Origin of the sequence: Mycolicibacterium pyrenivorans, assembly GCF_025821625.1 — a bacterium.
Classification (GTDB): domain Bacteria; phylum Actinomycetota; class Actinomycetes; order Mycobacteriales; family Mycobacteriaceae; genus Mycobacterium; species Mycobacterium pyrenivorans.
Genome location: NZ_JACKSH010000151.1, coordinates 115,344 through 168,282, shown reverse-complemented (window position 1 = coordinate 168,282; position 52,939 = coordinate 115,344). Strand labels below are relative to the sequence as shown.

The following is a 52,939-nucleotide window of genomic DNA, read 5'->3' as shown; positions in this document are numbered from 1 at the left end:
GCCGCCGCCGGGATCGGAGCCGCCTCGGGCGGCGCAGCCGGGGGCACGGCCGCCGGCGCTCCCGGAAGCGCCTCCACCGATGCAGGCTCAGGGGTCGGTATCGCCGGCGGCACCGGCGGCACCGGCGCGGCGGCCTCGATGACGGCTGCTGCCGCAGGAAGGTCGGCAATCACCGGAACGGGTGGAACCGGCGGCACCGCAACAGGAATCGGCACTGCGCCGAGCGGAACCGAAGGTGCAGCAGGCGCAGCAACGGCGGCGGACTGCACCAGCTCCGCCATGGGAGCCGCCTCGATCGGGGGCGGCACCGGCCCAGACGCCGCCAGCGCCGTCATGCCGTGCACCACATCTGCCACGGGCACCGGCGGAAGTGGCGAAGATGCTTCGGGCACAACGCTGTTCAACGCACTGGCGGCGGCGTCGAGGGATTCGGGAACGCTGGGCGGCTCGGCGGCCAACTGTTGCACCATGTCGAAACACGGCACACCGGGACTCGGCTCGGCGGAGGCAGGTCCGCACCACAACAGCAGCGGCCAGACCACGCTCGCCGTGACAACAGTCGCGACGCCGATGCGATTCATGGTGGGTGACATGGTGTTTCCTTGAACTCTCTTCGGCGCCCCCACCTGTTGAGAACGTAGTCGGTTACTGAACTTACTCAAGTCGTAATTGCCGCGTTTATCGAACCGATACCGGGCGGAGCCCCCTCAGTGACAAGACAGCGATGACGCCGGCATCGCGTCGTCAGGCCTCCTCGTTGAGCACTTTGCGCGCCACATACATCGCCGCCTCATTCACCATCCCATTCCACAGATAGGAGTAGTGGGCGAACGGGTTGTTGCCTGTCGAACAGTAGGGATCCCCGGTGGCGCACAGGTCGATCGCCTTGTGCCCGTACTGCGGGCTGATCTCGGTGAGCGGGCCGAGCGCTGGCCGGTCGCGGGACGGATTGCCGAACACAGCGACTGCGGCGACATGATTCACCATCGTGTCGGGCAGCGGTGCGGGTGTGAAGAACCAGATTCGGCGGTTGCCGATGGTGATCAGATCGATCACAGCTGAACCTTGCGACATTCCACCGAGCACGATCTTGGTTTCCGGGCATAGACCCGCCACCTGTTGGACGTGCCTGTTGGCGTCCTGTGCGCCCTGGGAAGTCGACTTGGGGAAATTCCAGCTGGCCGGGTAGTCGACGGCGTACGTCGAGATCGTCTTGCCGCGCAGCTTCCACCTCAACGAGTTGATGAAAGCCCTGCCTATCAAGCCGAACCCGGCCTTGTCACTGGTGCCACGGGCGAAGACCACCTCGACATCGGGGCACGAGGCTGCCGCAGCAACGGAAGTATCGACATTGGCGCCGGACAAGAATGTCGCTGTCACCGCCCCAACACAGAGGAAACGGGCGAGCCGGCGTGTGCGCACCCGACAACGTTGACACATTTCAGCAAATGCGCACCCGGTGGCAACGCAACGGTGATCGAACAGTTGCCGATTTGTGTTGCAACAAAATCCCAGAAGAGCCGGAAGCGCGGATAATCCACTTCGGCGCTGGGGGTGGCACGTAACTGCCGGCCGACGTCATAGCGCCCAGCCGCTCGATCGAAGCCGGTTGGCCGGCAATGACTTTGATGGCCGTTGAGACCGCGCGCCGGCGCGAGCCGACCTTCTCGATGGAGGCAGGGTGTGCTCCCGCCGATTGCTGATCGTGTTGTCTGGTACCGGGGCGGCGCAAAGTCCGGATCCCCGCCGGGCAACCGGTGTTTGCCCTAGTCTCTACTGGGTGGGGACCCTGCACGACCGTCTTCTGTTCGGCCTTTCCACGGGGGGCGGGCCGTTTGCTATCGACGAGCTCACGGCCACGGCCGACGCCGTCGGTCGACCACTCGATTGGGTGCTGTGGTACGAGGAGTTCGACGCGGCACCCCCGGTCGACGCGGTCAGAGCAGTCTGCCAACTCGGCGCCCGGCCGGTCATCACGTGGGAACCCTGGCGCTGGGATGCGCGGCCCGCCCCACTGATGCATCTGCTTCACGTCGGGGTCTACGACGAGCATGTACGGCACTGGGCGAGGGAACTGTGCGCATCGGGTGTCACCGTCGATCTCAGATTCGGTCACGAGTTCAACGGTCACTGGTACCCGTGGAGTCCGTCCGCGGGAACCGAACCCGCGAGGTACATCCAGGTGTGGCGCCGGCTCCACGACATCTTCACACAGGAGGGCGCCACCGGGGTGCGCTGGATGTGGTCTCCGAACGCCGGGTTGCCCTCGAGTCCACGGCTCGAACAATGGTACCCCGGCGACGAGTACGTCGACCTCATCGGCGTCGATGGATACAACTGGGGAACCACCCGGGACTCGGGGGGTTGGATCGAACCCGCCGACCTCTTCGACGAGACGCTGGAGGAGATCCGGACGTTCGCAGGCACGCTGCCCGTCGTCATCGCTGAAGTGGCGTGCGCCGAAGCCGGCGGCTGCAAGGCGAACTGGATCGGAGCACTGGTGGACTATCTGAGCGCCCGACCCGAGGTCGTCGGGTTCATCTGGTTCGACCATGACAAGGAGACCGACTGGCGAATCACGAGTTCCCCCGAGTCGACTTCAGCGATGGCCGCTGCGCTGCACCACGTCACCGCCGACCGGGAGGACTGCGGGGTGTTGACGTGATGGGCAAAGGTCTGGGTGCGGCGATACTCACGGTGACGGTGCGCGCGGCGTTGCGAGCGGCCTCCCGGGCGGTCGAGTCCTGTGGCAGCGCAGGCGATCTCGCCGATGCCGTCAACGCCGCGTCCGCGCAGATCGACGCGGGTCACGGAATCGCCGCCGTGATTCGGCTCGACGGCGCGGTAGAACCACTCAACAGCAACGGCCCGCCACTCGGTGTGCTTCCGTCATGAGACATCGGTTGCCGGGGGAACCGGCCGGCAGCTATCCGTCACCGTGGTTGCGGCTTCTGATCCTGTGCACGGCGTTGCTGGGCATCAACTACATCGTGTGGCGCTGGGTCGCGTCGGTGAACTGGTCGGCGTGGTGGATCGCGGTGCCCCTCGTGATCGCCGAGACCTACAGCGTCATCGACTCGCTCCTCTTCAGTCTGACGATGTGGCGGCTGCTCCGCCGGAACCCGCCTCCCCCGCCCCCCGAAGGTGCCACGGTCGATGTCCTGATCACCACGTACAACGAGCCGATCGGCATGGTGATGGAGACCGCGGAGGCCGCGGCGGCGATCCGATACCCGCACAGGACTTGGATTCTCGATGACGGCGACCGGCGCGAGCTGGAAGCCGCCGCGGCCGACCGCAACATCGGCTACATCACGCGTTCGATGAGCTGGTCGGACAAGCCCCGCCACGCCAAGGCCGGAAACCTCAACAACGCCCTGTTCGAGACCGAGGGCGAGTTCCTTCTCATCCTCGACGCCGATCAGGTCCCCGAACCACAGATACTCGACCGCACCCTCGGGTACTTCCGTGACCCGCAGATGGCCCTGGTGCAGACCCCGCAGTACTTCCACAACGTGCCGTTCAGCGACCCTCTCGGCAGCCAGGCTCCCCTGTTCTACGGACCCATCCAGCAGGGCAAAGACGGATGGAACGCCGCCTACTTCTGCGGCTCCAACGCCGTGCTGCGCCGCGAAGCCCTGATGCAACTCGGCATCCGCGGGTACGTCCGCGCCGTCGAAGACGGTATCCGTCGCACCCTGTACACCGCCAGGAAGATCCTCAAAAAGGCTGCCGCACAGCCCGGGTCGGACGAGCCGCACGTGCGTACCGCCCTCGAAGCCGTTCGGGTCGCCGTCCGTGACGCCCGCGCCCAGTTGCGGGAGGAACGCCCCCTCGCCGACATCACCTACGAGTTCCAGCAACGGGTCGACGCCGCGGCGCGCTCGATCGTCGAAGCCGATGTCACCACGATGCGGGCGGACCTCGAAATCATCGCCGCGCTGCAGGAAGACCCCGAACAAACGTCGACGGCGGTGATCTTCGACGACGAGGCACTCGAATCACTGACCATGCGCGAGTGGTCTCCGCTCGGTGCACTCGAATCGATCAGCGCCATGGTCCGCGCCGTCGACGTCGGGCGCGACGACGAGGCTCAGCCGATGCTGCCGATGGCGACCATATCGGTCACCGAGGACATGGCGACGTGCATGCGCCTGCATGCGCAGGGGTGGCGGTCGGCCTACCACCACGAGGTTCTGGCGCGAGGCCTGGCGCCCGACGACGTCCGCACCATGCTCACGCAGCGGCTGCGCTGGGCTCAGGGCACCGTGCAGGTCATGCTGCGGGAGAACCCGTTGGTCCAGAAGGGCTTGAGCATCGGTCAGCGGCTCATGTACTGGGCGACGATGTGGAGTTACCTGGCGGGCTTCGCGGCGCTGGCCTACATCGCCGCACCCGCCATCTACCTGATCTTCGGCATCCTGCCCGTCAACGCATACAGCTGGGACTTCTTCGGCCGTCTCATTCCGTTCCTGCTGCTCAACCAGTTCATGTTCATCATCATCAGCCGCGGAACCCCGACCTGGCGGGGTCAGCAATACAGCCTCGCGCTGTTCCCGGTCTGGATCCGGGCCTGCGTCACGGCTTTCCGCAACGTCTACTTCGACCGCCCGCTGGGGTTCGCAGTGACGCCGAAGACGCGCCAGGCGCCGGGAGCGATCCCCTGGCACCTGGTGAAGTGGCAACTGGCGGCCATCGCGTTGCTCGCGGTGGCGTCGGTGATCGGGATCTTGCAGCTCTACTTCGGCGCAATCTCGGTGCTCGGCGTGGGAGTGAACCTGTTCTGGGTGTTGTTCGACGTGGTCATTCTCAGCGTGGTGTTCCAGGCGGTGCGTTACCGCGGACATGAAACGGAAGGGACTTGATGAGTCAGTTCGAGCGGAACACACTGGATTCCGGTGTCGTCGTGATCAAACCGACGGGAAAACTCAATATGGTGGCGGCACCCGCCTTGCGCAAGGAACTGCACGCGCTCGTCGACGGCGGGCAGAAGCACGTCGTCGTCGATCTCAGCACGACCGAACTCATCGATTCCTCGGGTCTGGGGGCGTTGATCTCCGGGCTCAAGGTGGCCAGGCAGGCCGGCGGTGATCTGCGCATCGCCGCGCCGAGCCGTCAGGTCACGACGGTGCTCGAACTGACCAACCTCAACAGGGTGCTGCGGACTCATCCGTCCCCGGAAAGCGCTTTCGATGACAAATCCTGACGAGCGCCGCGTTCTCGAAACCACCACCGGCCCAGAGACACTCGAGAAGATCCAGCGGATCCTCGACGAACTGTGGTCCGCCCATGACATCCCGGAACTGGTGCGCATGCACACCGATCTGGCCGTGAGCGAGATCGGTGCCAACATCATCGAGCATTCTGGCGACGGCGGTCCGGTGCGGCTGCGGATGGAGGTCGAGGTGGTGCCCGGCGTCGTGCGGGTCACCTTCACCGACAACGGCCATCCGGCACCGGTCGACCTGTCCCATGTCGCCATGCCCGACGAGATGTCAGAACGCGGGAGGGGCCTGGCCATCGCCTACCGGGTGCTCGACGAACTCTCCTACCGCCGCGACGGCGAGGGCAATCACTGGACGTTGGTGCGTCACATCGGTTCTTAGCGGGCAACCCCCGCATGGTCGTCGGTGGTGTCCAGCGACGCATCCTTGGTTTCGCGCATGATCAGGATCGCCACGAGGCTCAGCGACGCCGCAATGAACAGGTACAGGCCGACCCAGCCGACGCCGTACTGCGTCGCCAACCAGGTCGCGATGAACGGCGCCACGGCAGCACCGAGGATGCTCGCCACGTTGTAGGAGATCCCCGATCCGGTGTAGCGCACGTTCGTCGGGAACAGCTCGGGCAGAACGGCGCTCATCGGGCCGAAGGTGAAGCCCATCAACGTCATCCCGATCACCAGGAAGAGCAGCATCGTGCCGTACGAGATGTCGCCGGAGCCCAGCATCGGGGCGAACAGCCCGCCGTAGGCCATGATGCCGATCGTGACGAGCAACAGTACCCGCCGACGCCCGAAGCGGTCGGCCAGCCAGCCCGACAGCGGCAGCGTGCCGGCGAAGAACACCACGGCGATCAGCTGTAGCTGCAGGAAATCGACGTACGCGAACCCGAGGCCGGTGCCGTCGGGTGGTCGCTTGCCGGTGCCGAAGCTCAGCGCCCATGTCGTCACGATGTAGAACATCGTGTACGTCGCCAACATCACGAAGGTGCCGATGATCAGTTGCCGCCAGCTGCTTCGGAATACTTCAGCCAGTGGCGTTTTCACCTTCTCGCCGCGCGCCACCGCCCGGGTGAAAACGGGCGTCTCGATGATGCGCAGCCGCACGTAGAGACCGATGGCCACCATCACCGAGCTCAGCAGGAACGGGATGCGCCAGCCCCACGTCAAGAACGTGCCGTCGACATCGGGCTCGGCGGTGCTGTGTCCGAGCCAGAAGATGAGCGCCAGGAACAACCCGTTGGCCAGCAGGAACCCGATCGGCGCTCCGAGCTGCGGCCACATTGCCGCCCAGCCGCGCTTGCCGGGTTTTGCGGTCTCGGTGGCCAACAGCGCCGCACCACTCCATTCGCCACCCAGAGCCAGGCCTTGGGAGAAGCGCAGGACCGCCAGCAGCGCGGGTGCGACGATCCCCGCCTGGGCGTAGGTCGGCAGTAGCCCGATGGCGAACGTCGCGACGCCCATCAACAGCAGCGAGCCGACGAGGGTGGCCTTACGGCCCACTCGATCACCGAAATGTCCGAACAGGACCGACCCGACCGGACGAGCGACGAACGCGAGGCCGAAGGTGGCCAGCGACGCCAGGAGCGCCGTCGTCGGATCACTCTTCGGGAAGAAGAGATGCGGAAACACCGAGACCGCTGCGGTCGCGTAGATGTAGAAGTCGTAGAACTCGATGGTGGTGCCGACCATCGAGGCCATCACAATGCGTCGGCGGGGAACCCCGCCGACCAGATCGCTCTCCGCGACGTTGCTGCTCATCGTTGCGCCTCTCCGCCGTGGTTCGGCAAAGGGACATCATGCCAGCGCGAGCGAGTGACGGGATTCGAACCCGTGTAAACGGCTTTGCAGGCCGGTGCCTGACCACTCAGCCACACCCGCGTTGAGCACAACCCTGCCAAACACGGCTCGATCCGAACACCTTTCAGATCACCGTGATCGTCACCCGACGGTCCGCACCGCAGGCCGGCCGCTCCTCGTCGACGCCACCGCCGCCAGCGCCGCCAGCACAGCGAACGAGACGAACAGCCAGCGCGCGGCGGTGGCGTCCCCGACGTCGGTGAGGTTCACCACCACGCCGGCGAGTGCGGCACCGAACGCCGCCGAGATCACCTGCACGGTGTTGATGGCCGCCGCGGCCGCGGGTCCTTCCGCGGGGTCGTCCACCTTGCTCATCGCCCACGCCGACAGGTGCGGCCACGCGACCCCGATACCGGCACCGCTGATCACCAGGCCGACGGCCCACAGCGCCACGAACGCCGGCGAGGCGTCCTCGTGCTGGGTCAGCGCGGCGATCGTCAGACCCGTCGCCATCACCAACGGAGCGACCGCGACCGTGCGGACGATGACGTGGTGGCGGGTCAGCGACGCGCTGCTGATCTCGCCCACCGTCCAGCCGATCGCCAGCCCCGCGCTGAGGAACCCCGCAACCACCGGCGACAGGTGGGCCAGCCGTTGACCGAACATCGGAACGTACATGTCCACCATCGTCGCGGCCATCAACGCGCCCAACGTCAGGTAGATCCACTTCAGCGGCCCCTTGCCGAAAGCGCTGGGGGGCAACACCGATGCCGAAAGGCGACGGTCGACGACCAGAAACACCGCGACGAGTGCGAACCCCGCCGCCACCAGGACCGCCGTGGCCCATGCGTGGCGCGGTATACCCGCGACGCTGACCAGCAGCGCGGCGCCGCCGAGGAGAAGCAACGACCACACCGGGATCCGGACCCGCCCCTCGGCCATGGAGACCGTCGTGTCCCGGCGGCCCGGCAGGGCGAGCGGCACCAACAGCGACATCGTCGCGGTCATCACCACGAGAGCGCCGAACGCCCATCGCCACGAACTGTATTGGGCGAACAGCCCACCCGCGGCGGGCCCGAGCAGCGTCCCGACGCCCCACATCGCGGACACGAGTGCAGATGCCTTCGTCCACAACGAGTTCGGCAGCGCTGTGTTGATCACCGCGTACCCCAGCCCGGCGAGCAGACCGCCCGCAGCGCCCTGGACGGTTCTGCCGACGAGCAGCATCTCCATGTTGGGCGCGGCGGCACAGCCGAGGCTGCCCAGACCGAAGACGCTGAGGGCCGACAGGTACGCCCACCTCGGGCCCAGCCGCATCAGGACGGAGTGCACCGTCGTCGCAGCCATCACCGAACCGACGAGGTACACCGTCGTCACCCAGGCGTAGAACCGCTGGCCCCCGATATCGCCGACGGCGCTGGGCATCAGGCTGATCGTGAGGAACTCGTTGGTGGCATACAGCGCCACCCCGCCGGCGAGCACGGTGCAGGCTCCGAGGGTCTTCGGGCTCGCAAGCTCGCGCCAGCTGCCCGTCGCGAGAATCGCGGTGTCGGTCACGAACTAGACCGTAGAACCTCAACAGCCCTTGAGATCAACTCACTTGAGGCCGGCGGCATCCATGCCGCGGAGTTCCTTCTTCAGGTCGGCGATCTCATCACGGATGCGTGCCGCCAGCTCGAACTGGAGATCCCTTGCGGCGGCCATCATCTGCGCGGTCATGTCCTTGATGAGATCAGCCAACTCGGCCCGCGGCATGTTCGAGGTGTCGCGGCCCTCGAACACCCCCGCGCTCACCGCGCGGCCGGGCTCACCCTGCGCGCGCCGGCCCCGGGACGCGTTGCGGCCGGAGCCGCCGACCTCCACGGACTCGGTGTCGTCGGCCTCGCGGTACACCTGGTCGAGGATGTCGGCGATCTTCTTGCGCAACGGAGTCGGGTCGATCCCATGTTCGGTGTTGTAGGCGATCTGTTTCGCCCGGCGCCGATCCGTCTCGTCTATGGCCTGCTTCATCGAGTCGGTCATGGTGTCGGCATACATGTGCACCTCGCCGGACACGTTCCTGGCGGCGCGGCCGATGGTCTGGATCAGGCTGCGCGGCGAGCGCAGAAAGCCTTCCTTGTCGGCGTCGAGGATCGCCACCAGCGACACCTCGGGAAGGTCGAGGCCCTCCCGGAGCAGGTTGATGCCGACGAGCACGTCGTACTCCCCGAGCCGCAGTTGGCGCAGCAACTCGACCCGGCGCAGCGTGTCGACCTCGGAGTGCAGGTATCGGACCCGGATTCCCATCTCGAGCAGGTAATCGGTGAGGTCCTCGGCCATCTTCTTCGTCAACGTCGTGACCAACACCCGCTCGTCGCGCTCGGTGCGCTTGCGGATCTCCCCGATGAGGTCGTCGATCTGGCCCTTGGTGGGTTTGACGATGACCTGCGGGTCGACCAGGCCGGTCGGCCGGATCACCTGCTCGACGAACTCGCCGCCGGCCTGGCTGATCTCGTACGCGCCGGGGGTGGCCGACAGGTACACCGTCTGGCCGATCCGGTCGGCGAACTCCTCCCACGTCAACGGCCGGTTGTCGACAGCAGACGGCAGCCGGAAACCGAAGTCGACGAGGTTGCGCTTGCGCGACATGTCGCCTTCGTACATGCCGCCGATCTGCGGCACCGTCACGTGCGACTCGTCGATGACGAGCAGGAAATCCTCGGGGAAGTAGTCGATCAGGGTTGCGGGCGCCGTGCCGGGACCGCGTCCGTCGATGTGGCGGGAGTAGTTCTCGATGCCGGAGCAGAACCCGACCTGGCGCATCATCTCGACGTCGTAGTTGGTCCGCATCCGCAGCCGCTGGGCCTCCAGCAGCTTGCCCTGACCCTCGAGCTCGGCCAGCCGCTCCTCGAGCTCGGCCTCGATGGACGAGATCGCCTGGGCCATCCGCTCGGGGCCCGCCACGTAGTGCGTTGCCGGGAAGACCCGCAGCGACTCAACCTTGCGGACCACGTCGCCGGTCAACGGGTGCATGTAGTAGAGCGCCTCGATCTCGTCCCCGAAGTACTCGATGCGCACCGCGAGTTCCTCGTAGGACGGGATGATCTCGACCGTGTCTCCGCGCACCCGGAAAGACCCACGGGTGAACGCCATGTCGTTGCGGTTGTACTGCACATCGACCAGCAGCCGCAGCAGCGCGTCGCGCGGCACCTCGTCGCCGACGTTCAGTTCCACCGAGCGGTCCAGGTACGACTGCGGTGTCCCCAGGCCGTAGATGCACGACACCGAGGCCACCACCACCACGTCCCGGCGCGACAGCAGGCTCGACGTGGCCGAGTGTCGCAACCGCTCGACGTCGTCGTTGATCGAGCTGTCCTTCTCGATGTAGGTGTCGGTCTGCGCGATGTAGGCCTCGGGCTGGTAGTAGTCGTAGTACGACACGAAGTACTCGACTGCGTTGTGCGGCAACATCTCCCGAAGCTCGTTGGCGAGCTGGGCGGCGAGCGTCTTGTTGGGCGCCATCACCAGGGTGGGACGCTGGAGACGCTCGATCAACCACGCGGTGGTGGCCGATTTGCCGGTGCCGGTGGCGCCGAGGAGCACGACGTCACGCTCCCCCTCGCGGATGCGGCGCTCGAGTTCGTCGATGGCTGCGGGCTGGTCGCCGGCGGGTTCGAACTCGCTGACCACGTCGAAGCGACCCCCGGCGCGGACGATCTGGTCCACGGGGCGGTGTTCGGAGTGCGCGAGCACCGGGTGTTCGGTCGCGAAAGCCATGTTCACCAGGGTAGAACCCGGGACCGACAACGTCTCTTCCCGACGCTGCCCCGCCAACCCCACCAGGGCTTATCCTGGTCGGCATCCACCCTCCCAAACACGAGACATTCGACCTCGCGGCGCACACCAACACCGACCCCAAGGGCATTGTCCGGGCGGTGGACGTCTACACGGTCCTGCCGTGGGGGCTGTACATGGCCCGGCCGACGCCGGGGCGCACGCAGTTCCACTACATCGAGTCGTGGCTGCTGCCCTCCCTGGGGCTTCGCGTCACGGTGTTCCACTTCAACCCGGGCCACGAGCGCGACCAGGACTTCTACCTCGACATCGGCGACTACCTGCCGGGACCGACCGCGTGGCAGGGCGAGGATCACTACCTCGACCTGATCCTGAGCACCGGCACGGGGGTGCAGATCACCGACGTCGACGAACTTCTCGCCGCGGTCCGACACGGCGTGCTCAGGCCGGAGTGCGGGGAACGGGCCATCCGCACCGCCGTCACCACCGTCGACGCGCTGGCCAGGCACGATTACGACCTGCACCGCTGGCTTGCAGGCATAGGTATGCCGCTGACCTGGCGCGGCACGGACGGCTGACGCCGACGCTGCTCGACGATGTGTAACGGTTGGCCGCCGGGTGCCGATCTTGATTCCGATGGCAACCACTATGTATTTGTCCGGGCAGGGGCGGCCGGTATTCTCTCGTCACGTGGGTCCCACCAAGCGCACCCGGACGGCAACTGCGGCAGCCGCGGCCGCGGTGGTGGCCGCCCTGCTGGCGCCGGCGGCCGCATCGGCCCAGCCCGACGGCACCCAGACCGAGGCCCAACCGGCGCCCGCCGAGCCCGAAATCCTGCACAACGTCATCTACCGCGCCCGGGCGGACGGCACATCGCGCGGAGCGGTGGTCGCCTACAAGATGGATGACCAGAACGTCAACAGCGCGCAGCCCGCGCTGCTGCCCGGCCAGACCTTCGAGATCAACGCGGTGCTGGACGACCCCAACCTGGCGGGCATGGAGCTTTCGATCGAGTGGCCCTACGGATCCAACCTGCACTGCGAGATCCTGGTCGACGACCAGGTCGTGGCCAAGGCCGACCAGTTCATCGCGCCCCGGCTGTTCAGGCCGAAGGACGATCCGCTGTACGGAGTGCTTCAATGCGGCGCGCCGTTGAACCTTCCGATCGACGGTGCCACCCCCACCGACCCGGGTCCGGACCCGCTGCCGCAGGCCGACGCCTCGGTGCCACCGGCCTAGGGCCGCCACCCGGTGGTGTCCGCCCACTCCCAGGCCCTGCAGTAGGCGTCCAGGAACCACGGCTCCTTCGCTTCGGCGTACGCGCCGGTGTCGCGATGCCCCTGGGATGCCACCCGACGCTTGAGCTCCAGATAATCCGCCTGGACCGCCGGATTGGACTTCAGCCAGTCGACGAACAGCAGGGCGAACTGCTGGCCCGGCCAGCCGTCGACCCGGACGTGCACGTTGGTGGGGCGACCCGGATCTGCCGAGCAGTACAGCCGCTTCCGCCACTCGGACGGATCGTCGGTGTGGGCGACATCGTGCGTGACGGCCGTGCGCGGATATCCGGCCGCCAGCAATGCCTCGGCGAGGTCGTCGGCGACCTCCAGCGATGCGACGGTGACCTGGACGTCGATGACGTCCTTGGCGGCCATGCCGGGAACCGCGGTGGAACCGACGTGGTCGACCCTGGACGCATGGTGCCCACACGCGGTGCGCAGTCGCGCCAGGATGCGTTGAGCCTGGGCGGGCCACTGCGGGTCCGACGCCACCAGGTGTGGCTCGGCGTACGCCGGATGGCCTGCCTGGAGGTTGTGGGCGAACGGCTGGATGCGTTCGTGCCAGAGCGCACGGGCCTTCTCGATGAGGTCTGCGGCGGTGCCGGAATTGTCGAGCCAGACATCGGCGACTGCGCGCCGCTGCGCCTCGGTGGCCTGCGCGGCGATGCGCGCCCGCGCGTCCTCTTCGCTGAAGTTACGGTACTCGATGAGGCGGCGTACCCGAAGGTCCTCGTCGGCGTGCACGATTACCACCAACGGGAACATCGGGGCCATCTGCGACTCCACGAGCAACGGAATGTCCTCGACGATCACCGGGTTCTTCGAGGCCTCGAGCGCATTCGCGATCAGCTCCGAACGCCGGTGCGCCACAAGCGGATGCACGATGCCGTTCAGCGTCGCGCGCTTGTCCTCGTCGCTGAACGCGATCGCGGCCAGCGCCGGTCTGTCAAGGGCGCCGTCCGCCTGCAGGATCCCGTCGCCGAACGCCTCGACCAGCTTGGCCAGTCCCTCGGTGCCGGGTTCGACGACCTCGCGGGCGATGACGTCCCCGTCGACGACGACGGCCCCGAGCTCACTGAACGTGGCGGACACCGTGGACTTACCCGCTCCGATTCCTCCGGTCAACCCAATGCGCAGCACCGCACCAGTCTGTCAGGCCGCGAAACGACGAAGACCCCGGCATGAGCCGGGGCCTTCGGTCGGTTACGGATTAAGCGTTGCCTGCGAGCTTCTCGCGCAGCGCAGCGAGCTGGGCGTCGCTGGCCAGCGACCCACCGCTCGACGGCTCCTCGGAACGGGACGAACCGTTCGAGACGGGCTTGGCAGCCTCCTCGGCCTCCGCAGCGGCGAACTTCTCCATCTGCGCGGTGTGCATCTTGTGACGACGCTCGGCCTCGGCGTACCGCGCCTCCCACTCGTCACGCTGCTTCTCGAAGCCTTCGAGCCACTCATTGGTGTCGGCGTCGAAGCCCTCGGGGAAGATGTAGTTGCCCTGCTCGTCGTAGCTGTCGGCCATGCCGTACTTCCAGGCCTCGAACTCTTCGGTGTAGTCCTCGTTGGCCTGCTTGAGGCTCAGCGAGATCCGGCGCCGCTCCAGGTCGATGTCGATGACCTTGACCATCGCGTCGTCGCCGACCTGGACCACCTGGTCCGGGACCTCGACGTGACGCTCGGACAGCTCGGAGATGTGCACCAGACCCTCGATGCCCTCCTCGACGCGGACGAACGCACCGAACGGCACCAGCTTGGTGACCTTGCCGGGCACGATCTGACCGATCGCGTGGGTACGGGCGAAGTGGCGCCACGGGTCTTCCTGAGTGGCCTTGAGCGACAACGAAACCCGCTCGCGATCCATGTCGACGTCGAGCACCTCGACGGTGACCTCGTCGCCGACCTGGACGACCTCGGACGGGTGGTCGATGTGCTTCCAGGACAGCTCGGAGACGTGCACCAGGCCGTCGACACCGCCGAGATCGACGAACGCGCCGAAGTTGACGATCGAGGACACGACACCCTTGCGGATGGCGCCCTTGGTGAGCTGGTTCAAGAATTCACTACGAACTTCGCTTTGTGTCTGCTCCAGCCAGGCGCGGCGGGACAGCACCACGTTGTTGCGGTTCTTGTCGAGCTCGATGATCTTGGCCTCGATCTCCTTGCCGATGTACGGCTGCAGATCGCGGACACGACGCATCTCGACCAACGACGCGGGCAGGAAGCCGCGCAGGCCGATGTCGAGGATCAGGCCACCCTTGACGACCTCGATGACGGTGCCCTTGACGGCCTCGTCCTTCTCCTTGAGCTCCTCGATGGTGCCCCAGGCGCGCTCGTACTGAGCACGCTTCTTGGACAGGATCAGGCGGCCTTCTTTGTCCTCCTTGGTGAGGACCAGAGCTTCGACCTCGTCGCCGACGGACACAACCTCATTGGGGTCGACGTCGTGCTTGATGGACAGCTCGCGAGAAGGGATGACGCCTTCGGTCTTGTAGCCGATGTCGAGCAAGACTTCGTCGCGGTCGACCTTGACGATGGTCCCTTCGACGATGTCGCCATCGTTGAAGTATTTGATGGTCTTGTCGATGGCGGCGAGAAAATCCTCAGCCGAGCCGATGTCGTTGACGGCTACTTGCGGCGAGGTGACGGAGGGACTTGGCATGTGGTGGGTTGCTCCGGACAGGGTGATCGTAGGGACAGTTTTTGTTTCTTGGTTTGCACCTGCGAGTAATGCGCACACAGGTACACGTTGAGGTTACTCGACGGGGCACATGCAGGACAAACCCGGTTCCGCTGGCGGCTACCCTGCTGAGGTGTCATACGCCGGCGCACCGGGGCCGCCCCATCCACTCCCAGCGCCGTTCGGGCGCCGCGTCCGCAAGGTCGGCGCACCGCTGGGGGTGATCATCGCCCTCGGCACTCTCGCGGGTCTGATCGTCATCCTGCTGACCGCGCTCAACCCGGTCGGGACAGCGGTCGGTTTCGTGCTGTCCAGCATCGCGATGACGCTGGTCGTGCTGGCCTACCTGTGGCTGGACCGGTGGGAGCCCGAACCGCCACGACTGCTCGTGTTCGCGTTCCTCTGGGGTACGTCGGCGGCGGTGGTCATCGCCTCGGTACTGCAGATCGCCCTCGAGTCCTGGGTCGCCGCCGGGACCGCGCATTCGTCGGCGATCAGCCCGTTCACGCTGATCGTCGGGGCACCGGTCACCGAGGAGGCCGCCAAGGGCCTGTTCCTGCTGATCATGATGACCGGCGTGCGCCGCAACGAGCTGAACTCGCTGACCGACTGCCTGGTCTACGCCGGGTTGGTCGGAGCAGGGTTCGCCTGGCTGGAGGACATCCTCTACATCGCCAACGGCGACAGCCTGGCCGATTCACTGTTCACCGCCGCGTTGCGGCTGGTCATGTCGCCGTTCGCCCACTCACTGTTCACCACGCTGCTCGCCGTCGGCGTGTGGTTCGCGTTGCACAGGCGAAGCGGTGTCGCCAAGGCCGGCTGCATCCTGCTCGGTTACGTCGGGGCGGTGGTCCTGCACTCCATGTGGAACGGTTCGTCACTGCTGGGCGCCGGGGCCTATTTCGGCCTCTACGTGTTCTGGATGGTGCCGATCTTCGCGCTGGCCATCGCCCTCGCGGTCAACAGCAGGCGCCGGGAACAGCACGTGGTCAGCGCCAAGCTGCCCGGCATGGTGGCCGCGGGTGTGGTGTCGCCCAACGAGGCGACCTGGCTGGGCTCCATCCGCACCCGCAAGCTGGCGGTCGCCGAGGCGACGCGATTCGGCGGCAGGCAGGCCGGCGAGTCGGTCAAGACGTTCGCCCACCAGGTCGTGGAGTTGGCGTTCGTGCGGGACCGCATCGACCGCGGTTTCGGTGATCAGCGGGTGACCGGCCTGCTCTACGAGCAGGCGTACGGGGTGTACGCCGCAAGGAGCGCAGCACCTGCGCTGACACAGCTGGCGGGTTACCGCGCGCCGGTGACTCCTCAGTCCTTGAAATAGACCAGTTGGTGGGTGGTGACCAGCAGCTCACCAGCCCGGCTCCAGATCTGAGCCGACTGATCGAAGTACCCGCGGGAGAACCGGTGCGCCCGGGCGCGGCCCAGGATGAAATCGGTGTCCACGGCCGCCAGGTCGGGTCCGTCGGCGTGGAAGTACGTCGTCAGCGAGATCGTCCCGGCCGGCGACATGGCACCCCGGCGCAGGAACACGCGCGGATAGAAGATGTCGCTCATCGCCGTGAGCGCGGCGAAGTCCAAGGCTCGGCCCCGCCGGTCACGCACCCAGAGCGAGGTGGCCGACGAGGGCGCCGGTTCGGCCGCGTCGCCCGGCACCGCCCCTTCGACGTAGCGCATCTCGTAGTTGTGCGCCCACACGATGGATTCCGGCAGTCCCGTCGGCGCCAGCCCCTCCGGCCCGGGCACCGCCGCGGGCTCGAGTTCGGTGTCCGACCACGTGTCGCGCCGGATGCCGAAGACCGCGGTGGCATTGGTCCTGACCGAGCCCTCCTGCCAGAGCTCCACCAGCCAGTGCTGATTGGTTCGATTGGTCCGAACGATCGTGCACGCGATGTCGAAAGCGCCGTCGGCCACGGGTGCGGTGAAGTTCACCGTGAGCGACACCGGTTCGCCGATCCGGTCGGGATGGTTCTCGACAGCGCGTAGCAGCAGCGCCGCAGTCACGCCGCCGAAGGGTCCGACCATGTTCGCCCATTGCGACCGGGTGTGCCCACGTGCCCAGCCGGGGTCCGTGGGCCGCAACTCGAGAGCGTCGTCGAAGGGATGGTCCGGCATCGTGATCGTCCTTCCTCAACGACGGCACCTCATCAGCTATTATGGTTTCCACCATAACGGGGTCCGTGCTTCACACCGCACCGGTGCTGTCGCTTAACCCGTTGATGCTCAGATTCTTTGATGTGGGGAGGGCCGATGGCACGGGATACCCGCCGGGGAATGATCATCACCGCCGTGCAGGTGCTGCGTGAGCGGGGCGCCGACGGACTCACCGTCGAGGAGGTCCTGCTGCGCAGCGGCGCCCCGAAGGGTTCGGTGTACTACCACTTCCCCGGGGGCCGGACGGAGTTGCTCGACGAGGCGCTCACGTATGCGGGGAACACCGTCTCGGCGCTGTTGAACAGGGCGGCGACCGATGGACCGGAGTCGGTACTGCAGGAGTTCATCGACATCTGGCGCCACGTCTTGACCGACAGTGGATACACGGCGGGGTGCCCGGTGGTCGCGGTGGCTGTGAGCCGAACGGAGAGTGAGGAATTGGCCGACAAGGCCCGCGGGTTCTTCAACCAGTGGGCCACCGCGCTGACGAACGCGTTCCTGGCCGAAGGCATGAGCGAGTCGACGGCGCGCCAACTCGCGACGCTGTCGATCGCCACGATCGAGGGCGCGGTCGTGTTGTGCCGCGCTCACCGCAGCATCACTCCACTGGAGGACGCCCTGGCTCAGCTTCGGACGCTGATCAACTGCCACCGGTTCGCCCGCGACAACTTCACCCTCGCGCCGTGATGGACCGTTATGGGAAGTACCATAACCGAGAGGCGTCGACCTGACCGTCAGCGGCGTCGAACACCATCAGCCTGCTGCGATGCCGGCTCTCGTCGTACCCCCCGCTGAGCACCCACCCGTCGTCCTCCGCGACGCCCCCCGGTCGCGCCACAAAGGTGGGCTCGACGAGGACATTGCCTGCCGCACAGTATATTTGGCTGACCCCGGTCCGATGATCGATCCGGGCGGCACCATGGCAGTGGTACCTCGCGGGCTCCTGCACCGCGACGTAGGAGAAGTCGTGCCGCATGGTGGAGCGTCGTTGATCCATCTGTGGGAACTCGCAGCCTCGGTACGGCGGGTGATTTCGGCGAGTAGACACTGCGCCGTCCGGTCGCTGAGTGCCGCGAGGAGGGCTTTGCGGTTGGGATACATCGCGTACACCGCCGACCGGACGACCGCGTCGACGCTTCTCGGGCTTCACATCCAGAAGCGTACGAGGCCGGCCTAATGCGCCGCCGAATCCCAGCTGCAGCCGTAGCCGACGGAGACCTCCAGCGGCACATTGAGCGGATAAGCATTGCCCATGTGCTCGCGCACCAGCGCGTCGAGCGCGTCGCGCTCGCCGTCGGCGACCTCGAACAACAACTCGTCGTGCACCTGCAGCAGCATCCGTGAGGTCAGCCCGGCGTCCTTGATCGCCCGGTCGACGTTGATCATCGCAACCTTGATGATGTCGGCGGCGCTCCCCTGGATCGGCGCGTTGAGGGCAGCACGTTCGGCCGCCTCGCGGACATTCCGGTTGCTGCTGTCCAGCTCCGGCAGGTAGCGCCGCCTGCCGAACACCGTCGAGGTGTAGCCGTCCTTGCGGGCCTGGTCGACGACGTCACGCAGGTAGTCACGCACTCCACCGAACCGGTCGAAGTACTGGTCCATCTGGACCTTCGCCTCTTCGGTGGAGATCTTCAGCTGAGCGGCCAGGCCGTAGGCGCTCAGGCCGTAGGCCAACCCGTACGACATGGCCTTGACGCGACGACGCAGTTCGGCGGTGACCTCGTCGATCGGCACCGAGAACGCCCGGGATGCGACGAACGAGTGCAGGTCCTCACCGGTGTTGAACGCTTCGATCAGGCCCTCGTCCTGGGACAGATGCGCCATGATCCGCATCTCGATCTGGCTGTAGTCGGCCGTCATCAGGTCGGAGTAACCCGCCCCATCGGACGAGCCGACCACGAAGGCATCACGGATGCGCCGCCCGGCCTCGGTCCTGATCGGGATGTTCTGCAGGTTGGGCTCGGTGGACGACAGCCGTCCGGTCGCAGCGATCGTCTGGTTGAACGTCGTATGAATGCGGCCGTCGGAGGCGACCGCGTTGAGCAGCCCGTCCACGGTCACCTTCAGCCGGGTGGCGTCGCGGTGGGTCAACAGGTGCTGCAGGAAAGGATGCCCGGTCTTGTCGAACAGGGACTGCAGCGCATCCGCGTCGGTGGTGTACCCGGTCTTGGTGCGCTTGGTCTTCGGCATCTCCAGTTCGTCGAACAGCACGACCTGCAGCTGCTTGGGCGACCCGAGGTTGATCTGCTTGCCGATCACCGAATACGCCCCTTCGGCGGCGTCGCGGATCTGGCCGGCGAACTCGCTCTGCAACTCGGAGAGCTTCTCCAGGTCCACGGCGATACCGGCCGTCTCCAACTCGGCCAGCACGCGCTGCACAGGCAGCTCCATGTTGCCGAGCAGCTCCGAGGAGTCGATGCGGGCCAGCTCCTCGTCGAGCGCGTCGGCGAGGTCCTTGACCGCACCGGCACGAAGCAGCAACGTCTGCACCGCCTGGTCGTCGACGCCGTCGCTGTCGTCGAGCAGTGAAAGCTGTTGCTGCTCAGGGTTATCCGCGCGTAGCTCACGCTTGAGGTACCGCAGGGACAGGTCGTCGAGCGCGAAGCTGCGCTGCCCGGGGCGGACCAGGTAGGCAGCCAGCGCGGTGTCCGAGGTGACACCGGCCAACGTCCAGCCGCGGCCCTGCACGTCGTGCATCGCGAGCTTGGCCTCGTGCAGCGCCTTCGACGGGCCAGGGTCGGCCAACCACGACGCCAGCGCGGCTTCATCGCCGGGATCCATCGTCGCGGTGTCGATGAACCGGCCATCACCGTCGGCCGCGACGATCGCCACCGCGGTGGCGTCGCTGTCGAACGCGAGGTGATTGCCGACCACCGCGAGCCCGAACCGCCCCTGGCTGCGCTCGGCGAGCCACGCCGCCAGCGTTCCCGGCTCCAGCGCCCCGCCGCGGACGTCGAAACCCTCCTCGACCTCGGGGTCGGCCGAGGCCAGCGTGTCGAACAGGCGGTCTCGCAGCACCCGGAACTCGAGGTCGTCGAACAGGCGGTGGATGTGGTCGCGATCCCAGGGCTGCATTCGCAGCGTGTCGGGCGTCTGCGCCAGCGGCACATCCTTGACGAGATCGGTGAGCTCCCGGTTGAGCACGACACTGGAGACGTGGGCACGCAGCGCGTCGCCGACCTTGCCCTTGACCTTGTCCACGTTGTCGACCAGTGCCTGGAGCGAACCGTATTCGGCGATCCACTTGGTCGCGGTCTTCTCCCCCACGCCAGGAATGCCGGGGAGGTTGTCGCTGGGGTCACCGCGCAGGGCCGCGAAGTCCGGGTACTGAAGCGGTGTGAGCCCGTACTTCTCCACGACGGCCTCGGGTGTGAACCGCGTCAGCTCGCTGACGCCCTTGCGGGGATAGAGCACGGTGACGTCGTCGCTGACCAGCTGCAGCGAGTCCCGGTCGCCGGTGACCACCAGGACCCGGTAGCCGGCGTCCTCGGCCTGGGTGGCGAGTGTGGCGATCACATCGTCGGCCTCGAAGCCTGCCTCGGCGAGCACCGTGATGCCGAGTGCGCCGAGCACCTCCTTGGTGATGTCGATCTGACCGCGGAACTCGTCGGGCGTCGCGGAGCGGCCCGCCTTGTACTCGGGGTACTTCTCCAGCCGGAACGTCTGGCGGGACACGTCGAACGCGGCCGCGATGTGGCTGGGCTGCTCGTCGCGCAGCAGGTTGATCAGCATGGCGGTGAAGCCGTACACCGCGTTGGTGGTCAGCCCGCTCTGGGTCTTGAAGTTCTCGGCGGGCAGCGCGTAGAACGCGCGGAACGCCAACGAATTGCCGTCCAGAAGCATCAGAGTCGGCTTGTCGCCGGCCTGACCGGCGCCTGCTGTCGTGCCTGCCGTGGTTTCCGATGCGGTCTTGGCTGGGCTCACGGCCTTCACTCTAGGCACCGGCCACGACATGTGATCAGCCGCCGGCGGTCATCCGGCGGGCCCGGTCACAGAGTCGGCGGGCCGCCGGTCCGGCCATGTCCCGGCGCCATGCCCACACCAGGCGTCCCCGCAGCTCGGGGTCCAGTCTCATCGGATGCAGGTCTGCCCGGTCGCGCGCCATCGACTGTGGCACGATCGCCACCCCGAGGCCGTGCCGTGCCAGCTCGACGAGTTCCAGCGGGTTGGTGGCCTCGAACGCGATTCGTGGATGGAGTCCCGCGGCCGCGCAGGCCGCGTCGAGCCTGGAGCGCAGGCCGGTGCCGACGGGCAGCGAGATCAGCGGGTGCTCACACAGCTTGTCCAACGGCAACGACTTGCGGCGCGTCAGCGGGTGCCCCCGGACCACCGCCGCTTCGATGGCCTCATCGGTGATGACCTCGATGTCCGAGCCGGGCAGGTCTTCGTCGACGCCGATCGAGACGATCACGACGTCCAGAAGACCGTCCTGGAGCTTGTCGATGAGGACTTCGGAATTGTCGGTGGTCAGGGTGATCTCGACCGCCGGATGGCTCGCGTGGAAGTCGGCGATCAACCCGGCGACGTCTATCGGGTGCAGCGTCACGGTTCCGATCGCCACCGCACCCCGAACCACATCTGCCACTTCGTCCACGGCCGATTGCGCGTCGCGGATCGCGGCGAGCGCGGCCCTGGCGTGCGGCAGCAGCGCGGCACCGGCCTGCGTGAGCCGCACCTCGCGGCTGGTGCGGTTCAGCAGCGGCTGCCCGACCAGGCGTTCGAGGCGCTGGATCTGAGCGCTGACCGCGGGCTGGGCCACCCGTTCGCGTCGGGCCGCCCTGGTGAAACTGCGTTCCTCGACGACCGCGACGAAATACTCGAGCTGACGTAGTTCCATAAGACCTAGTTATAGCTCGAGTCGCAAGTTTCTATTGGACTTATAGATGCATCCTCGGCCACCGTGGAGCCATGACGACCTATGTTCTCGTTCCCGGAATGTGCCACGGCGCATGGTGTTTCGACGGCCTGGCCGCATCACTGCGGTCAGCGGGCCACCACGTCCTCGCGATCACGCCGACCGGTGTCGCCGAGCGTTCCCACCTGATGCCCGGTGCGGTCAACCTCGACACCCACACCACCGACGTCCTCGCCGCCGTCGAGAACGACACCACCGCGAGCGATGAACTGATCCTCGTCGGGCACAGCTACGGCGGGATGGTGATCACCGGTGTCGCCGACCGCATCCCCGACCGCGTGGATTCGCTGGTGTTCCTCGACGCCGTGGTCCCCCGCGACGGCGAGGCGTGCTGGGACCTCGTCAACGACGAGGAGCGCCAGTGGTACGTCGAGGTCGACGACACGGGATTCGGGGTGCCTCCGATGCCGTTCTTCGATGAGCGCGCCACCGCGCATCCGCTCGCCACCGTCATGCAGCCGCTGCGTCTGCGGGGCGACCTCAACCGGTTCCGCCGCCGCGTGTTCGTCTACGCGCAGGACTGGCCGGGCGAGTCGCCGCTACAGGAGTCCTACGACCGCGTCCGCGATGATCCGCACTGGACCACCCACGAACTCGACGGCAAGCACAACCTGATGCGGGACAACCCAGAGGATCTGCTGCGCATCCTGCTCGATGCGGCGCGGTGACTCAGATCGGCCGCGCGCCCGGCTCCCCCCGGGTGGAACCCGATGGTGGCGAGCCGAGTTGACCGGTGCGGATCCAGTCGATCGCCATGTCGTGAGGATTTTTCGGATCGACCGAGACCGCGAGTAGCCGGCCAGGCTGCACGCGAGCGGTGTGTAGGTGCGTCACCACCTCGTCGAAGACGGCGCCGTAGGACGCCGACCCGTCGTCACGAACCGCCCGACCCTGGATACGCAGGACCGGCGACAGATCCATGTAGGAGCCGACCGTCCAGACACCCTCGACGGTGACGGTGGCCGCCAGGCCCCCGCCGTTCGTCAGCTGCGAGTGCCGCATCATCTTCATGCCGATCTCGCCGGCGTCGGCGGCCTCGTGGATCCGGTTCGGGATGTCGCCGATCTGGCCGAGGAACGACGACGGCCGTCCCTGCGACTCCAGGAACTGCTTGTTGGCGCCGTACATCCGCGCCCAGTCCTTGAACGGGTTGGGCATTGGGCCGGTCCCGTCAGTATCCGAGGAACTTGCGGAACTGCTGGCCGACGGCCATCGACTGGCCCATCCGCTGCACCCAGCCGTCCAGTGCCGCCTTGGTGTCGGTCGGGTTCCACCCGCGTTCCTGGGCGAGGGTGATCATGCCGGCCTCGTCGTTGATGCCACGAGCCTGTGCATCGCGTGCGAGCGCGGCATAGTCCTCGAGTGAGATGCCGTTGATGGGCTGCCAGATCGGGTCGTCCCCCGCCACCGACCGGGTCGATGGGCCGCCGAACGCGGCCGGATCGATCGGCCCGGCCCCGTGAACGTGCATCGCGCCCGGACCCTGTGGCCCCGGCTGGGGAGCGAACGCCTGCTGTGCCTGCTCGGCCGCTTCCTTGGCCTTCTTGAAAAATCCCATATCGGTCTCCGATTGTCCGGGTCCCAGACGGTGATGTCCGGGACGCTGCTCACGCACGAGTCGACACGAGCCGATCCGCTACCGATCCCAACATCCCCACGGGGAGCCGAACTGGAACACGTTTCAGTTTCAAGGTCGGAGTCGGTACGCTGACCCGCGTGTCAGCATCTACGCAGCCCGCGGTAGACGGGTGGTTCGCCACCGACGGTTCCGGCTCTCCGTACCTGATCGGCGGCAAATGTCACGAATGCGGGACCTACGTCTTTCCGCCGAGGGCCAACAACTGCCCCAACCCCGGCTGCGACGGTGACGACCTCGCTCAGGTCCCGCTGTCACGCCGCGGGAAACTGTGGAGCTACACCGAGAACCGGTACGCGCCACCTCCGCCCTATCCGTCCCCTGACCCGTTCGAGCCCTTCGCCGTCGCGGCGGTCGAGCTGGCCGACGAGGGAATCATCGTGCTGGGCAAGGTCGTCGAGGGCACGCTCGCGGCCGACCTGAAGGTCGGGATGGAGATGGAGCTGGACATCATGCCGCTGTACGTCGACGACGACGGCGTCGAACGCATCGTCTACGCCTGGAGGATCGCATGAGTCCCGAACCCGTTTACATCCTCGGTGCGGGCATGCACCCCTGGGGCAAGTGGGGACGCGACTTCACCGAATACGGCGTCGTCGCCGCGCGCGCCGCGCTGGCCGAGGCCGGTCTGGACTGGCGCCAGATCCAACTTGTCGCGGGCGCCGACACGATCCGCAACGGCTATCCGGGCTTCGTCGCGGGCTCGACGTTCGCGCAGAAGCTGGGCTGGAACGGCGTCCCGGTGACCTCGAGCTACGCCGCGTGCGCCAGCGGTTCGCAGGCGCTGCAGAGCGCCCGTGCCCAGATCCTGGCCGGGTTCTGCGACGTCGCGCTGGTGATCGGCGCCGACACCACCCCCAAGGGCTTCTTCGCCCCGGTCGGCGGCGAGCGCAAGAACGACCCGGACTGGCAGCGGTTCCACCTGATCGGCGCCACCAACACCGTCTACTTCGCGCTGCTCGCGCGGCGGCGAATGGACCTCTACGGCGCCACGCTGGAGGACTTCGCGCAGGTCAAGGTCAAGAACGCGAAGCACGGGCTGGACAACCCGAACGCGCGCTACCGCAAGGAAGCCACCGTCGAGGACGTCCTCGCGAGCCCGGTGGTGTCCGACCCGCTGCGCCTGCTCGACATCTGCGCGACGTCCGACGGCGCGGCCGCGCTGATCGTGGCGAGCAAGTCGTTCGCCGAGAAGCACCTCGGCTCCGTCGAGGGTGTGCCATCGGTGCGGGCCGTCAGCCTGCAGACCCCGCAGTATCCGCAGCATCTTCCCGAATTGCCCGATATTGCAACGGATTCCACCGCGGTGGTGCCGGCGCCGGAGCGGGTCTTCAAGGACCAGATCCTCGACGCCGCCTACGCCGAGGCCGGCCTCGGGCCCGAGGATCTCAGCCTGGCCGAGGTCTACGACCTGTCCACCGCGCTGGAACTCGACTGGTACGAGCATCTGGGCCTGTGCGCCAGGGGCGAGGCCGAGCAGCTGCTGCGCAGCGGGGCGACGACCATCGGCGGCCGGATCCCGGTCAACGCGTCAGGCGGGCTGGCGAGCTTCGGCGAGGCCATCCCCGCCCAGGCCATCGCGCAGGTCTGCGAATTGACCTGGCAGCTCAAGGGTCAGGCGACGGGCCGTCAGGTCGAGAACGCGAAGGTCGGCATCACCGCCAACCAGGGCCTCTTCGGCCACGGCTCGTCGGTGATCGTCGCGCGCTAGCTCGGGTGGCCGGCTTTCACCGCGAGCTCGCGTGTTTGCACGCCGACGCGCCGCGAATGCTGGCATTTTGCGCGTGCTCGTCGTTCAATAGGGCGATGGCCGAGGTGGTTTCGGTGCGGGTCAAACCCGGCAGCACCAAGGGGCCGCTGGTCGAGACCGGTACCGACGGCGAGTTGACCGTCTACGTGCGCGAGCGGGCGGTCGAGGGAAAGGCGAATGACGCGGTGGTCCGCGTCCTCGCCGAACATCTCGGGGTTCCCCGCAGTCGCATCGAACTGGTCGCAGGCACCACATCCCGCGTAAAGCGCTTCCGCATCGGGTGACAGGACGCCGAACGTGCGCACGCGAAAGGCACGCCGAACGTACGGTTTCTGACGGATTTCGCCCGATTTCCGTCACAAATCGTACGCTCGGCGAGATTTGCCCCGCTATGCCACGCCGAGGTAGGCGGCGCGAATGCTGTCGTCCGCCAACAGTTCCCGGGCATTGCCGGTCCGGGTGACCTCGCCGGTCTCGAGGATGTAGGCTCGGTCGGACCGGCTCAACGCCTGCTGGGCGTTCTGCTCGACGAGCAGCACCGTGGTGCCGGTGGAATTGATCTCGGCGATGATCTTGAAGATTTGGGAGATCACCATCGGCGCCAACCCCATCGAGGGCTCGTCGAGCAACAGCACCTTGGGGCGCGCCATCAGCGAGCGGCCGATGGCCAGCATCTGCTGCTCGCCGCCGGACAACGTGCCACCCACCTGGCTCCTGCGCTCGGCCAGCCGCGGAAACGTCTCCAGCACCCAGTCGAGTCGTTCGTCGTGTTCGGCCTTTGAAGCGAATTTTCTTCCGTAGCAGCCCATCTCGAGGTTCTCGAGGATGGTCATCCCGGGGAAGACGCCGCGCCCCTCCGGCGCCTGGATCAGGCCGTCGGCCACCCGTTTGTGCGCCTTGACCCGGCTGATCTCCCTGCCGTCGAACCACACCGAGCCCGAGGTCAGCGGGAGCAGGCCGGAGATGGCGCGCATCATGGTGGTCTTGCCCGCACCGTTGGACCCGAGCAGCGTGACGAGTTCGCCCTCGTGCACCGCCAGGGACACCGAGTGCAGGGCCTTGATCCGGCCGTAGTGCACGACGACGTCGCGCACCTCGAGCAGAACCGGCCGCGGGTCGGTCGCTGCCGTGTCAGCTGATGTCATCGTCGGGCACCCCCAGGTAGGCGGCGATGACCTTCGGGTCTTCGCGGATCTCAGCAGGCAGGCCGTCGGCGATCTTGCGGCCGAACTCCAGCACGACGATGCGGTCGGTCACGCCCATGACCAGCCGCATGTCGTGCTCGATCAACAGCACGGTGTAACCGTCGTCGCGGATCTTGCGGATCAGGTCGATCAGCGCGGACTTCTCGCTGGGGTTGAAGCCGGCCGCGGGCTCGTCCAGGCAGAGCAACTTGGGCTCGGTGGCCAGCGCCCTCGCGATCTCGAGCCGGCGCTGGTCGCCGTAGGACAGGTTCTTGGCCTTCTCCTCACCGCGGTGCCCGATGCCCACGAAATGTAGTAGCGCCGCCGATCGCTCGATCGCCGAGCGCTCCTCGCGCCGGTGCCTCGACGAGCGGATCAGCGCGCCGGGCACCGACGTGCGATGCCGGGCGTCGGTCCCCACCATCACGTTCTCCAGCGCGGTCATCTCGCCGAACAACCGGATGTTCTGGAAGGTCCGTGCGATACCGAGCCGGGTGATCTCGTGACGCTTGATCCGCCCGATCGGCGCGCCGTCGAACGTCACCGAACCCGAACTCGGCCGGTAGACGCCGGTGATCGCGTTGAAGCACGTCGTCTTGCCTGCCCCGTTGGGCCCGATGAGGCCGAGGATCTCACCGCGGCGGATGTCGAAGGTCACCGCGTCCAAGGCCACCAGACCACCGAACTTGACGGTCAGATCCGTGGTCTGCAGCAGTACCTCGCCCTCGTCGGCGTGGATCTCACGGTGTACACCGGCGATCTCCTCGATGTTCTCCTCGAAGCTCTCCGGCGCCGTGTCGTTGCCGGGGGCCGTCATTGCGTCGGCTCCTTGTCCGTCGGCCGGGCTCTGAGTAGGTCTCGTGCGGCCTTGCCGTAGGCCAGCAGTTGCTGGCGGGCGGGGAACAGACCCTGCGGCCGGAAGATCATCAGGACCACCAGCGCCAGCCCGAAGAACAGATACTTCAGGTTGCCCATGTCGATGCCGAGGAAGTGCACGCCGAGCAGGCGGTTGGGCAGGTACACGATGATGAAGGCCCCGAGGATCACACCGAGTTTGTTGCCCTGGCCGCCGAGCACGACCGCGCACAGGAACAACATCGAGTTGATGATGTTGAACGTCGGCGGCGCGACGTACTGGACCTGCCCGGCGTAGAGCGCGCCGGACAACCCGCCGATCGCCGCGCCGATCGTGAAGGCCCACAGCTTGAAGCGGAACGCGTTGACGCCCATCACCTCTGCCGCGTCCTCGTCCTCGCGCACGGCAATCCAGGCGCGACCGACGCGGCTGCGTTCGAGGTTTCCGACGAGGAGCAGGATGGCGACGATCAGCACGAGGCCCAGCCAGAACCACCACGTGCCGTAGTTCGCGTCGCCGCCCGAGTTCGACACGGAGAACACCCCTTCGGGGTGTTTCTCGCTTTCGAGGAAGTGCGGGAAGGCCACCTCGTTGAGTCCGCGCGGGCCGTTGGTGATGTCGGACAGGTTGTCGGCGAGCAGTCGGATGATCTCGCCGAAGCCCAGCGTGACGATCGCCAGGTAGTCGCCGCGCAGCCGCAGGGTCGGGAAACCCAGGATCAGACCGGTGAGCGCGGTGACCGCCATCGCGAGCGGCACACACGACAGCCACGCCCAGGGCGTGCTGAGAAATCCGTTGGGGCTCATCTGGTTCCATGGGCTCTCCGGGCTGGTGAGCAGCGCCACCGTGTAGGCACCCACCGCGTAGAAGCCGACGTAACCGAGATCGAGAAGTCCGGCCTGGCCGACGACGACGTTGAGCCCGATCGCGATGATCGCCACCATCGCGAACTGCGCCATGGTGCCGCCGAAACTGATGCCAGGCGTGTCCAGGAACGGTGGAGTGAACAACGGCGACAACCCCACCCCGAGGAACAGGATGATCCCGAACACCCACTTCTGGGAGCGCGACAGCCCATCCCACCGATCCAGCAGCCGCTGCCACGTCGTCCTCGCGCGATCTTGCGTCCAGCTCATACCCGCGCCTTCCCGAGGCTTTCACCGAAAATTCCGGTCGGCCGAACCAGCAGCACGAGGACCAGCAGCACGAACGCCACGACGTCACGCCACTGCGTCCCGAAGACCGCCTGGCCGTAGTTCTCCATGATGCCGAGGAGCAGGCCGCCGAGCAGTGCCCCTCGCAGGTTGCCGATGCCGCCGAGGACCGCCGCCGAAAACGCCTTGATCCCCAACAGGAATCCGCCGGAGTAGATGATGCCCTGCGGGACCTTCAGTGTGTACAGCAGCGCCGCGGCCCCGGCCAGCAGCCCGCCGATCAGGAACGTCGTCATGATGATGCGTTCCCGCGAGACACCCATCAACGTCGCGGTCGTGGGGTCCTGCGCGACCGCGCGGATCCCGCGGCCGAACTTGGTCCGGTTGATCGCGATGTCGGTGAGCACGGCCAGCACGAGCGCCGACACGATGATCACGATCGTGGTGTTGGAGATCGCCACCCCGAAGAACGTGAACTGCGTCTTGGGCTGGACCAGCACCATGGGCTGCTGCGCGTTGGGTCCTCCGTAGCCCGGTATCAGCTTGGGCAGGATGAACAGCACGAACTGCTGCAGGACGAACGACATGCCGATCGCGGTGATCAGGAACGTCAGGGATCGGGCATGACGTTTCCGCAGCGGTCGGTACGCGACGAACTCGAGGCCGATCGCCGCGCTTCCCGAGACCAGCATCGCGAACAGCATTGCGATACCGAGATAGAGCACCGTGAGGGCGACGCCCTTGTTGTATGCGTTTCCGCTCGGTGTGAAGCCCAGGATCATGTCGAGCGCGAAGTACGCGCCGAACATGCCGAGCATGAAGATCTCGGAATGGGCGAAGTTGATCAGCCGCAGCACACCGAACACCAGGGTGTAGCCCACGGCGACCAACGCGTAGATGGCCCCCCAGGACAGGCCGTCGATGGTGAGCTGCCAGAAACCGTCGAACAACGCTCCGACGTTGAAGTTGATGTTCGCGGCCAGGTTCATCCGGTGGCGGGCTCCTAGATACAGGTTCGCGGTGACCAGTGCAATGGTGATGATGACGAGAACGCGTCCGAGCCATCAGGTCTCGGACGCGTTCTCGCTTCAGTGCCTACTGGACGTCGTAGATCCAGATGAGCGTGTTGGTGAGCTCACCGGTGGGGCTCCACTGGTATTTACGAGCCACGCCCTGTCCCTCGTAGTTGCGTACGAAGTCAAGCAGCGCAGGCCGGGTGATGGCGCCGGAGTCGATGCCCTGGAGCAGGATGGTGCCCAGGTCATAGCCCTCGGTGCTGTACGTGCCGGGCTCCATGTTGAACTTGGCCTGGTACTCCTCGGCGAATGCGCCGGTAGCCGGACCGCACGGGCAGGAGATGACGGCGCCCTGGGCGGACTCGCCGGCCTGCTTGACGAACTCGGGATCCTTGCTTCCGTCCGCGGTGACGAAGGTGCCCTCGAAGCCGCCGTCCTTGAGCTGCTGGACGAACGGTGCCGCCTCGGCGTAGTAACCACTGAAGAACACCGAGTCCGGAGCGGCGCCCTTGATCTGGGTCACGGCCGCGGAGAAGTCCTTGTCGCCCTTCTTGACGGAGATGTTGCACGCCGAATCGGCGACCGGGCCGAGGGTCTCGCGCACCGCCTGCGCCAGGCCCAGGCCGTAGTCGGTGCTGTCGTCGACGACGCACACCTTCTGATGGCCGAGGGTGTTCTTGATGTAGTTGGCGACCGACGGGCCCTGCACGCCGTCGTTGGCCAGTCCCCGGAAGAACGTCTTCCAGCCGTTCTCCGACAACGTCACGTTGGTGGCCGACGCCGAGGCGGCGACCAGCCCGGCCTGGTCGAACACACCGCCGGTGGCCTTGGTCTCACCGGAGAACGCCGGGCCCACCAGGCCGATCGTGTACTGATCGTCGACGATCTGCGGGGCGATGGCGGTGGCCTTCTGCGGGTCGCCCTCGGTGTCGAACGGCTTGAGCTGCACCTGGCACCCCGGGTTGGCGGCGTTGTGCTTGTCGATGGCCAGCTGCACGCCGTTCTTGATGTTGATGCCGAGCGCGGCATCGGGTCCGTTGAGGGCCCCCGCCATGGCGATCGACACGGGCGGGCATGTCGCCTGTCCGTCGCCGGCCGGATCGGCGGGCGCAGCGCCCTCGGCCGCCGCGACTTCGGCGCCGTTCTCGTCGATCTGCACCTTTTCGACGATCTTCAGGTTGGTCTGCGATGCCTCCTCTTCCGGCGTGGACTGACTGCAGCCGGCAATGCCCAGCACAATCAGACCAGCGCTACCGAGAGCAATTGCATTGCGTGCCACGCGACCGCGCACGTTCCACCTCCGGTTCACTGTTTTTGTCGGCACTGTCGTACCGGCCGCGGACGGCCAGGGCGGCGATGCTTCGCGACGACCATAACCAACCCGTCGCCGCAGTGCGTGATGTTGGCAAACGCGTCCCGCAGATCGGCCAGGTGACCCGGTAAAAGTCGGTAACGGAAACGAAGTCTTAACGGGCGGCGCCGGTGGAGGCCGAATTCCCTAGGTCGAGGACGTGGCCCCTGGAGGCGTGTCGAGAGTCTCCAGGACCACCTCGGCGACCCGTTTCATCGTGGTGCGCCGGTCCATTGCGGCCCGCTGAATCCACTTGAACGCCTCGGGTTCGGTCATCCCCTGCTTGGCCTGCAGCAAACCCTTCGCGCGCTCGACGAGTTTGCGTGTCTCCAGGCGGTCGGACAGCGTCGCGACCTCCTTCTCCAGCTCGGCGATCTCGCTGAACCGGCTGACCGCCACCTCGATGGCGGGGATGAGGTCGGTGATGTTGAACGGCTTGACGAGGTAGGCCATCGCACCTGCGTCGCGGGCGCGCTCGACGAGCTCGCGCTGGCTGAACGCGGTGAGGATGACGATCGGGGCGATTCGCTTCGCGGCGATCTCCGAAGCGGCGTCGATGCCGTCCCGTCGCGGCATCTTCACGTCCATGATCACCAGGTCGGGCTTGAGCGACTCGGCCAGATCGACGGCCTCCTGACCGTCCCCGGCCTCACCGACGATCTCGTAGCCCTCCTCGCGCAGCATTTCGGCCAAGTCCATCCGGATGAGCGCCTCGTCCTCGGCGACGAGCACACGGTGCGGCTTGGCCGCGGGGCTTGGTGAGTCTGTCGGTGACCCGGTCATGGGACACATTGTGTCTGTCGAAGCCCGGATGAGCGACCTCGGGGCCATCCTCTATGGTGGGAGGCCGCGCCCTCGTATCCCAACTGGCAGAGGAAACGGATTCAAAACCCGTCCAGTGTGAGTTCGAATCTCACCGAGGGCACCAGATAACCCAGTTGCGGCAACCGCCCACTCAGGCTCCGGAGTCGGTGCCGTCCGAGGTCGACCCGTCCGAGGTCGATCCGTCCGACGTAGTGTCCCCCGCCGTGGAATCGCTTGTGGGATCGCTGGTGACTGACGTGTCGATGGAACTTTCCGTGGTGGGGTCACTCGTCGTCGTGGGGTCACTCGTCGCCGTGGGGTCACCGGTGGATGTGGGGTCGGTAGTGGTGATCGTCGACGTCGACCCAGTCGTCGCCGTCGGGTCACTCGTCAATGTCGGCTCCGACGTCGTACTACTCGGCGGTTGGGAGGTCGCGGTGGCTGCGACCGTCGTGGATACCGCCGTTGGTGAACTCGTCGGCGACACTGTCGACGAGGGGGTGGGGAACGTCCCAGGCACTTCGGCCTCGACGATTTCCTTGATCTGCTCCGTGAAGGCGTCGAACGTCGGCGCGATCTCGCTCAGGTTCTGCACGCCCCCCGATTCCACCAATGCGGCGTAGATGCCGACCTGCCGCCAGACCTCGTCGATCTCCGCCCTGGCCTCCTCGGACAACGGATCGTCCAGCGTGACGAACAATTGCTGGGCAACCGCGTAGGTCAGGCAGTTGACACAGTCGTAATTGAGGGCGCCGGCCGGGTTCTGCGGCACGGCGACGTTGTCGTTGGCGTCGTCTTCGTCGATGACGAACACCACCTGATAGGCGACCGCGACCGCCGCGCACGACGAGCAGGACGCGTAGGCGTGCGCCTCGTTGACGTTCAACGCGTACTCCTCGTCGGTCTGCCAGACCAGCGCGACGGCGACGTCGTACTCGACGGTGCCGTCGGTGGTGTTGACCGCCAGCGCCTGGTTATCGCCATCTTCCGGGGCCAGTGGCTTGTCGAACGGGAAGACCCAGCCCTGGTCGGCCGACGTCATCGGAGCAGCGACGCCGTACCCACCACTGGCAACGGACGCCGAGGGAACCCGCGGAACCAGCACCATCGCGAGCTTCGGCGAGTTCGCGGTCGGGGGCCGGGTCCGGGTGTCCCACAGGGTCCATATCTGGCCCTGCTGTCCGGCCGCAAGAGTTCTACTCGCGGCGACCGGGCGGGTCGCGACATCGGCGCCATCGGCGCTTCTGCGTGATTGACCGCTGGTGTCCCAAACGCCCAGCGCGTAGACGATGTCACCGATGGTGCCGCGGTCCGACGCCTCGATCGGGCGGTAATTGCCGTCGTGCGGCCACCACGCATACGCGATTCCGCACAGCACGGCCACCCCGAGCACCGACACCAGCGCGCGCTGGACGGGCTTGTCGGCGGTGGCCTTACGGGCGGTGCCGACGCACTGCCGGGTGAAGCGGACCAGCAGGTAGATGACCCCCGCGACGGGGATGACGATCGCGATGATCCCCAGCACGCGCGCGGTCGCCTGGATCACGTCCCCGTCTGCCCAAGCGGTGACGAAGACGTCCTGCTGCTTGTTCAAACTCGCCCACGCCGTGCCCAGCAGTCGGGGCAAGGCGATGACCGCCAGCGCGAGCATTCCGATCAGGAGTGGAACCACGACCAGCACCCACACGCTCACGACGATGCGGGCCCACCACTTGAGCTGGCGGGGTTCGGGGTCGCGCCACCGCCAGGGCAGCATGCCCAGCAGTATCGGCTTGATGCGGCCATAGAGGTCGGGGACACCGGTGAGGTCGGCCAGCACGTGGTAGCCGTCGAACCTCACCAGCGGCGCGAGTTGGCGGAGCATCTGGATGATCTGCGTCGCCACGACGAGCAACAGGGCGTCGTAGCTCAGCCACAACCACACTGCGGTGATCGCGACGGCGACGATCGCGTTGAAGTAGAGACCGCCGAGATCCGTGCGCAACCGCCCGCGGCGCCCGAGGCGGTAGGAGTCGGTGACGTCGGTGTAGAACGCCGGCCAGACCAGGTAGAGGCCGATGCCCATGACGCCGGGAGTGGCGCCGCCGTACCTGGCTGCGGCGGCGTGCCCGAACTCGTGAAATCCCGCCGAAATGATGGTGACCGCGAAGACCAGGATCAGCAGGCCCGGGCGTTCGAAGGCGTCGTAGGCCGCCGACGCCAGCCCTTTGCGGAAGAACACCCACCAGCACACGACCGCGAATGCCGCGAGCACCACCATGACCACCCACGGCCGGAACAGGAACCGGAACGGGTCGGTCAGGCGGCGCGTCCGGTCGGGGTCGGTGACGGCGTAGCGGAAACGAAGTCCCAGCAATGGGTTTCGCTTCTTCAAAGCCGGCTGGCTGCCGTCGGCCTGGATCAGGAGGCCGAGAGGCCGCAGCTTCTCGACGAAGCTCCGGACGTTGTCCTCGCTGACGGTGCGGCCCGTCGACTCGGACACCGCGACCGCCACCTCCGCCGGCGTACGGCGACCGTCGATCTCACTCAACGTCGCGTACAGCAGCGGGGTCAGCTGAAGGGTCTGGCCGTCGGCACGGCGAGCGAGGGACGGCGGAACCCGATATCCCGATCCCGCCATCTCGCCGATCGATGTCGGCGATCGCCATGCCCACGCCCGACCCCGGTGCGGTCGCATGCCGCGATGACCGGTCGGTTGGAGCCGGCTCCGGAAGCACGATGACCTCCGCGCCTGGCGGACGCCGCGGTCGCGATGGCGGCGGCGATGAGCTCCGTGTCGGTCCCGAGGCCGCCGATCACCGGATCCATCTGGCAGCACGGCGATACGCGTCATTCGAGCAGGTTGATCGGATTTGAGCGTTAGTCTTTGCCCGTGGTCAAGGTGCGACCCGTATGCGTTCCCGACGTGGCACTGGACGGCCGCGCCTGGTCTCCTGACAGGCACCGGAGCGGCCGGGTGGACCGCCGGTTGCGGGTGCTGAAAATCGCCAGCTGGATCGCGGCCGTCGTGTCCGCAGCCTTCGGAGTGTTCCAGCTGGTCATGGGTGGCGCGCTGTGGTGGCTGGGCGCGGTGAACGTGGTGTGCGGGCTGGTGTTCATCCTGATTCCGCGGCTGTGCCGATTCGGCGAGCTGGCCGCTCCGTTGGCCTTCGTCGTCTTCGCCTACGTGTCGGTCGGTTTCATCTGCTACACCATCGGGACCGGGTCGGGCCTGCAGTTCTACTTCCTCGTCGCGGCGTCGCTGGCCGTGCTTGTGCTCGGCATCGAGCGCATCACGATGGCGGCGGTGATCGCCGCGGCGGGCGTGGTGTTGACGATCGCCCTCGAGTTGACGGTGCCCCATGACAGGGGCCTCGGGCCGTCCTGGACGCTCTCCGTCGGATTCGTCAGCTCGACGGTCTCCTCCGTGGTGATGATCGTCGCGACGATCTGGTACACCCTGCGCGAGATCGAGCGTGCGGAAGCGGCGATGGAGGCCGAGTATCAGCGCTCCGAGCAGCTGCTGGCCAACATCCTTCCCGAGACGATCGCCCACCGGCTCAAGGATCCGACGCGCACCGTGATCGCCGACAAGTACGACGATGCGTCGATCCTGTTCGCCGACATCGCCGGCTACACCAAGCGCGCCAGCGAAACCGCACCCGCCGAGCTGGTGCGGTTCCTCGACCGCCTCTACACCGATCTGGACGCGCTCGTCGATCGGCACGGGCTCGAGAAGGTGAAGACCAGCGGTGACTCCTACATGGTCGTCAGCGGGGTGCCGATCCCCCGCGCCGACCACATGGAGGCGCTGGCCTCTCTCGCCCTCGACATGGCCGACGCGGTCGCCGACCTCAAAGACTCCGAAGGCCGCGACGTGCCGCTGCGCATCGGCATGGCAGCCGGACCTGTCGTCGCGGGCGTCGTCGGCGCGAAGAAGTTCTTCTACGACGTCTGGGGCGACGCGGTCAACGTGGCGTCCCGGATGGAGACCACCGACGTCGAAGGCCGGATTCAGGTGCCCGACAACGTCTACGAACGTCTGCACGACTCCTTCGTGCTCGAAGAGCGCGGCCATGTCCACATCAAGGGCAAGGGTCTGATGCGCACCTGGTACCTCGTCGGCCACCGGGCCGACTCTGGCCGGATTGTCCGCTTCGCGGACTCTGGCCGGATTGTCCGTGTCACGGACTCTGGCCGGATTGTCCGTGTCACGGACGGTGTCACACCTTCCGGTTCTCCGACTTGAGCAGCCAGGCCAGCTTCTCCAGACCGTCGATCAGCTGGTGCAAGATGTCCGCGGTGCTCGAGTCCTCGGCGTCGACCGCGTCGTGGACGTCCCGCAGGGTGCCCACCGCGGCATAGATGCGGCCGGTGATCAGAGCGACGACGTCTTCGGTGCTTCGCTCGTAGGCGGGGAAGTCCGGCAAGGTCGTGGTCGCCGCGACGGTGTCCGACCGGCCGTCGGGGACCGCGTCCAGCGCACGCATACGCTCGGCGACGGTGTCGCTGGCCTCGCGGGCGAAATCGACCACCTCGTCGAGTTGCAGGTGCAGGTCGCGAAAGTTGGAGCCGACGACGTTCCAGTGCGCTTGCTTGCCCTGCAGGTGGAGCTCGATCAGGTCGACGAGTACCCGCTGCAGCGCGGCGCTCAGTTGCGCGGACGCCTGGAAGCCCGAGACCTCGGCATCTGTCCTACGTGCGTTCGTTGTTGTACTCATGCTCATGTCAACGCCTCCTAATCTGGAATGAGTCTAGTTTAGCCTATGGTTGTCGTCACAGTCTTGTCGTCCTGTTTGTCCTGCTTGTCGAGCAGTCGCGCGTAACCCGCGCCCATCCCCAGCAGGATCAACCCGACGACGATGAACACCGCCACCCGGAAGATGCCGTCCAGCGTGCCCAGATCGAACAGGAACAGCTTGGCCATCGCGGCAGCCACCAGACCCAGCCCGCCGCCGATCGGCACCGACCGCTCGGCACGCGTCAGCCGCGCGGCATAACCGAACAGTGCGGCCGCCATCGCGATCCAGCAGATGGTGGCGACCATGTGCCCGGCGTAGAACCCGCCGTCGCCACCGACCAGCATGCCCGCCGTGACGGTGAACGACGTGACGGCATAGACGATCACCGCGGCCGCACCAACCCACAGCGCACGCATCCCGGGCCCCCACGACCACACGATCGCCACCGCACACGCGGCCAACAGAATGCTGGCCACCAGCGTGGAAATGCCTGACGCCATGGCGATTTCAGTCGGCGCGAGAAGAGTGTCGAGGGGCGAAAAGCTCAGGTGCACACCGGCGCCGACGATCGCGAACCCGACCGCGGCCCAGCGTGCGACCACGTCACGACGACCTGCCATCGCCACCACCACCGCCATCGCCAGCAACACCGGTCCCGCGATCTCCCCGTCGAACGCCACCGTCACCGCGATCAGCGCGGCGACCGCGGACAGCGCCGAGAACACCTGGCGGACCACCCCTGGCACGCCTGGAAACCGTTCGCCGACAAGGACGATCGCCAGCAACGCGGCCGCAAGGGCGGCGGCCATCAACGCCGCGATCACGTGGTCGACGGCCAGGACCACGCACAGCACCGGAGTCACTCCTGCCCCGGTCAGCAACGCCATCACACCGCGCTGAGACGTTGCAGGCAGCAGGAGCAGCGCAGATCCGATCGCCACCAGAGCCGCGATTCCGCAGGCGCCGGCCAGCCAGAGGTCCTCGCGGGAGTCGAAGTGGCGCGCGACGAGCGCCACCAGGAGCGGGAAGGCGACGGCGGCGATGCGCGCCGCGTGCATCCAGATCCAGTCCTTGCCCAGCTGTACCGGCACCGACACCGCGGCCAGCGCGAGCATGAACCCGACGAGCAGCAACGTGATGCCGTCGGTGACGACCGGCGCCAACCCGATCAGCGGGACCAACACCAGTAGCCCGAGATGCTCCGAGTCCCACCGGCGGGCCAGTGTCAGCCCGCCGCCCGCGATCGCCGCGGCCAGGATGAGTCCGAGCGGTGGCGACACCCATTCGTAGATCGTGGTGATCGCGATGACGTCCATGTAGGCGGCCGCGACGCCCGTGGCGGCCAGTGCGATCGCCCCGACCCGCCCACCCGGACGGGCGTTGAGCCACCACGCGGTGGCCACCAGGGCGGCGGCCAGCACGGCGCCTGCTGCCACCCGGAACTCGGGGCGCAGGATGCCGGCCTGCGCGGCCAGCACGAGCAGCAACACGACGCCGATCAGCGTGACCGCGACGCCTGCGACGGCCAGTAGCTTGCCGATCCAGCCTTCGGAGCGCTCCTTCGGTGGGTGCGGTGGCACCCTGGGCGGCGGAGGCGGCGGATACGCGGGCCGATACTGCGCGGCCGGTGGCGGCACCGGCCGCGGCGGTGGCGCGGGTTGCGGCGGCGCGACGTACCGGGTCTCAGGGCGCTCGGTGAGGATCCGGTCCAGCTCGCGCAGGTCGATGGACACCCTGGCGAGATAATGCGACATCGCGGCGAAGTCCGCGGAGAGCCGGCAGATGACGACGGTGTGCGGTTCGGTCATGCCGCCATCGTCGCAGCGGCGCGGCGACAGCGGATGAGTACAACTACTCGTCGAGCCCGTGTTCGATGGCGTACCGCGCCAGTTCCACCCGATTACCGATCTGCAGCTTGCGGAAGGTCGCCTGCACGTGGTTCTCCACCGTGCGGTGACTCAGCGACAGACGCGACGCGATCTGCTTGGCGGTCAGCCCCTTGGCGACGTAGCGCAGCACCTCGGTTTCACGGTCGGTCAGCGTCGGCCCCTTCGGCTCTGCCGATCCGGCGGCGTCCCTGGCGATGCGGCGGTACTCCCCCAGAACCAGCCCGGCCAGGCCGGGAGTGAACACGGCCCGCCCCTGTGCGGTCGCGTGGACCGCCTCGGTTAGTTCCTGCCTGGAGGCACTCTTGACCAGGTATCCGATGGCCCCCGCCTTCACGGCCTCGAGCACGTCGTCGCGCTCGTCGGACGCCGAGAGCACCAGGACGCGCGACGACGGGGACACCGCCAGCACCTCGGCCGTGGCCTGTGCCCCGTCGCCGTCGGCCAACCGCATGTCCATCACCACCACGGCGGGTTGTACGACGGCGGCACGCCGTCTCGCAGAGCCCACTCCGTCCGCGGTCGCCACGACGTCGAACCCGTCGCCGGCCAGGTCCCTGGCGACCGCGTCCCGCCAGATCGGGTGGTCGTCGACCACCATGACAGTCGTGGCTCCCTCGCTCACCGGGACCTCCGCGGCACGGTCAGCTCCCATTCCGTCCCGGATCCGGGATCCGTGCTCAGCTCGGCTCGTCCACCCAGCCAGTCCATACGTCCCACGATGGATTTCGCTATGCCTGCGCGGCCCTGGCCGACCGCTTCCTCGAGCCGGCCGTCGGGAATCCCGACGCCGTCGTCGCGCACGCTCACCGTGACGGAGTCGCCGAGATCCTCGAGGAGAACATACGCGCGGGCGTCGGGACCGGCGTGGGTCTCGGCGTTATCGAGCGCGTTGCACACCGCGGCGAAGAACTCGTCGGCCACCGCCGCCTCGAGCAGCACGGGCTCGGCGGGCACGCTCACCGACACCCGGTCGGAGGCCCGGCGCCGAAGCAGCGCCCCGATGTCGGCTGTCGCGCCGTCCCGGGGTTCGGCGTCACCGGCATTGACAAGACGCCGCAGCGCCCGTTCCTGCTCTCCGGCCAGTTCCGCCAACTCCGCCGTCTCTCCCCCGATTTCCCGTCCCCGGCGCGCCATCAGCGCCAGCACCTGGATCACGCCGTCATGGACCTGGCGCGACAGCCGCTCCCGCTCCTCGATCGACGCGGAAAGCCGGGCTGCCTTCTCCAGTTCCGCATGCGCACGCCTGGCCGTCTGGGCGGCCATCCCGACGACTAGGCCGACGGCCAACTCGATGACGATGGTGGCGTTCCGGCTCAGGTCGATGTGCACGTACCCCTTCAGCGCGGCACCCGCGGCCATGACCACCACACCGGTGAGCATCCCGGCGATCGGACCGAACAGGATCGCCGCGGAGATGGTGGCGTTGGTCGCCCACAGCGTGGTCGGCCACGACTGGTTGGCCAGCACCCATTGGTCGGAGGCGATGAGCTCGGTCGTCAGCATCAACGCCACCACGACCACGATCTCGACGACCACCCATGCGGGCCTGCGCCCGAAGCCCTGCAGATAGGCCACCGCACACGCTGCGCTCCAGCCGATCAGGACTGCGGACAGCAGCCAACCGGCGACCGGATGCTCCAGATCCGGGTTGATCGCGATCTGGAAGCCCAGCGCATACACGCAGCTGAGAAGACGGAACACCTGAGCGGCCCGCCACAGCGGCGTGGCCGGGTCGGGCGTTACATCACCTTGGACAGAAACGCTTGCGTCCGTTCGTGTTTCGGGTTCGTCATCACCTCGACCGGGTCACCGCGCTCCACCACGACGCCGGCGTCCATGAACACCACCTCGTCGGCGACCTCGCGCGCGAAGCCCATCTCGTGGGTCACCACCACCATCGTCATACCCTCGGAGGCAAGCTTCTTCATCACGGCGAGCACCTCGCCCACCAATTCGGGATCCAGCGCCGAGGTGGGTTCGTCGAACAGCATCAGCTTCGGGTCCATCGCCAGCGCCCGGGCGATCGCCACCCGTTGCTGCTGTCCGCCCGACAGCTGCGCCGGATAGGCTTCCGCCTTGTCGGCCATCCCTACCTGTTCCAGCAGGTCCTTGCCCCGCTCGACCGCGTCGCTCTTCTTGACGCCCTTCACGTTCAGCGGGGCTTCGATGATGTTGCCCAATGCGGTCCGGTGCGGGAACAGATTGAAGTGCTGGAACACCATCCCGACCTCGCGGCGCTGCCTGGCGACATCGCGCGGCTTCATCTCGTAGAGTTTGCCGCCGCGCTCGTTGTAGCCGACCAGCTTGCCGTCGACGTAAAGCCTTCCCGCCGAGACGGTTTCCAGGTGGTTGATGCAGCGCAGGAACGTCGACTTGCCGGAGCCGGAGGGGCCGACAAGCACCATCACCTCGCCCTCCTGCACCTCCAGCGTGATGCCTTTGAGCACCTTGAGCGCGCCGAAATCCTTGCACACGAGTTCGGCCTTGACCATCGGTCTGCCGGTCGTCGCTTCAGCGGTCATACGTGTGCCTCTCAGCCGGCCGGCGGTTGCTGCGCCAGGGCCAGCGCCTCGAGTTGTTTGGTGGTCAGTTTGCGCGACGCGCCTCGGGAGAAGTAGCGCTCCAGATAGAACTGTCCGACCATCAGAATGCTGGTGATCACCAGGTACCAGGTGGCGGCCACCAACAGCAGCGGGACCGGTTCGAAGGTGCGCGCGGCGATCTCCCGGGTCGCGATGCTGTACAGGTCGAACGAGTATGGGACCGCGGTGACCAGCGACGTGGTCTTCAACAGGCTGATGACCTCATTGCCCGTCGGCGGGATGATCACCCGCATCGCCTGCGGGAGCACCGTGCGCCGCATCGCCATCCCCCAGGACATGCCCAGTGCGGTCGACGCTTCCATCTGCCCCTCCGGTACCGACGTGATGCCGGCGCGGATGATCTCGGCCATGTACGCGGCTTCGTTGAGAGCCAGGCCGATGATCGCCAGCGCAAAGGGTATGGACAGGGCCTGCAGGTCGAATTCGAACAGCGACGGCCCGAAAGGCACACCCAACCGCAGGTTCTGGTAGATCGTCGGGAACAGTCCCCAGAACGCCAGCTGCACGTACACCGGGGTGCCGCGGAAGATCCACAGGAACACCCATGACACCGCACCCAGCACCGGGTTCGACGAAAGTCGCATGATCGTCAGCACGACGCCGAGCACGATGCCGATGACCATCGAGTAGACCGTCAACTGCAGTGTGTTGAACACCCCGAGCATGATTCGCTCGTTGAACAGGTACTCCCGGTAGGTCGACCAACCGTATGCCGCATTGGTCGCGGCGCCGTACAGGAACAGCCCCACCAGGACGACGATGGCGACCGCCGCCACCCAACGCCAGGGGTGGCGCAACGGGATGGCGTCGATGGCTTGTGGCGGCGTGCCGACATCAGTCATGTGTACTTGCCCCCGTGGGTCAGGAGACCGCGCCGTTGATCACCGGCTTGTCGATCATGCCCTCCTCGAGACCCCAGTTGGCCGCGATCTCCTTGTACTGTCCGGTCTCGATCAGGTGCTCGAGCGCCTGCAGCAGCGACTGGGCCAGCGGTGAGCCCTTCTCCACCGGCCAGCCGTAGGGCGCCGAGTCGAACACCTCGCCGGCCTGCTCCAGCTTGCCGTTGGTCTGCTTGATCGCGTACAGCGTGACCGGCGAGTCCGCCGACATGGCGTCGGCCTGGCCGAGGACGACGGCATTGGTGGCCGCGTCCTGGCTGTCGAACGGGACGATCTCGATGGCCGGTTGGCCGGCGTCGGTGCACTTCTGGCTCCGCGCGGGCAGCTCCTCGGTCTCCTGAACGGTCGTCGCCTGCACGGCGACCTTCTTGCCGCACGCATTCTCCGGGTCGACGTCACCGCCCGCAGGCTGGGCCCACAGCGTCCCGGCCGAGAAGTACGTCACGAAATCGACCTGCTCCTCGCGCTCCTTGCTGTCGGTGAACGAAGACATCCCCACGTTGAACGTGCCGCCCTGGATCGACGGGATGATCTTGGCGAAGTCGGCCTCGCGGTATTCGGGCGTCAGCCCCAGCGTCCCGGCGATCGCGTTCATCAGGTCGACGTCGAACCCGACGATCTTGCCGTCGGGGTCCTTGAACTCGTTCGGCGCGTAGGGGATGTTCACGCCGATGATGAGAGTGCCGGACGACTTGATGGCCTCGGGCACGGTGTTGGCGATCGCATCGACCTTCTCCGCCGGTGCGGCCGCCGTCGGGGAATCTTCTCCGCCGCTCGGTTCGGAACTGCTGGAACACCCCGAAAGGGCCAGGGCACCGGTGGCGGCGAACACTGCCGCGAAGCGCCAGATCTTGCTCCGGCGGTCTTGGATTGAACCCAACACGATTGCCTCTACTTTCTTCTTCGGGCCGTCAGCCCCTTGTCCGGAGTCCCCTCCGGGCGTCTCCAGCCAAGGACGTTAACGACCGATGACCCGACGCGCAGCGCCGGTAACGGAACATTAACGACCCTGTTGAGACATCACAGCCGTACCGCGAAATCGGGCGTCGCCCTTCGCGGGTGTGTCAGACTGCGCGCATGGAAACCGCCGCTCCCCCAAGCATGTTGCAGCACCTGTGGAAGTCCGCTCTGCTCTCTGGGGTTCTCGCCGTCATTCTCGGGATCATGGTGTTGGTCTGGCCGGCCATCACCATCCTCGTGGCCGCCATCTTCTTCGGGGCCTTTCTGTTGGTCACCGGCATATCGCAGGTGGTACTCGCCTTCAGCCTGCACGGGTCGACCACCGGACGGATCCTGCTCTTCGTCAGCGGTGCGGCCGCAATCGTCTTGGCCGTGCTGTGCTTCCTGAGCCTGCAGGAGTCGATCCTGCTGCTGGCCATATGGATCGGTATCGGCTTCATCTTCCGCGGTGTCGCCACCGCGATGTCGGCGATCACCGATCCCACGCTTCCCGGCCGGGCCTGGGAGATCTTCATCGGCGTCATCAGTTTGATCGCCGGTGTGATCATGCTGGCCTCGCCGTTCGAATCACTGGCGACGTTGACCATGGTCGTCGGCATCTGGCTCATCGTCATCGGCGTCTTCGAGGTGGTCTCGGCCTTCTTCATCCGCGCGGCGAACAGGAGACCGGTCACCGCCGATGAGGAGGCTGCGGCGCCAGCGCCCGAATGAGGCCCAAAGCCCCTTGCGCCGGGAGCCGACGAAGCTACTACACTCTGTCGTAGGCAGAGTGGACGAATTAGGCTGAGCCCTGGGAGTGGCGCATGGACGCACTGGACGTGTCGCGGTGGCAGTTCGGCATCACCACCGTCTACCACTTCATCTTCGTCCCGCTGACCATCGGCCTCGCCCCGCTGATCGCCGTCATGCAGACGGTGTGGGTGGCCACGGGTAACCCCGCGTGGTACCGGCTCACCAAGTTCTTCGGGAAGCTCTTCCTGATCAACTTCGCCATCGGAGTTGCGACCGGCATCGTGCAGGAGTTCCAGTTCGGCATGAACTGGAGCGAGTACTCCCGGTTCGTCGGTGACATCTTCGGCGCGCCCCTGGCATTCGAGGGGCTGATCGCCTTCTTCTTCGAATCCACCTTCATCGGGCTGTGGATCTTCGGGTGGAGCCGGTTGCCGCGCCTGGTGCACCTGGCGTGCATCTGGATCGTCGCCTTCGGTGTCAACGCCTCGGCATACTTCATCATCGCCGCCAACTCGTTCATGCAGCATCCGGTCGGCGCCAAGTTCAACCCCGAGAGCGGCCGCGCGGAGCTCGTCGACTTCGGCGCGTTGCTGACCAACAACACGGCGATCTGGGCATTCCTGCACGCCGTCACCGCGTCCTTGCTGACCGCGGGCGCGTTCGTCGCCGCCATCTGCGCCTGGCTCATGGTCCGCTCACACAGGCGGGACGAGGCGGCCGAGGCACGCACGATGTACCGCCCGGCCGCCATCCTGGGCAGCTTCGTCGCGCTGGTCGCTGCGGTCGGCCTGCTGGCCACCGGTGACGTGCAGGGCAAGTTGATGTTCGTGCAGCAGCCGATGAAGATGGCTTCCGCGGAATCGCTGTGCCACACCGAGACCGACCCCGACTTCTCGATCCTGACCGTCGGCACGCACAACAACTGCGACAGCATCACCCGGGTTCTCGAGGTGCCCTACGTGCTGCCGTTCCTGGCCGAGAGCAAGTTCTCTGGGGTGACCCTCGAGGGGGTCGAGGACCTCCAGCAGCAGGCCGAGGAGAAGTTCGGGCCAGGAAACTACCGGCCCAACCTGTTCGTCACCTACTGGGCGTTCCGCGTGATGATCGGGCTGCTGCTGGTGCCGGTGGCGTTCGCGCTGCTGAGCCTCTGGCTCACCCGCAGGGGCCGAATCCCGGACCAGCGGTGGTACGGCACGTTCGCCCTGCTCACCATCCCGACACCGTTCCTTGCGAGTTCGGCCGGCTGGATCTTCACCGAGATGGGCCGCCAGCCGTGGGTGGTGGTGCCCAATCCGACCGGCGATCAGATGGTGCGAATGGTGGTGCAGGACGGCGTTTCCAACAACGCGGCCGGAACGGTGCTCTTCTCCCTCGCGGTGTTCACGCTGCTGTACGGCGCCCTGGCGGTCGCCTGGTTCTTCCTGATGCGCCGCTACGTGACCGAGGGTCCACTGGAACACGATTCAGAGCCCGCGCCGCCGACGCCGCCCGACAAGGACGACGTCGCACCGCTGTCGTTCGCGTACTAGGAGGTCGTCGTGGCTCTCCATGAGCTGTGGTTCTACCTGATCGCCGTGCTGTTCCTCGGTTTCCTGGTGCTCGAGGGGTTCGACTTCGGCGTCGGCATGCTGATGGCCCCGCTGGGATCGGCAGGCGAAGGCGACACCGACGACCGTCGCCGCGCGGTGCTCAACACCATCGGGCCCGTCTGGGACGCCAACGAGGTCTGGCTGATCACCGCGGGCGCGGCGATGTTCGCGGCCTTCCCCAACTGGTACGCCACGCTGTTCTCGGCGCTGTACCTACCCCTGCTGGCAATCCTCTTCGGCATGATCCTGCGTGTCGTCGGTATCGAGTGGCGAGGCAAGATCAACGATCCGCAATGGCGGCGATGGGCCGACATCGGCATCGCGCTCGGCTCGTGGTTGCCTGCGGTTCTGTGGGGGGTCGCTTTCGCAATCTTGTTGCGGGGCCTGCCGATCGATGCCGACGGCCAGTCCAAGGCCGGGATCGGCGACGTTCTCAGCCCCTACACGCTGCTGGGTGGACTGGCCACCGCGTCGCTGTTCGCGTTCTACGGATCGGTGTTCATCGCGCTGAAGACGTCGGGCACCATCCGCGACGATGCGCTGCGGTTCGGCCGGGGGCTGTCGGTCCCGGCGATCGTGCTCGCCGGTGCTTTCGGGCTGTGGACCCAACTCGCCTACGGCCGGCCGTGGACCTGGATTGCGCTGGGGGTCGCCGTGGTGGCGCTGTTGATCGCCGTGGCACTGATCTGGCAGGGCACCCGCGAAGGCTGGGCGTTCGCGTCCACCGTGGTCGTCGTCGCGGCGGTGACGGTGCTGATCTTCGGCTCGATGTACCCGAACCTGTTGCCGTCGACGCTGAACCCCGACTGGAATGTGACCGTCGAGAACGGTGCATCGACGCCGTACACCCTGCGGATCATGACGTGGGCGTCGCTCGCCCTGCTGCCGTTGGTGCTGATGTATCAGGGGTGGACCTACTGGGTGTTCCGCAAGCGCATCAGCGCTGACGGGATCCCCGCCTCCATCGGATTGTCGAGGCGCTCGTCCTGACGGAGAACCAGCGAGCCCCGATCGACCCGCGACTGTGGCGGGCGTCGACGGCGATGCGCCGGTTCCTGGTCGCAGCCACGATGTGCGGCGTGCTCACCGCGGCCGCCACGATCGCCTCGGCGGTGGTGCTCGCGGGCATCGTCGCCCGTGTGATCACCGACCCCGCCTCGCGGGAGTTCGACGACCACCGCGTCCAGATCGCAGTCCTGTTGGTGCTGTGGACTGTTCGCGCCCTGGTGCAGTGGCTGCAGGGCAGGCTCGCGCAGCGCGGCGCCAGCTCGGTGATCGCCGATCTCACCGACCAGGTGCTGACGACTGCCACATCGCTGCCGCCGCGCGACCTCGCCCGGCACCGCGACGACGCCGCCGTCGTCGTGACCCGGGGGCTGGACGGGTTGCGGCTGTACTTCACCACCTATCTGCCGTCGCTGTTCCTTGCCGCGGTCCTGACTGCTGCCACCGCCGCGGTGATCGCGCTGTACGACTGGCAGTCGGCGGTGATCGTGCTGATCGCGCTGCCGCTGATCCCGATCTTCATGGTGCTGATCGGCCTGGCCACCGCAGAGCGGTCCGCGGCGGCACTGACGGCCATGTCGACGCTGCAGTCGCGGCTGCTCGATCTGGTGGCGGGCCTTCCCACGCTGCGCGCCCTCGGCCGGGCGCAGGGGTCCGCGGTGCGCATCGCCGAACTCAGTGCGGCCCATCGCCGTTCGGCGATGGCCACGATGCGGATCGCGTTCCTGTCCGCGCTGGTGCTCGAACTGCTCGCGACCCTCGGCGTCGCGCTGGTCGCGGTGAGCGTCGGCATGCGCCTGGTGTACGGCGAGATGGGGTTGACGGCCGGCCTCACCGCGCTGCTGCTCGCGCCCGAGGTGTTCTGGCCGTTGCGCCGCGTCGGCGCGGCGTTCCACTCCGCGCAGGACGGAAAGACCGCCGTGCAGGCCGCTTTTCGGTTCATCGACGCCGCCACCCCGCCGCCGTCGGGCATCCTGCGGGTGAGCCGGCCGCTGACCGTACAGCTCGACGGCCGAGAAGCGGAACCCGGCCGGGTGACGGTGCTGACCGGCCCCAACGGCATCGGCAAGACCACGCTGCTGCAGGCAGTCCTCGGCCTCAATCCAGGCCGGGTACAGGTCAACGGTGTCGACGTGGCCGACCTCGACCTGCGGCACTGGTGGTCGATGGTGGCGTGGCTGGCTCAGCGACCCGTGCTGATCCCCGGCACCGTGCAGGAAAACCTCGAGCTGTTCGGCCCGCTGCCCGACCTCGCCGCGGCGTGCCGGGCGGCGTGTTTCGACGAGGTCGTCGACGGCCTCCCCGACGGTCTGCAGACGGTCCTCGGCCGCGGCGGTGTGGGCCTGTCGCTGGGCCAGCGGCAGCGACTCGGGCTGGCCCGGGTGCTCGGGTCCACGGCGCCGGTGCTGCTTTTCGACGAACCGACCGCGCACCTCGACGGTCCGACGGAGGATCGGGTGCTGCGAGCCATCGCGCAGCGGGCCGCCGACGGGGCGACGGTGATGGTCGTCGGGCACCGTGACCCGATCCTGGCGCTCGGCGATGCCGTCATCGACATGGGGGCTGTCGGTGTCGCGCCCTGAGATTCTCTTCGCCTTCTCCCTGTTGCGGCCGCGACTACCGCGGATGGCGATGGCCGTCGCGTTCGGGGCGGGGTCGCTGGGCAGCGCGCTCGCGCTGGCCGCGGTGTCGGCGTGGCTGATCACCAGGGCCTGGGAGATGCCGCCCGTGCTGCACCTGACCGTCGCGGTGGTTGCGGTGCGTGCCCTGGGCATCGCGCGCGGGGTGCTGGGTTACTGCGAACGGTTGGCCTCCCACGACACCGCGTTGCGGGCCGCAGGCACCGCCCGCGAGCAGCTCTTCACCCGGCTGACCACCGGACCGGTCGACGCCGTCATGCGCCGCCACAGCGGCGAACTCGTCGCACGCATCGGATCCAACGTCGACGAACTGTCCGACGTCATCGTGCGCGCCGTCGTGCCCGTATGCGTGGCCGCGGTACTCGGGCTGGCTGCCGTCGGGGTGATTGCCGTCATCTCGCCCCCGGCCGCAGCAGTGCTCGGTCTGTGTCTGCTGATCGCAGGGGTGCTCGCCCCAGCGGTGTCGGCGCGGGCCGCATCAGCAGCTGAAGCCGTTGCCGTCGAACATCATTCGCGACGGGATACCGCGGCGATGCTCGCGCTCGAGCACGCGCCGGAGCTGCGGGTCAGCGGAAGGTTGTCGGCGGTCATCGCCGAGGCGGGTGCGGAACAACGCGAGTGGGGACGCGCCGTCGACCGCGCCGCCGCACCGGCCGCGGTGGCCGGGGCAGCACCGACCGCGGCGATGGGGGTCAGCGTGCTCGGCGCCCTGATCGCGGGCATCGCGTTGTCGAACACGGTGGCCCCGACCACCGTCGCGATCCTGATGCTGTTGCCGCTGTCGGCGTTCGAGGCGACCGTGGCGCTGCCCGGTGCCGCGGTGACGCTGGCCCGCGCCCGCATCGCCGCGTGCCGCCTGCTGACACTCAGCCAGAGCGATGACGACCGCCGCCCCGAGGTTGCGCCCCTGGACCTGGCGCCGGGCGCCCGGATCGCCGTGGTCGGGCCCAGCGGTTGCGGCAAGACCACCCTGCTGATGCAGACCGCCGGACTGCTGCCGGGAGCCGGGGGTCCGCAAGGGGTGTTCTTCGCCGAGGACGCCCACCTGTTCTCCACCACGGTGCGTGACAACCTCCTGGTCGCCCGCGGCGACGCCACCGACGACGAACTGCGGCGGGCGCTCCAGCGATGCGGCCTCGGCCGCTGGCTGGACGAACTGCCCGAGGGCTTGTCCACGATTCTCGTCGGCGGCGCGGCGGCGGTGTCGGCGGGGCAGCGCAGGCGGCTGTTGCTGGCCAGGGCGCTGGTCTCGACGGCGACCACCGTGCTCCTCGACGAGCCGACCGAGCACCTCGACGCCTCCGACGCCGGCCAGGTGCTCGTGGACCTGCTCACGCCCGGGGCGCTGTTCTCGGCGGAACGCACCGTGGTGGTGGCGACCCACCACCTACCCGACGGACTGCTCGACGAAACTGTCTGTACCACGGTCAACGTGGCTCCCTGCGGGTAATCTCAGCTTCCATGAGCGAACCGCCGCCTCCTCCGCAGTACGGCGCATACCCGGGTGGCTACCCGCCCCCGCCGCCGCAGTACGGCGGCTATCCCGGCGGTTATCCCGGTGGGTATCCCCCGCCTGCCTCGGCGCCCAAGAACGGTCTCGGTGTGGCGTCCCTCGTCGTCGCCATCATCGCCCTGTTCACCGTCTTCGGCGGGATCATCCTCGGGGTCGTCGCGGTCATTCTCGGTTTCCTCGGCCGGGGCCGGGTCAAGCGCGGCGAAGCCACCAACGGCGGCATCGCGATCGCGGGCATCGTCCTGGGCGTTCTGAGCATCCTGGTGTCCGTCGCCGCGATCGCCATCGCGGTGTGGGGCTTCAACGAGGTCGGCGGCACCGACTACGTCGACTGCGTGACCCGCGCCGGTTCGGACCAGCAAGCGGTCCAGGAATGCGCCGACGAGTTCAGCCGGCGCGTGGAGGACCAGTTCTCCATCACGGTCACGCCGACGCCGTAGGCCGGCCCGGGAAGTACTTCACGATCCCCTCCTGAACGACGGTGGCCAGCGGCTGGCCGGACCGGTCGAAGAAGTGGCCGCTCCCCAGGCCGCGGGATTCGGCCGCCACCGGCGACGTGGTCGAGTAGAGCACCCACTCGTCGAACCGGAACGGCCGGTGAAACCACACCGAATGGTTGGTGGTCACGGCGAAGATCCGGTCGTACCCCCATGACAGCCCATGAGTGGTGATGATCGAGTCGAGCACCGTGGTGTCCGACGAGTACACCAGCGCGGCACCGTGCAGCACCGGATCGTCGGGCATCAGGCCCTTGGCCTTCATCCACACGCGGTTGCTGGTGAGCCGCTCACCTTTGTCGCGCATGACCCATGCGGGATCGTTGGTGTAGCGCCATTCGATGGGGCGCAGCGCGTTGGCGAAGTGCGGCACCACATCCTCGTACCCGCGCAGCAGGTCGTCGATGGGCGGCAGGGTGTCGGGATCGTCCGGCGGCGGGGCCTGCAGGCCGTGCTCGAGGCCGCGGCCACCGGACAGGTACGACACCATCGCGGTCGTCAGCAGCTGACCCTTCTGCATGACGTCGACGCGTCGATTCGCGAACCGGCGCTCGTCGCGCAGCCGCACCACGTGGAACTCCAGGTCCAGGTCCGGGTCGCCGCCTGCGATGAAGTGCGCGGACAACGCGCTGGGCGGCAGCGGGATCTCGAGGCTTCGGCCGGCCGCGACGAACGCCTGCGCCATCATCTGGCCGCCGAACGTGCGCACCGGGTTCTTGCTGGGGTGGGCGCCGGTGAAGGTGTCGTCGTCGAGCCGCTCGAGGTGCAGTGTCGCGAGTAGCTCGTCGAAATCGGTGCGCGGCGACCTGGACCGGGAGTCAGACTCCGACAAGGCCTACCCCCTCCCTATGGTCGTCTAGACGTCGTCCTCCCCGATGCGGTGGACATGGATCAGATTCGTGGAGCCTACTGTGCCGGGCGGAGCGCCTGCGACGATGACCACGAGGTCGCCCCTTCTGTAACGGCCGAGGTTGAGCATCGACTGGTCGACCTGACGGATCATTCCGTCGGTGGTGTCGATGTGCGGAACGATGAACGTCTCGGTGCCCCAGGTCAGCGCCAGCTGGCTGCGCACCTCGGGCAGTGCGGTGAACGCCAGGACCGGAAGCGGCGTGTGCAGCCGGGCAAGCCGGCGCACTGTGTCACCGGACTGGGTGAACGCCACCAGCGCCTTGGCATCGAGTCGTTCACCGATGTCGCGGGCGGCATAGGAGATGACGCCACGCTTGGTGCGCGGTGTGTGGGTCAACGGCGGCGCCGCCACCGAGTTGTCCTCGACGGCCGAGATGATGCGGGCCATCGTCTTGACGGTCTCGAACGGGAACTTGCCCACCGAGGTTTCGCCGGAAAGCATCACCGCGTCGGCGCCGTCGAGCACGGCGTTGGCCACGTCGGAGGCCTCGGCGCGGGTGGGCCTGGAGTTCTCGATCATCGACTCCAGCATCTGGGTGGCGACGATGACGGGTTTCGCGTTCTCCCTTGCCATTTGGATGGCGCGCTTCTGCACCAACGGAACTTCCTCCAGCGGAAGCTCCACCCCGAGGTCACCACGGGCGACCATGATCGCGTCGAACGCGAGCACGATGGCCTCGAGATTGTCGATCGCCTCCGGCTTCTCCAGCTTCGCGATGACGGGAACACGCCTGCCGACGCGGTCCATCACCTCGTGGACCAACTCGACGTCGGCCGGCGAGCGCACGAACGACAGGGCGACCAGGTCGACGCCGAGCCGCAGCGCGAACTCCAGGTCGTCGATGTCCTTCTCCGACAGCGCCGGCGCCGAGACGTTCATCCCTGGCAGCGACATGCCCTTGTTGTTGCTGACCTTGCCGCCCTCGGTGACCGTGCAGACGACGTCACTGCCGTCGATGTGCTCGACCACCAGACCGACGTTTCCGTCGTCGACGAGGACCCGGTTGCCCGGTGAGGCGTCCTGGGCGAGCCGCTTGTAGGTCGTCGACACACGGTCGTGGTTTCCCTCGAAGTCCTCGACGGTGATCCGCACCGTTTCCCCGTTGGCCCAGTAGACGGGACCCTCCGCGAACCGGCCGAGCCGGATCTTGGGTCCTTGCAGGTCAGCAAGGATTCCGACGGCGCGCCCTGTTCCGTCGGACGCTGCCCGAACCCGCTTGTAGTTGGCCTCGTGGTCGGAGTAGTCGCCGTGGCTGAAGTTCAGCCGGGCGACGTTCATCCCGGACTCCACCAGCTTCCTGACAGCCTCCTCGGAGGCGGTGGCGGGGCCCAGCGTACAGACGATCTTTCCGCGTCTATTCACGGATGCCGAGCATAGTCGTTAATCGATTCAGACGACGGCCAGCGGAAGGGCACCCGGTCTGACCGGCGCGGGGAGGTCGGACTCCCCCATCAGGTAGCTGTCGACGGCATGCGCGGCGCTGCGGCCCTCCGCGATCGCCCACACGATCAGCGAAGCGCCCCGGTGCGCGTCCCCGCAGACGAACACCCCTGGGGTGTCTGTCTGCCAGTCCTGCCCGCACGGCAGGGCCCCGCGCCGGTTGAGCGTCAGCCCGAGGCCGTCCAACAGCGCCATGCGCTCGACACCCTCGAAACCGATTGCCAGCAGGGCCAATTCACAGGGAATCTGCAGCGAGCCGCCGACCGGCACGATGTGCCGGCGTCCCGATTCGTCGCGCTCGACCTTGACCTCGGCGATCTCCATCGCGCGCAGGTTGCCCTGCTCGTCACCGAGGAACCGCTGCACCGCGACTTCGTACCGGCGGTCGCCGCCCTCTGCGTGGGCGGGTGACAGGCGGGTGCGCAGCACGATCGGCCACGTGGGCCACGGTGACCGCGAGTCGTCTCGTGACTCCGGCGGTTCGGGGTTGTAGTCCAGTTGGGTCACCGACGCGGCACCCTGGCGGTGTGCCGTGCCCAGGCAGTCCGCGCCGGTGTCGCCGCCGCCGATGATGACGACGTGCTTGCCCGCCGCGCTGACCTCGCTGGGTCCGTCGCCCTCGCACTCCTTGTTGGCGGGAACGAGATGCTCCATCGCCAGGTGCACGCCCTTGAGGTCGCGTCCCTCCACGTCGTTGTCCCGCGCGCGCAGCGCTCCGACCGCGAGGACCACCGCGTCGTTCTGCGCACGCAGCTGTTCGACCGGAAGGTCGACACCCACCTCACAGTCGGTGACGAAACGTGTTCCCTCGGCCCGCATCTGGGCCAGACGCTGGTTGAGCGTGGCCTTCTCCAGCTTGTACTCCGGGATTCCGTAGCGCATCAGCCCGCCGATGCGGTCGTCGCGCTCGTACACCGTGACGTCGTGGCCTGCCCGGGTGAGCTGCTGGGCTGCGGCCAGGCCCGCGGGACCGGA

At 67.2% G+C, this 52,939-nt stretch carries 48 protein-coding genes, 2 tRNA genes and 2 pseudogenes (1 of these 52 running past the window's edge); 21 read left to right on the top strand and 31 right to left on the bottom strand.

Going from position 1 to position 52,939, the window contains the following annotated elements; genetic code table 11:
• Positions 1–593, bottom strand: a pseudogene (locus H7I57_RS18895) (hypothetical protein); the annotation flags it as partial.
• A 151-nt stretch (positions 594–744) separates the two neighbouring features.
• On the bottom strand, positions 745–1,380 hold the full coding sequence (locus H7I57_RS18890) for a cutinase family protein (protein ID WP_264025267.1): 636 nt from the start codon (positions 1,378–1,380) through the stop codon (positions 745–747).
• A 400-nt stretch (positions 1,381–1,780) separates the two neighbouring features.
• On the opposite strand from H7I57_RS18890, the gene H7I57_RS18885 reads away from it, so the two are divergent.
• The 5 genes from H7I57_RS18885 to H7I57_RS18865 are packed head-to-tail and all read left to right on the top strand — an operon-like array spanning position 1,781 to position 5,606.
• Positions 1,781–2,665: a glycoside hydrolase family 26 protein gene (locus tag H7I57_RS18885; protein ID WP_264025265.1), complete on the top strand. Its 885-nt coding sequence runs from the start codon at positions 1,781–1,783 to the stop codon at positions 2,663–2,665.
• Entirely contained in the window at positions 2,662–2,895 is a 234-nt protein-coding gene (locus tag H7I57_RS18880; RefSeq protein ID WP_308204379.1) for a hypothetical protein, read from the top strand. Before H7I57_RS18885 ends, H7I57_RS18880 begins: the two co-directional genes overlap by 4 nt.
• The gene (locus H7I57_RS18875; protein WP_264025263.1) at positions 2,892–4,865 is read left to right on the top strand and encodes a glycosyltransferase; all 1,974 of its coding nucleotides are present in this window, start codon (positions 2,892–2,894) and stop codon (positions 4,863–4,865) included. The genes H7I57_RS18880 and H7I57_RS18875 overlap by 4 nt, the downstream gene beginning before the upstream one ends.
• A complete protein-coding gene (locus H7I57_RS18870; protein WP_264025260.1) occupies positions 4,865–5,206 on the top strand; it encodes an STAS domain-containing protein in 342 nt (113 codons plus the stop codon). Before H7I57_RS18875 ends, H7I57_RS18870 begins: the two co-directional genes overlap by 1 nt.
• Positions 5,193–5,606 (top strand): ATP-binding protein, encoded by a 414-nt coding sequence (locus tag H7I57_RS18865; protein ID WP_264025259.1) that lies wholly within the window; start codon positions 5,193–5,195, stop codon positions 5,604–5,606. The genes H7I57_RS18870 and H7I57_RS18865 overlap by 14 nt, the downstream gene beginning before the upstream one ends.
• Here H7I57_RS18865 and H7I57_RS18860 read toward each other — a convergent pair.
• The 4 genes from H7I57_RS18860 to uvrB all read right to left on the bottom strand — a co-directional run bounded on the left by H7I57_RS18860 (position 5,603) and on the right by uvrB (position 10,777).
• Positions 5,603–6,982: an MFS transporter gene (locus H7I57_RS18860; protein WP_264025258.1), complete on the bottom strand. Its 1,380-nt coding sequence runs from the start codon at positions 6,980–6,982 to the stop codon at positions 5,603–5,605. The two genes, H7I57_RS18865 and H7I57_RS18860, sit on opposite strands and share 4 nt — an antisense overlap.
• A gap of 49 nt (positions 6,983–7,031) precedes the next feature.
• Positions 7,032–7,102: transfer RNA gene (locus H7I57_RS18855), tRNA-Cys, on the bottom strand.
• Positions 7,103–7,162: 60 nt separating this feature from the next.
• On the bottom strand, positions 7,163–8,578 hold the full coding sequence (locus H7I57_RS18850) for an MFS transporter (RefSeq protein WP_264025256.1): 1,416 nt from the start codon (positions 8,576–8,578) through the stop codon (positions 7,163–7,165).
• A gap of 39 nt (positions 8,579–8,617) precedes the next feature.
• Complete coding sequence (gene uvrB, locus H7I57_RS18845; RefSeq protein WP_264025255.1) at positions 8,618–10,777, bottom strand: excinuclease ABC subunit UvrB; 2,160 nt, start codon at positions 10,775–10,777, stop codon at positions 8,618–8,620.
• An 83-nt stretch (positions 10,778–10,860) separates the two neighbouring features.
• On the opposite strand from uvrB, the gene H7I57_RS18840 reads away from it, so the two are divergent.
• Positions 10,861–11,373, top strand: coding sequence for a ribonuclease FAU-1 family protein (locus H7I57_RS18840; RefSeq protein WP_264025283.1), 513 nt, complete (start codon positions 10,861–10,863; stop codon positions 11,371–11,373).
• 112 nt (positions 11,374–11,485) lie between these two features.
• Entirely contained in the window at positions 11,486–12,034 is a 549-nt protein-coding gene (locus H7I57_RS18835) for a hypothetical protein (RefSeq protein WP_264025253.1), read from the top strand.
• Here the strand turns inward: H7I57_RS18835 and coaE are convergent.
• Positions 12,031–13,215: a dephospho-CoA kinase gene (gene coaE, locus H7I57_RS18830; protein WP_264025251.1), complete on the bottom strand. Its 1,185-nt coding sequence runs from the start codon at positions 13,213–13,215 to the stop codon at positions 12,031–12,033. The two genes, H7I57_RS18835 and coaE, sit on opposite strands and share 4 nt — an antisense overlap.
• Positions 13,216–13,285: 70 nt before the next feature.
• Entirely contained in the window at positions 13,286–14,728 is a 1,443-nt protein-coding gene (rpsA, locus tag H7I57_RS18825; protein WP_264025249.1) for a 30S ribosomal protein S1, read from the bottom strand.
• 151 nt (positions 14,729–14,879) lie between these two features.
• On the opposite strand from rpsA, the gene H7I57_RS18820 reads away from it, so the two are divergent.
• Complete coding sequence (locus tag H7I57_RS18820) at positions 14,880–16,067, top strand: PrsW family intramembrane metalloprotease (RefSeq protein WP_264025247.1); 1,188 nt, start codon at positions 14,880–14,882, stop codon at positions 16,065–16,067.
• Here H7I57_RS18820 and H7I57_RS18815 read toward each other — a convergent pair.
• Positions 16,052–16,858, bottom strand: coding sequence for an acyl-CoA thioesterase (locus H7I57_RS18815; RefSeq protein WP_264025246.1), 807 nt, complete (start codon positions 16,856–16,858; stop codon positions 16,052–16,054). The genes H7I57_RS18820 and H7I57_RS18815 overlap by 16 nt on opposite strands.
• Before the next feature lie 135 nt (positions 16,859–16,993).
• Between H7I57_RS18815 and H7I57_RS18810 the strand changes: the two genes are divergently transcribed.
• On the top strand, positions 16,994–17,584 hold the full coding sequence (locus tag H7I57_RS18810) for a TetR/AcrR family transcriptional regulator (protein WP_264025245.1): 591 nt from the start codon (positions 16,994–16,996) through the stop codon (positions 17,582–17,584).
• Positions 17,585–17,591: 7 nt separating this feature from the next.
• On the opposite strand, the gene H7I57_RS18805 is transcribed toward H7I57_RS18810, so the two are convergent.
• The 3 genes from H7I57_RS18805 to H7I57_RS18790 form a co-directional block, all read right to left on the bottom strand.
• A complete protein-coding gene (locus H7I57_RS18805; RefSeq protein WP_372510278.1) occupies positions 17,592–17,894 on the bottom strand; it encodes a carotenoid oxygenase family protein in 303 nt (100 codons plus the stop codon).
• 176 nt (positions 17,895–18,070) lie between these two features.
• Entirely contained in the window at positions 18,071–20,821 is a 2,751-nt protein-coding gene (polA, locus tag H7I57_RS18795; protein ID WP_308204378.1) for a DNA polymerase I, read from the bottom strand.
• Between the two features lie 34 nt (positions 20,822–20,855).
• Positions 20,856–21,734 (bottom strand): LysR family transcriptional regulator, encoded by an 879-nt coding sequence (locus H7I57_RS18790; protein ID WP_264025243.1) that lies wholly within the window; start codon positions 21,732–21,734, stop codon positions 20,856–20,858.
• Between the two features lie 71 nt (positions 21,735–21,805).
• Here H7I57_RS18790 and H7I57_RS18785 point away from each other — a divergent pair, with 71 nt between their 5' ends.
• The gene (locus tag H7I57_RS18785; RefSeq protein ID WP_264025241.1) at positions 21,806–22,480 is read left to right on the top strand and encodes an alpha/beta fold hydrolase; all 675 of its coding nucleotides are present in this window, start codon (positions 21,806–21,808) and stop codon (positions 22,478–22,480) included.
• Between the two features lies 1 nt (position 22,481).
• On the opposite strand, the gene H7I57_RS18780 is transcribed toward H7I57_RS18785, so the two are convergent.
• Positions 22,482–22,970: a hypothetical protein gene (locus H7I57_RS18780; RefSeq protein WP_264025239.1), complete on the bottom strand. Its 489-nt coding sequence runs from the start codon at positions 22,968–22,970 to the stop codon at positions 22,482–22,484.
• Between the two features lie 13 nt (positions 22,971–22,983).
• Positions 22,984–23,370 (bottom strand): hypothetical protein, encoded by a 387-nt coding sequence (locus H7I57_RS18775; RefSeq protein WP_264025238.1) that lies wholly within the window; start codon positions 23,368–23,370, stop codon positions 22,984–22,986.
• Between the two features lie 158 nt (positions 23,371–23,528).
• Here H7I57_RS18775 and H7I57_RS18770 point away from each other — a divergent pair, with 158 nt between their 5' ends.
• The 3 genes from H7I57_RS18770 to H7I57_RS18760 all read left to right on the top strand — a co-directional run bounded on the left by H7I57_RS18770 (position 23,529) and on the right by H7I57_RS18760 (position 25,482).
• On the top strand, positions 23,529–23,963 hold the full coding sequence (locus tag H7I57_RS18770; RefSeq protein ID WP_264025236.1) for a Zn-ribbon domain-containing OB-fold protein: 435 nt from the start codon (positions 23,529–23,531) through the stop codon (positions 23,961–23,963).
• Complete coding sequence (locus H7I57_RS18765) at positions 23,960–25,159, top strand: lipid-transfer protein (RefSeq protein ID WP_264025235.1); 1,200 nt, start codon at positions 23,960–23,962, stop codon at positions 25,157–25,159. Before H7I57_RS18770 ends, H7I57_RS18765 begins: the two co-directional genes overlap by 4 nt.
• Before the next feature lie 95 nt (positions 25,160–25,254).
• Positions 25,255–25,482 (top strand): DUF167 domain-containing protein, encoded by a 228-nt coding sequence (locus H7I57_RS18760; protein WP_264025233.1) that lies wholly within the window; start codon positions 25,255–25,257, stop codon positions 25,480–25,482.
• A 105-nt stretch (positions 25,483–25,587) separates the two neighbouring features.
• Here the strand turns inward: H7I57_RS18760 and H7I57_RS18755 are convergent, their stop codons facing one another.
• The 6 genes from H7I57_RS18755 to H7I57_RS18730 all read right to left on the bottom strand — a co-directional run bounded on the left by H7I57_RS18755 (position 25,588) and on the right by H7I57_RS18730 (position 31,542).
• Positions 25,588–26,343 carry an ABC transporter ATP-binding protein gene (locus tag H7I57_RS18755; RefSeq protein ID WP_264025232.1) on the bottom strand — a complete coding sequence of 252 codons (756 nt, stop codon included), beginning with the start codon at positions 26,341–26,343 and terminating at the stop codon, positions 25,588–25,590.
• Positions 26,330–27,199, bottom strand: coding sequence for an ABC transporter ATP-binding protein (locus tag H7I57_RS18750; protein ID WP_264025231.1), 870 nt, complete (start codon positions 27,197–27,199; stop codon positions 26,330–26,332). The genes H7I57_RS18755 and H7I57_RS18750 overlap by 14 nt, the downstream gene beginning before the upstream one ends.
• Entirely contained in the window at positions 27,196–28,374 is a 1,179-nt protein-coding gene (locus tag H7I57_RS18745; protein ID WP_264025230.1) for a branched-chain amino acid ABC transporter permease, read from the bottom strand. The genes H7I57_RS18750 and H7I57_RS18745 overlap by 4 nt, the downstream gene beginning before the upstream one ends.
• Entirely contained in the window at positions 28,371–29,381 is a 1,011-nt protein-coding gene (locus H7I57_RS18740; protein WP_264025228.1) for a branched-chain amino acid ABC transporter permease, read from the bottom strand. The genes H7I57_RS18745 and H7I57_RS18740 overlap by 4 nt, the downstream gene beginning before the upstream one ends.
• 106 nt (positions 29,382–29,487) lie before the next feature.
• Complete coding sequence (locus H7I57_RS18735) at positions 29,488–30,699, bottom strand: branched-chain amino acid ABC transporter substrate-binding protein (RefSeq protein ID WP_264025227.1); 1,212 nt, start codon at positions 30,697–30,699, stop codon at positions 29,488–29,490.
• 207 nt (positions 30,700–30,906) lie between these two features.
• Positions 30,907–31,542: a two-component system response regulator PdtaR gene (locus H7I57_RS18730; protein WP_264025225.1), complete on the bottom strand. Its 636-nt coding sequence runs from the start codon at positions 31,540–31,542 to the stop codon at positions 30,907–30,909.
• A gap of 68 nt (positions 31,543–31,610) precedes the next feature.
• Here H7I57_RS18730 and H7I57_RS18725 point away from each other — a divergent pair.
• Positions 31,611–31,687: transfer RNA gene (locus H7I57_RS18725), tRNA-Leu, on the top strand.
• A gap of 27 nt (positions 31,688–31,714) precedes the next feature.
• Here H7I57_RS18725 and H7I57_RS18720 read toward each other — a convergent pair.
• Positions 31,715–34,183, bottom strand: a complete 2,469-nt coding sequence (locus tag H7I57_RS18720) for a zinc metalloprotease (RefSeq protein WP_264025223.1) — start codon at positions 34,181–34,183, stop codon at positions 31,715–31,717.
• Between the two features lie 261 nt (positions 34,184–34,444).
• Here H7I57_RS18720 and H7I57_RS18715 point away from each other — a divergent pair, with 261 nt between their 5' ends.
• Positions 34,445–35,791 carry an adenylate/guanylate cyclase domain-containing protein gene (locus H7I57_RS18715; protein ID WP_264025280.1) on the top strand — a complete coding sequence of 449 codons (1,347 nt, stop codon included), beginning with the start codon at positions 34,445–34,447 and terminating at the stop codon, positions 35,789–35,791.
• Here the strand turns inward: H7I57_RS18715 and H7I57_RS18710 are convergent.
• The 7 genes and pseudogenes from H7I57_RS18710 to H7I57_RS18680 all read right to left on the bottom strand — a co-directional run bounded on the left by H7I57_RS18710 (position 35,766) and on the right by H7I57_RS18680 (position 42,558).
• Positions 35,766–36,269 (bottom strand): Dps family protein, encoded by a 504-nt coding sequence (locus H7I57_RS18710; protein WP_372510275.1) that lies wholly within the window; start codon positions 36,267–36,269, stop codon positions 35,766–35,768. The genes H7I57_RS18715 and H7I57_RS18710 overlap by 26 nt on opposite strands.
• Before the next feature lie 32 nt (positions 36,270–36,301).
• Positions 36,302–38,092 carry a DUF2339 domain-containing protein gene (locus H7I57_RS18705; protein ID WP_264025221.1) on the bottom strand — a complete coding sequence of 597 codons (1,791 nt, stop codon included), beginning with the start codon at positions 38,090–38,092 and terminating at the stop codon, positions 36,302–36,304.
• A 43-nt stretch (positions 38,093–38,135) separates the two neighbouring features.
• Positions 38,136–38,771, bottom strand: a complete 636-nt coding sequence (locus H7I57_RS18700) for a LuxR C-terminal-related transcriptional regulator (RefSeq protein WP_372510283.1) — start codon at positions 38,769–38,771, stop codon at positions 38,136–38,138.
• 20 nt (positions 38,772–38,791) lie between these two features.
• Positions 38,792–39,913, bottom strand: a pseudogene (gene macS, locus H7I57_RS18695) (MacS family sensor histidine kinase); the annotation flags it as partial.
• Positions 39,913–40,665: an amino acid ABC transporter ATP-binding protein gene (locus tag H7I57_RS18690; protein ID WP_264025219.1), complete on the bottom strand. Its 753-nt coding sequence runs from the start codon at positions 40,663–40,665 to the stop codon at positions 39,913–39,915. The pseudogene macS and the gene H7I57_RS18690, both read right to left, overlap by 1 nt.
• 41 nt (positions 40,666–40,706) lie before the next feature.
• Positions 40,707–41,618, bottom strand: coding sequence for an amino acid ABC transporter permease (locus tag H7I57_RS18685; RefSeq protein WP_264025218.1), 912 nt, complete (start codon positions 41,616–41,618; stop codon positions 40,707–40,709).
• Between the two features lie 19 nt (positions 41,619–41,637).
• Entirely contained in the window at positions 41,638–42,558 is a 921-nt protein-coding gene (locus H7I57_RS18680) for an ABC transporter substrate-binding protein (RefSeq protein WP_264025217.1), read from the bottom strand.
• 194 nt (positions 42,559–42,752) lie between these two features.
• Here H7I57_RS18680 and H7I57_RS18675 point away from each other — a divergent pair, with 194 nt between their 5' ends.
• The 6 genes from H7I57_RS18675 (at position 42,753) to H7I57_RS18650 (ending at position 49,554) form a co-directional block, all read left to right on the top strand.
• The gene (locus H7I57_RS18675; protein WP_264025216.1) at positions 42,753–43,346 is read left to right on the top strand and encodes an HdeD family acid-resistance protein; all 594 of its coding nucleotides are present in this window, start codon (positions 42,753–42,755) and stop codon (positions 43,344–43,346) included.
• A 92-nt stretch (positions 43,347–43,438) separates the two neighbouring features.
• Positions 43,439–44,896 (top strand): cytochrome ubiquinol oxidase subunit I, encoded by a 1,458-nt coding sequence (locus H7I57_RS18670; protein ID WP_264025215.1) that lies wholly within the window; start codon positions 43,439–43,441, stop codon positions 44,894–44,896.
• Positions 44,897–44,905: 9 nt separating this feature from the next.
• On the top strand, positions 44,906–45,946 hold the full coding sequence (gene cydB / locus H7I57_RS18665; RefSeq protein ID WP_264025214.1) for a cytochrome d ubiquinol oxidase subunit II: 1,041 nt from the start codon (positions 44,906–44,908) through the stop codon (positions 45,944–45,946).
• Positions 45,947–45,999: 53 nt separating this feature from the next.
• Positions 46,000–47,544 (top strand): thiol reductant ABC exporter subunit CydD, encoded by a 1,545-nt coding sequence (gene cydD / locus H7I57_RS18660; RefSeq protein WP_264025213.1) that lies wholly within the window; start codon positions 46,000–46,002, stop codon positions 47,542–47,544.
• A complete protein-coding gene (locus H7I57_RS18655; RefSeq protein WP_264025278.1) occupies positions 47,504–49,051 on the top strand; it encodes an ATP-binding cassette domain-containing protein in 1,548 nt (515 codons plus the stop codon). The genes cydD and H7I57_RS18655 overlap by 41 nt, the downstream gene beginning before the upstream one ends.
• A gap of 11 nt (positions 49,052–49,062) precedes the next feature.
• The gene (locus H7I57_RS18650) at positions 49,063–49,554 is read left to right on the top strand and encodes a DUF4190 domain-containing protein (protein ID WP_264025212.1); all 492 of its coding nucleotides are present in this window, start codon (positions 49,063–49,065) and stop codon (positions 49,552–49,554) included.
• Here the strand turns inward: H7I57_RS18650 and H7I57_RS18645 are convergent.
• The 3 genes in view from H7I57_RS18645 to H7I57_RS18635 are tightly spaced (at most 27 nt apart) and all read right to left on the bottom strand, a layout consistent with a single transcriptional unit that may run on beyond the window.
• Positions 49,538–50,443: an acyl-CoA thioesterase gene (locus H7I57_RS18645; RefSeq protein WP_264025211.1), complete on the bottom strand. Its 906-nt coding sequence runs from the start codon at positions 50,441–50,443 to the stop codon at positions 49,538–49,540. The two genes, H7I57_RS18650 and H7I57_RS18645, sit on opposite strands and share 17 nt — an antisense overlap.
• A 24-nt stretch (positions 50,444–50,467) precedes the next feature.
• Positions 50,468–51,886: a pyruvate kinase gene (gene pyk, locus H7I57_RS18640; RefSeq protein ID WP_264025210.1), complete on the bottom strand. Its 1,419-nt coding sequence runs from the start codon at positions 51,884–51,886 to the stop codon at positions 50,468–50,470.
• A gap of 27 nt (positions 51,887–51,913) precedes the next feature.
• Positions 51,914–52,939, bottom strand: the 3' portion of a protein-coding gene (locus H7I57_RS18635; protein ID WP_264025209.1) for a glutamate synthase subunit beta. 483 nt of this gene lie beyond the right edge of the window; the window shows 1,026 of its 1,509 coding nt (coding positions 484–1,509); its start codon lies beyond the right edge, outside the window — the gene reads right to left on this strand; its stop codon occupies positions 51,914–51,916.

Coding starts and splice junctions, on each gene's coding strand:
- H7I57_RS18875 (WP_264025263.1), top strand. CDS start 2,892: ATGAGACATCGGTTGCCGGGGGAACCGGCCGGCAGCTATCCGTCACCG.
- H7I57_RS18870 (WP_264025260.1), top strand. CDS start 4,865: ATGAGTCAGTTCGAGCGGAACACACTGGATTCCGGTGTCGTCGTGATC.
- H7I57_RS18865 (WP_264025259.1), top strand. CDS start 5,193: ATGACAAATCCTGACGAGCGCCGCGTTCTCGAAACCACCACCGGCCCA.
- H7I57_RS18860 (WP_264025258.1), bottom strand. CDS start 6,982: ATGAGCAGCAACGTCGCGGAGAGCGATCTGGTCGGCGGGGTTCCCCGC.
- uvrB (WP_264025255.1), bottom strand. CDS start 10,777: ATGGCTTTCGCGACCGAACACCCGGTGCTCGCGCACTCCGAACACCGC.
- rpsA (WP_264025249.1), bottom strand. CDS start 14,728: ATGCCAAGTCCCTCCGTCACCTCGCCGCAAGTAGCCGTCAACGACATC.
- H7I57_RS18815 (WP_264025246.1), bottom strand. CDS start 16,858: ATGCCGGACCATCCCTTCGACGACGCTCTCGAGTTGCGGCCCACGGAC.
- H7I57_RS18810 (WP_264025245.1), top strand. CDS start 16,994: ATGGCACGGGATACCCGCCGGGGAATGATCATCACCGCCGTGCAGGTG.
- H7I57_RS18805 (WP_372510278.1), bottom strand. CDS start 17,894: ATGGATCAACGACGCTCCACCATGCGGCACGACTTCTCCTACGTCGCG.
- H7I57_RS18790 (WP_264025243.1), bottom strand. CDS start 21,734: ATGGAACTACGTCAGCTCGAGTATTTCGTCGCGGTCGTCGAGGAACGC.
- H7I57_RS18785 (WP_264025241.1), top strand. CDS start 21,806: ATGACGACCTATGTTCTCGTTCCCGGAATGTGCCACGGCGCATGGTGT.
- H7I57_RS18780 (WP_264025239.1), bottom strand. CDS start 22,970: ATGCCCAACCCGTTCAAGGACTGGGCGCGGATGTACGGCGCCAACAAG.
- H7I57_RS18775 (WP_264025238.1), bottom strand. CDS start 23,370: ATGGGATTTTTCAAGAAGGCCAAGGAAGCGGCCGAGCAGGCACAGCAG.
- H7I57_RS18765 (WP_264025235.1), top strand. CDS start 23,960: ATGAGTCCCGAACCCGTTTACATCCTCGGTGCGGGCATGCACCCCTGG.
- H7I57_RS18760 (WP_264025233.1), top strand. CDS start 25,255: ATGGCCGAGGTGGTTTCGGTGCGGGTCAAACCCGGCAGCACCAAGGGG.
- H7I57_RS18755 (WP_264025232.1), bottom strand. CDS start 26,343: ATGACATCAGCTGACACGGCAGCGACCGACCCGCGGCCGGTTCTGCTC.
- H7I57_RS18750 (WP_264025231.1), bottom strand. CDS start 27,199: ATGACGGCCCCCGGCAACGACACGGCGCCGGAGAGCTTCGAGGAGAAC.
- H7I57_RS18745 (WP_264025230.1), bottom strand. CDS start 28,374: ATGAGCTGGACGCAAGATCGCGCGAGGACGACGTGGCAGCGGCTGCTG.
- H7I57_RS18740 (WP_264025228.1), bottom strand. CDS start 29,381: ATGAACCTGGCCGCGAACATCAACTTCAACGTCGGAGCGTTGTTCGAC.
- H7I57_RS18730 (WP_264025225.1), bottom strand. CDS start 31,542: ATGACCGGGTCACCGACAGACTCACCAAGCCCCGCGGCCAAGCCGCAC.
- H7I57_RS18720 (WP_264025223.1), bottom strand. CDS start 34,183: ATGGCGGGATCGGGATATCGGGTTCCGCCGTCCCTCGCTCGCCGTGCC.
- H7I57_RS18710 (WP_372510275.1), bottom strand. CDS start 36,269: ATGAGCATGAGTACAACAACGAACGCACGTAGGACAGATGCCGAGGTC.
- H7I57_RS18705 (WP_264025221.1), bottom strand. CDS start 38,092: ATGACCGAACCGCACACCGTCGTCATCTGCCGGCTCTCCGCGGACTTC.
- H7I57_RS18700 (WP_372510283.1), bottom strand. CDS start 38,771: ATGGTGGTCGACGACCACCCGATCTGGCGGGACGCGGTCGCCAGGGAC.
- H7I57_RS18690 (WP_264025219.1), bottom strand. CDS start 40,665: ATGGTCAAGGCCGAACTCGTGTGCAAGGATTTCGGCGCGCTCAAGGTG.
- H7I57_RS18685 (WP_264025218.1), bottom strand. CDS start 41,618: ATGACTGATGTCGGCACGCCGCCACAAGCCATCGACGCCATCCCGTTG.
- H7I57_RS18675 (WP_264025216.1), top strand. CDS start 42,753: ATGGAAACCGCCGCTCCCCCAAGCATGTTGCAGCACCTGTGGAAGTCC.
- H7I57_RS18670 (WP_264025215.1), top strand. CDS start 43,439: ATGGACGCACTGGACGTGTCGCGGTGGCAGTTCGGCATCACCACCGTC.
- cydD (WP_264025213.1), top strand. CDS start 46,000: ATGCGCCGGTTCCTGGTCGCAGCCACGATGTGCGGCGTGCTCACCGCG.
- H7I57_RS18655 (WP_264025278.1), top strand. CDS start 47,504: ATGCCGTCATCGACATGGGGGCTGTCGGTGTCGCGCCCTGAGATTCTC.
- H7I57_RS18650 (WP_264025212.1), top strand. CDS start 49,063: ATGAGCGAACCGCCGCCTCCTCCGCAGTACGGCGCATACCCGGGTGGC.